Below are 53,976 nucleotides of genomic sequence, written 5' to 3' on the forward strand. Positions count from 1 at the left end.
CCGCTCCGCTAAAGGGCGAGGCTTTAAACCCAGTTTTTCTGGTAAGACAAGAGGGGCAAGCACGGGGGCTTGCCCCTACTCGTTGAGGCGTTGACGATAACGATAATAAGCAGCACAAGCACCTTCGGAGGATACCATTGGTGCGCCGAGAGGATGTTCTGGAGTGCAACGTCTCCCAAAGGCGGGACAGTGGTGAGGTTTCTGGATACCTTGTAAAATCAGACCGCTAATGCACTCAGAAGGGGTTTGAGCGGCAGTTGCCACCTCTAAATGAAATTTTTGCTGGACATCATAGTTAGCGTACTCTGGGCGCAGTCCTAGCCCACTGTGGGGAATTTCCCCCAAGCCTCGCCACTGACGGGAGACGACTTGAAAGACTTGTTGCATCAGGGTTTTGGCGGATTGATTTCCTTGGGGTTGGACGGAACGGCTGTATTGGTTGACAACTTCGGCTTGGTTTTGTTCGAGTTGTTGAAGACAAAGATAAACCCCTTGGAGGATGTCTACAGGTTCAAATCCGGTAACGATGATGGGAATCTGGTATTGAGCAGCGATCGCCTGATACTCTTCATATCCCATTACAGTACAGACATGACCTGCGGCGAGAAATCCTTGCACTTGGTTCTGGGGAGAAGACAAAATCGCTGCCATTGCGGGGGGAACCAGGACATGAGAAACTAACATAGAAAAGTTAGTAATTCCTTGTTGTTTTGCTTGATAAACTGCCATTGCTGTAGCCGGGGCAGTGGTTTCAAACCCAACAGCAAAAAAGACAACTTCTTTCTCAGGATTCTCTTGGGCAATTTTGAGGGTATCGAGGGGAGAATAAACAATCTGCACATCTCCACCATTAGCTTTGACAGTTAATAAATCCGTGGAAGTTGACCCCGGAACTCGTAACATATCCCCAAAGGAACAGAAAATAATCTGGGGTTGAGATGCAAGGGTAATCGCTGTATCAATTAATTCAGTTGCGGTGACACAAACGGGACAGCCGGGTCCATGAATTAAGGTTATTTCTGAGGGTAATAGGGTATCAATGCCATATTTGACAATGGTATGAGTTTGTCCCCCACAAATTTCCATAATTGTCCAGGGTTTGGTAATAATTTTTGTAATCCCTTGGACGTAAGTTTGGACAATTTCTCGATCGCGATACTCATTAACAAATTTCACGGATATTACCCTACTATAGCAGCGAACGAATTAGTTAGAACATCCTCATTTTCGGAAAACCTTGCTAGCATAAGCTCTTATTACTGTTTACTGCTATAGTAGCCCTCATAAGTTATTTCTGCAAATCTGGCGTTCTTGAGCAAAGAAACTGCGGATTTCCCGGTCTCAAAAAGCCTCTTGCAAGGAGAACAATGAAAGTATTGCTGACTAACTTACTTTCTGGAATAAGTCAATTGCCGGATGATAATTTTGGATAGCTTTCATATATTGAACCCGTTCAAATTCTGTGGGGTTCGGGCAATTAATCTGACTCATACTTCCTTGTAGCTGTTTCACTGATTCATATTCATGTTCTTCTAGCCACACTTTTAAATCTGTTTCAATGCTTTTTAAATGTCCAATACCATGTCTTAAGAGAACGCTAACTATCATCGTCACCTTTGCTCCGACCATTAACATTTTTACCACATCAACAGCTTTATGAATCCCACTAGTAGCAGCAAAATCAGCATTTACTCTGCCATATAAAATCGCAATCCACCGCATGGGTAAGCGCATAGCTTGGGGGGTACTCAGTAAAACATGGGGATTTACTTCTAGGGTTTCAATATCAATATCTGGTTGATAGAAACGATTGAATAAAACTAATCCATCTGCCCCAGCTTCTGTTAGTTTCTTCGCCATATTTGCTATATTGCTGAAATAGGGACTCAGTTTAACTGCAACGGGAATATTAACCGTTGATTTCACCGATTGAAGCACTTCAATGTAACGTTTTTCAATCTCTTCTCCAGAGATATTCAAATCAGTGGGAATATGATAAATATTCAGTTCAATAGCATCAGCCCCTGCTTCTGCCATTTTTTTCGCATAGTCAGTCCATCCCCCTAATGTTGAACCATTGAGACTAGCAATAATCGGAATTTTAACCCTTGACTTTGCTTGCTGAATATGCTTAAGATATTGTTCCCCTGCAACATGAAAAATGTCTGGTTCCGGGAAATAAGTTAAGGCTTCGGCAAAACTTTCAGTTCCTTGTTCGAGATGATAGTGTAATTCTAATTGTTCCTGGCGAATCTGTTCTTCAAATAAGGAATGTAGCACGACGGCGGACGCACCAGCATCTTCCATTTGTTGAAGACGATCGATATTTTCAGTTAAGGGTGCAGCAGCCCCCACTACTAACGGAGATCGCAATTCTAAGCCTAAATAATTGGTGGTTAAATCCATCTTTGATTACCTCTTGATTTTAACGGGAAGCTGAGGCAATCTAGTCGAAAATTGCCCCAGCGATCGCGATTAGGAAGCTGTCATTTGTTTCGGCGATCTTTCCCCTGAATCTGGCTTTTCATCTTTCTGGGGATTTGTCAGATGACGGGCAGCTAAATATTGATAGAGTTGCCAACGGGTGTTAACATCGGCTTGGGCTGCTTCTAAAAGTTGCTTGGCTTGTTCGGGATTGGTACGGGTTAACATCTTGAAACGATTTTCGGCGTACATGGAATCCTCAACGGAATGTTTCGGAGAATGAGAATCCAACAGTAAGGGATTTTCCCCTACTTCCGCCCGTCGGGGATCGTAACGATAGAGTAACCAACGTCCGGACTCAACTAAGGCTTTCTGTTGCTGCATCGCCGTTGTCATGTTAATGCCGTGGGCAATACAGTGGGAGTAGGCGATAATCAAAGAAGCTCCGGGATAGGCTTCAGCTTCGAGGAAAGCCCGCAAGGTATGTTCGTCTCGCGCGCCCATTGCGACACTTGCCACATAAACATTACCATAGGTCATTGCCATTAAGCCTAAGTCTTTCTTGGGTGCAGGTTTCCCCCCGGCTGCAAATTTAGCAACTGCGCCTCGCGGAGTGGCTTTGGACATTTGACCGCCTGTATTAGAATAAACTTCGGTATCCATGACCAAAATATTCACATTGCGACCGCTTGCTAAAACGTGATCTAAGCCACCATAACCGATATCGTAAGCCCAACCGTCACCGCCCACAATCCAAACACTCTTTTTCACTAAGTAGTTAGCCAGGGAAAGCAGTTGTTTAATCTGACTGACGACTTGAGAATCTTCAGTGGTACTTAATGCTTGTTCTAGCTGTTGTTTGAGTTGCGCCACCCATTCCCGTTGTTCGGCGATATCTGCTTCATCGGTTTGTTGATTATTGAGAATTTGACTAGCAAACTCTGTGGGAATAAGGGCATTTCCATTCATCCCAAAGGATAGCTGTTGCAACAGTTCCACGGCATATTGGCTATGTTTATCCACCGAAATTCGGAAGCCTAAGCCAAACTCAGCATTATCTTCAAACAGGGAATTTGACCAAGCGGGACCTAATCCTTGGGCGTTTTGAGTCCAGGGAGTTGTAGGTAAATTACCGCCATAGATAGAGGAACATCCGGTGGCATTCGCTACCAACATCCGATCGCCAAATAATTGCGTTGCTAACTTAAGATAAGGTGTCTCCCCACAACCTGCACAAGCCCCAGAAAACTCAAAGAGGGGTTCTTGCATTTGCTGATGGGCAATTTTATGCAGATTCAATTGGGCGCGATCGCGATTGGGTATTCTTAAAAAGAAGTCCCAATTTTCCCGTTCCTGTTCTCGTAAGGGCAGTTGTGTCTCCATGTTAATTGCCTTTTTCCGGGGTTCGGCTTTATTTTTGGCAGGGCAGACATCGACACAAACGGCGCATCCGGTACAGTCTTCTACCGCCACCTGAAGGCTAAATTGCAGGTTTGACCAAGCCTTATCTCGCGCATTCGTACTCTTAAAGCTTGCGGGGGCATTTTCTAAGGCACTCTCGTCATACACTTTAGAACGAATCACCCCATGAGGACAAACCATGACACATTTACCACATTGAACGCAGACATCGGTATCCCAAACCGGAACTTCCATCGCCACGTTACGTTTTTCCCATTTCGATGTCCCACTCGGATAAGTCCCATCAACAGGTAAAGCACTTACAGGAATTTCATCTCCTTTCCTTAACATCATCTTCCCTAACACTTCCCGTACAAACGCCGGGGCTGTTTCGGGAATGGCAGAATAATCTTTCTCCGAGGTTGCTTCTGGGAGCTTGAAACTGCGATAGTTAACTTCATGGAGACGATCTAAGGTGCTATCTACCGCTTCCAAGTTTCGTTTCACCACTTCTTCACCCTTTTTGCCATAGGTTTTGCGAATGGCTTTTTTAATTTGGGCGATCGCGTCTTCTTTTGGTAACACTTTAGCAAGGGCAAAGAAACAAACTTGCATCACGGTGTTAATCCTCCCTCCCATCCCTGCATTATTCGCCACCTCATAAGCGTCGATCGCATAAAACTTCAGTTCCTTTTCCTGAATCTCTTGGCGAATATCTTGGGGCAGTTGTTGCCAGGTGGTTTCCGGATCGTAGGGACTATTGAGGAGGAAGGTCGATCCCGGTTTTGCTACACTCAACACAGCTAATTTTTCTAAGAATTGCCATTGATGACAGGCGACAAAACTTGCGTTACTAATAAGATAGCTGGAGCGCAGTTTTTCGGGTCCAAAGCGCAGATGCGAAACTGTCACCGAACCTGACTTCTTAGAATCATAGACAAAGTAGCCTTGGGCATAATTATCGGTTTCTTCGCCAATAATTTTAATCGAGTTCTTATTTGCCCCTACTGTCCCATCCGATCCTAAGCCATAGAACACTGCCCGCACGACATTATCTGGTTCAATGTTGAAATTCGGATCGTAAGGTAGAGAGGTATGGGTGAGATCGTCGTGAATGCCAATGGTAAAGTGATTTTTGGGCGTATCTTGACTCAGATTGTCAAAGATTCCTTTAATCATCGCCGGAGTGAACTCTTTTGAGGATAACCCATAACGTCCGCCAACAATGCGCGGCGCCGGGGTAAAGGTTTGGGTTTCGACGATCGCACTTACCACATCCAAGTACAAGGGTTCGCCGGAACTTCCTGGTTCTTTTGTCCGATCTAAAATGGCGATCGCTTTGACAGTTTTGGGTAAGGCATTGATGAAAGTTTGAATCTCAAAGGGACGATATAACCGCACTTTCACCACCCCAACTTTTTCACCTTGGGTGTTGAGATAGTCAACGGTTTCCTGGGCAGTTTCACAACCCGATCCCATTAAAATTATGACCCGTTCCGCTTCCGGATCGCCTTCGTACTCATACAATTGGTATTGTCGTCCGGTTATGGCTGCAAACTCATCCATTGCCTTTTGCACGAGATTGGGGCAAGCCTCATAATAAGGATTAACCGTTTCTCGCGCTTGGAAGAAGACATCAGGGTTTTGGGCGGTACCGCGAATAAAGGGGCGATCGGGGGATAACGCCCGTTCTCGATGGGCAAAAATAAGTTCGTCGGGGAATAATTGTTTTAATTCCTCATCCTCAATTAACACCACCTTTTGAATTTCGTGGGAAGTGCGGAATCCATCAAAGAAGTGTAAGAAAGGAATGCGAGATTCTAAACTAGCACGAGTGGCGATCGCTGCGAAATCATGGGCTTCTTGTACCGATGCTGCACAGAGTAACCCGCAACCTGTGGCTCTGGCTGCCATCACATCACTATGATCCCCAAAAATGGACAAAGCTTGGGCAGCGATCGAACGGGCGGCAATATGCAACACCCCAGGAGTCAATTCCCCCGCAATTTTATATAGGTTGGGCAACATCAATAACAAGCCTTGGGATGCCGTAAACGTGGTGGTTAAGGAACCCGCTTGTAACGCCCCGTGAACCGCCCCGGCTGCCCCTCCCTCGCTTTGCATTTCCACAATCGCGGGAACAGTTCCCCAGAGGTTTGATTGTTTCGCTGATGACCAAGCATCCGCCCATTCTCCCATCGGCGAGGCGGGGGTAATCGGATAAATGGCAATGACTTCATTCAGTCGATAGGCAACCCGGGCAACAGCTTCGTTACCGTCTAACGTTGTAAATGCTGGTTTACTCATAATTGATAATCTCAACTCTCGTTTATCGTTGCGATCGGGCAATAGCCTGCTTATATCTCCGAGATGACTTGTTTTTTTGATGCTTCGAGCGCAGGTATCAAACTAATCGCCGAGCGGGAATTAATTATTTTGGTTAATAATTTTTTTCTTCAGCTTCTAGTCAAACTTTAGCCTTTAATATTTCAAAAAATATGGTTTTTAAGGAATACTTCAGGATCGATTAACAAGTCTTATTAAACAACAAACGGGTTGTTTTTTGACAAGCTTACTTTCTGGGTAAAATTTGCGGAAATTATCACCAAGGCAGGGTTAAATCGACACCAAGCCAAGGGATGAGGGCTTAGCATCGAAACACGATCGTTGACAACCAGTGAGATAAAATTTTTAACATTTAAAATCAGGTATTAACACAAAACTTTATATATTTATTTAAGTTAATATGTCATAGTAAAATTAATAGATATAATGAAAAGAAACCCAAGTAAAAAATCTCGCTCGGACTGATGAAATCGACAGAATTTAAATAAGTGAGAAGATGTCATGCAAACATCACAAAAACCGCCAAAACTTGTTCGGAAGCCGCCCCCTCAAGATAATCCTTTCAAGCGAATTGACATTGCCCTCAAGCGCAATCATTACCAACCAGACGCTCTCATTGAGATTTTGCACGCTGCCCAAAATACCTTTGGCTATTTAGAAGCAGATACTTTAGCCTACATTGCGAAAAACTTGAAATTGCCCCTAAGTCGCGTTTATGGGGTCGCCACCTTTTATCATCTCTTTACCCTCAAACCCGGAGGCAAACATACCTGTGTCGTCTGTCTCGGCACAGCTTGTTATGTCAAAGGCAGTCAGAAAGTCTTAGCAGCCTTAGAACAACAGACAAAGATTCAAGCGGGAGAAACAACCTCGGATGGGCAAATTTCCCTACTCACGGCTCGCTGTATCGGAGCTTGTGGAATTGCTCCAGCAGTGGTTTTCGATGGTCAAGTAGCTGGACAGGTTTCCCCAGCAGCAGCCTTAGTCAAGGTAGAAGGGTGGGAAACGCCAGAATAGGGGATGAAATCGGATTCGAGTGACTTTCATCCTCAAGGTTAAATCCAAAAACAAGGGGAGAGAATCATGGAGCAAAGTGAACTGCTGGAATTAGCTGAAAAAGAACGCCAATCCCAAAAGCCAGTAAGAATTCATTGTTGTACTTCGACCGGATGTCGGGCTGCGGCTTCACTGGAAGTACAGAAAAGCATGGAAAAAGCAGTCGAAGATTGGGGCTTAGAGAACCAGGTTGAAGTCTTAGGGGTGGGCTGTATGGGCTTTTGTGGTTACGGACCGATGGTAGCTGTCAGCCCAAGCGAGCAACTCTATCAAAAAGTAACCCCCGAGCAAGGAGAATCAATTGTCAAAGCCGTGAATCAGGGGGAAGCCACTGCGGAAAAAGCCGACAGCAATCATCCTTTCTTTACCCGTCAATTGAAAATTGTCCGAGAACATAGCGGTCAAATCGATCCCGAAAAAATTGGCGAATACTTAGCCGTAGGGGGGTATCAAAGCCTCTATCAGGTTTTATACGAGATGACCCCTGCCGAGGTAGTGAATGAAATCATGAAATCTGGCTTACGGGGACGAGGAGGGGCTGGTTATCCCACAGGGTTAAAATGGCAAACCGTCGCCAAAATGCCCCCCGGTCAGAAATATGTCATCTGTAATGGTGATGAAGGAGATCCCGGTGCATTTATGGATCGTAGCGTCTTAGAAAGCGATCCTCATCGAGTGTTAGAAGGAATGGCGATCGCAGGTTATGCGATCGGTGCAGATCGAGGCTTTATCTATGTGCGGGCGGAATATCCCTTAGCAATTACTCGTCTGCAAAAAGCCATTAACCAAGCCAAAGGTCAGGGAATTTTAGGCACTCAGATTTTCGGTTCTCCCTTCGATTTTCGCATTGATATTCGGGTTGGAGCCGGAGCATTTGTTTGTGGGGAAGAAACAGCCCTGATTGCCTCTGTAGAAGGGAAACGAGGAACTCCCCGCCCTCGCCCTCCTTATCCGGCGGTTTCGGGACTGTGGGGAGAACCCACCCTAATTAATAACGTCGAAACCCTAGCGAATATCCCCACAATTATCAAGAAAGGGGCAGATTGGTTTGCCAGTATTGGTACGGAAAAAAGTAAAGGTACAAAGATCTTTTCCCTCACAGGCAAAATTGAGTACAACGGGTTGATTGAAGTACCGATGGGCATTTCCCTGCGGGAAATTATTGAAGAGATGGGGGGTGGGATTCCCAATGGTGGCAAGGTGAAAGCCGTACAAACTGGAGGCCCTTCGGGAGGGTGTATTCCCCCTGATGCCCTGGATACCCCCGTAGATTATGAATCTTTGGCAAAACTAGGTTCGATCATGGGGTCAGGGGGCATGGTGGTCATGGATGAAGAAACCAGTATGGTAGAAGTCGCCAAGTTTTACATGGGCTTTTGCCAAGAAGAGTCCTGCGGTAAATGTATTCCCTGTCGCGTCGGAACGGTGCAAATTTACGAACTGTTAAACCGCATTCTCAACCAGGAAGCCACTTCAACAGATCTAAAAAAACTCGAGCAATTATGTCAGATGGTGAAACAAACCAGTTTGTGTGGTTTGGGACAATCTGCCCCCAATCCCGTCTTGAGTACCTTGCAATATTTCCAGGATGAATATACCGCCTTAGTCAAGGGTGACTAACCCTTGAAGACTCTGTTAACAGGAAGATCCGGAGAAGATTATGGCAGTTGTCACCTTAAAAATTAACGATCGAGACTTAGCCGTAGAAGCTGGGGCAACAGTGCTAGAAGCAGCCCAAGCAGCAGGGATTCATATCCCCACAATGTGCCATTTAGAAGGGATTACCGATGTGGGGGCTTGTCGCTTATGTTTAGTAGCGATCGCCGGAATCCCCAAGCTTTTACCCGCTTGTGTCACCCAAGTCAGTGAAGGGATGAAAGTGCTTACCCATACCCCAGAAATTGAGGAATTTCGCCGGATGACGGTGGAAATGCTCTTTGCGGAAGGGAATCATATTTGTTCGGTTTGCGTCGCCAATGGTAACTGTGAGTTACAGGATATGGCAATTGAGGTGGGGATGGATCATACCCGCTTTTTCTACCAGTTTCCCCAGCGAGAAGTAGATGTATCCCACGATCGCTTTGGAATCGATCGCAACCGTTGCATCTTTTGTACTCGTTGCGTGCGAGTCTGTGATGAAATTGAAGGCGCTCATGTTTGGGACATGGCGGGACGCGGCAGCCAGTCGAAAATTATCGCCGGGTTAGACCAACCTTGGGGAGAGGTGTCCGCTTGTACCTCCTGTGGTAAATGTGTGGATGCTTGTCCCACAGGGGCAATTTTCCGCAAAGGGTCAACAGTGGCAGAAATGCAACGCGATCGCGCCAAACTGGAATTTATTGTCAACGCAAGGAAGAACCAAGAATGGACAAGATAAGGTTAGCAACTGTTTGGTTAGCCGGATGTTCCGGTTGCCATATGTCTTTTTTAGATTTGGATGAATGGTTGATCGACTTAGCCGAAAAGGTCGATGTGGTTTACTCTCCGGTGGGGTCAGATATCAAAGAATACCCTGAGAATGTGGATGTGGTCTTAGTTGAGGGAGCAATTGCCAACGAAGAGAATCTGGAATTGATTCAAATCATCCGAGAACGGTCTAAATTTCTCATTTCCTTTGGAGACTGTGCCGTCACGGCTAACGTTCCTGCCATGCGAAATATGTTACGCGGTGCCGACCCCGTTTTACGACGCTGTTATCTCGAACTCGGAGACGAAACCCCTCAGTTACCGAACGCCCCAGGAATTGTTCCCCCCTTATTAGCCCAAGTTCGTCCTGTCCATGAAGTTGTGACGGTAGATTTATTTATTCCCGGATGTCCCCCCGATGCGGAGCGAATTCGCGCTACCTTAGAACCCCTAATTAATGGGGAGAAACCCCAGATGGTCGGACGGGAAATGTTGAAGTTTGGTTGATCGGAATTTGCCCAATAAAATCTAAGAGTCGTTATGTCTAAAACAGTTGTTATCGATCCCATCACTCGTATTGAAGGTCATGCGAAAATTTCCATCTTGTTAGATGATGCGGGAGAAGTCTCCGATGCGCGTTTTCATGTGGTCGAGTTTCGAGGCTTTGAGAAATTTTGTGAAGGTCGCCCGATGTGGGAAATGGCAAGTATTACCGCCCGCATCTGTGGGATTTGTCCCGTGAGTCACCTCCTCGCCTCGGCGAAAACTGGGGATAAAATTCAAGCAGTTAAAATTCCGATCGCGGCGAATAAGCTACGGCGGATGATGAATTTGGCGCAAATTACCCAATCCCACGCCCTCAGCTTTTTCCACCTGAGTAGTCCTGACTTTCTCTTGGGTTGGGATAGCGATCCTGCCACCCGCAACATCTTTGGCTTAATTGCGGCGGACCCCGAATTAGCCCGGAAAGGAATTCGCCTCCGTCAGTTTGGTCAACAGGTAATTAAAATCTTGGGATCGCGCAAAATCCATCCCGCTTGGGCTGTACCTGGGGGAGTTCGTTATCCGTTGTTAGAAGAGGGTTGTAGCTGGATTCGAGAACGTTTACCGGAATCTCAAGAAACCCTTACCATTGCTTTAGATTTAATGAAGCGTCTGTTAGACCAATTTGGTACAGAGGCGCAGGTTTTCGGTGAATTTCCTTCTTTATTTATGGGCTTAGTGACCCCAGATGGCTTATGGGAACATTATGATGGTCATTTGCGGATTATGGATAGTGAGGGAAATATTGTTGCCGATCGCTTGAGTGAAGACGACTACCAAACTTTTCTCGGTGAAGCGGTAGAACCCTGGTCTTATCTGAAGTTTCCTTATTATAAGCCTCTAGGCTATCCCGAAGGAATCTATCGAGTGGGACCATTGGCAAGATTAAATATTTGCGATCGCATTGGCACTCCCCTCGCAGATCGAGCCTTACAAGAATTTCGCGATCGCGCTGGTAAACGGGTGGTGACTTCTTCTTTCTTCTATCACTATGCCCGTCTGGTAGAGATTCTCGCAGCCTTGGAGGGAATTGAGGCACTTGTTAACGATCCCGATGTTCTCTCCCCGCGAACTCGCGCTGAGGCGGGAATTAACCAACTTGAAGCCGTAGGAGTATCGGAAGCCCCCAGAGGAACGTTATTTCACCATTATCAAGTAGATGAAAATGGACTGATTGAAAAGGTGAATTTAATTATTGCCACCGGACAAAATAACCTCGCCATGAATAAAACCGTTGCCCAAATCGCTAAACATTATATCCGAGGTCATGAAATCCCCGAAGGCTTACTCAACCGTGTCGAAGCAGGAATCAGGGCGTTCGATCCTTGTTTAAGTTGTTCCACCCACGCTATGGGAGAAATGCCCTTACACATCCAACTAATCGGAAGCAAGGGTGAAGTAATTAACGAAGTGTGGCGACATTAACGATGATTTTAGTCATTGGCTATGGTAACGATTTACGCAGCGATGATGCTGTGGGAAGACGGGTAGCAGAAGTTGTTTCCCAATGGGATTTACCTGACGTTACCTCTATTTCGGTTCATCAACTGACCCCGGAACTGTCAGAAACCCTCTCTGGGGTAGAGATCGCAATTTTTGTCGATGCTTCTACCAATGGCTTAGAGGAAGTCACCGTTAACCCAATAACCCCCCTTGAGTCTGGCTTTAGCTTAACCCACGGTTGCGATCCGCGATCGCTGTTAACTCTTGCCCAAATTTTATATGGTAACTGTCCCCAAGCATGGTTAGTGCAGATTCCCGTCAGTGACTTGAGTATTGGGGAAAGCTTAAGCGCGATCGCGCAAACGGGAATCACCCAAGCCCTTGCAGAAATTCGTCGTTTAATTCCCGAAAACACCGCCGAAAATCTGTCAGTATTATAGCACAAAAACACTCTTTTTTCCCTTAATAATTACCGGAAATGCACGAAGTTAGTTTAATGGAAAATACCTTGGAGTTAGTTTTAAATTATGCTCAAAAAGAAGGGGCAAAAGAAATTCATTGGATTAAACTTAAAGTAGGGGCATTATCAGGGGTAATTCCCGAAGCCTTAGCCTTTGCTTTTGATGTTGTTATTCAAGGAACTATTGCTCAAAATGCCCACTTAGAAATTGAAACTGTTCCCGTCATTGTTCATTGTGAGAAATGTCAATTAGATTTTACTCCTTCTGACTTTATTTATGACTGTCCTCGCTGTCAACAATTGTGCTACGAAATTCGACAAGGAAAAGAACTAGAATTAGTATCAATGGAGATTGCTTAATGTCAAAATTAAGGAAATATTACTCAAAATACTCACCAAAAATTGAAACTGTTTCCGGAATTGAATCTTGTCAAAAATGTCAATTAAATTTTACTCACTCTGACTTACTTCATTTTTGACTGTCTTCGCGAAAATTCTCACCAAAAAAAGAACTAAAATTAGGATTATTGGAGATTGCTGACAATGTAACAAAATCAAGGAAATATTGCCCAAAATACTCACTGATAAATTGAAACTTTTCCCGGAATTGAATCTTGTCAAAAATGTCAATTAATTTTACTCCTTCTGACTTACTTCATTTTTGACTGTCTTCGCGAAAATTCTCACCAAAAAAAGAACTAAAATTAGGATTATTGGAGATTGCTGACAATGTAACAAAATCAAGGAAATATTGCCCAAAATACTCACTGATAAATTGAAACTTTTCCCGGAATTGAATCTTGTCAAAAATGTCAATTAAATTTTACTCACTCTGACTGTAGTTATGACTTTTTTCGCGGAAAATTAACAAGAAAAAGAACTAAACTTAGTATTAATGGAGATTGCTGACAATGTAACAAAATCAAGGAAATATTGCCCAAAATACTCACTGATAAATTGAAACTGTTTCCGGAATTGAATCTTGTCAAAAATGTCAATTAAATTTTACTCCTTCTGACTTACTTCATTTTTGACTGTCTTCGCGAAAATTCTCACCAAAAAAAGAACTAAAATTAATATCAATGGAGATTGCTGACAATGTAACAAAATCAAGGAAATATTGCCCAAAATACTCACTGATAAATTGAAACTGTTTCCGGAATTGAATCTTGTCAAAAATGTCAATTAAATTTTACTCACTCTGACTGTAGTTATGACTTTTTTCGCGAAAAATCAACAAGAAAAAGAACTAAACTTAGTATTAATGGAGATTGCTGACAATGTATCAAAATCAAGAAAATATTGCTCAAAATGCTCGCTGAAAACTTGAAACTGTTTCCGTCATCAAACCCGATCGGAAATGTTAATTAAATTTCACTGTTTCTGACTTAATTTCTGACTATCCTCGCCGAAATATCTACCAGAAAAATAACGAAAATCATGGTTATTGGAGATTGCTCAAAATGTATCAAAATCAAGAAAATATTGCTCAAAATGCTCGCTGAAAACTTGAAACTGTTTCCGGAATTGAAGCTTGTCAAAAATGTCAATTAAATTTCACTCACTCTGACTGTAGTTATGACTTTTTTCGCGGAAAATTAACAAGAAAAGAACTAAACTTAGTATTAATGGAGATTGCTCAAAATGTATCAAAATCAAGAAAATATTGCTCAAAATGCTCGCTGAAAACTTGAAACTGTTTCCGTCATCAAACCCAGTCGAAAATGTTAATTGAAGTTCACTGTTTCTGACTTAATTTCTGACTATCTTCGCGGAAATACCCACCAGGAAAATAACAAACGTTAGTATTATTGGAGATTACTTAAAATGTGTCAAGATTGTGGTTGCAATAATGTAAATAAAGTAGAAATTGATGGTGTAACTTACCATAACCACAGCCATCATTCCCATCCTCATACTCATCCTCATAAACATTCCCATCATTCTCCTAGAGAGGTAACAATTACTCGCGGAATTCTCTCCAAAAACGATCGTTTAGCAGCACAAAATCGCGATCATTTTCAGTCCCAAAGTATCTATACCCTTAACCTTTTATCTTCTCCCGGTTCCGGAAAAACTGCCTTAATTGAACGGACGTTAAAAGATACAGGAAATGAGCTAAAAATTGGCGTAATTGTCGGAGACTTAGAAACTGATAATGATGCCCAAAGAATCCGCAACAGCAATGCCCCAGCCATTCAAATTACCACCGGAAATGCTTGTCATTTAGAAGCCGAAATGATTGCTAAAGCGATGAAACAATTAGATTTATCCGCGTTAAATTTACTAATCATTGAAAATGTCGGTAATTTAGTTTGTCCCGCCGCTTATGACTTAGGAGAAACCCTGCGAGTTGTCTTACTTTCTACCACAGAAGGAGAAGATAAACCCCTCAAATATCCCACTACCTTTAAAACCGCCCAAGTAGTTATTGTCAATAAAATTGACATTGCCGAAGTGGTGGGATTCGATCGCGAAAAAGCCATGACCAATATTCAAAAAGTTGCCCCCCAAGCAACCATTTTTGCAGTCTCAGCCAAAACCGGAGAAGGCATGAATCAGTGGTATACTTATCTACGGAAAATGCTCCCAAAAAATCAGGCAGTGATGGTCTAATTATGATGGTGAATTTCCCAGAAAAATCTACCCTTTGCCAACGCCTTGTTATTCATATTCAAGGAGTTGTTCAAGGGGTGGGTTTTCGTCCATTTATCTATTGCCTTGCCACCGAATTAGAATTGAAAGGATGGGTGAATAATTCTCCTCAAGGTGTCACCATTGAAGTTGAGGGAAATCAAGCCCAATTAAAGACATTTTTAGCACAACTCGATCGCCGCAAACCAGACCATGCTGAAATTCACCAAATAGAAACGGTTTGGCTACCCTTATACGGCTATACGAATTTTGAAATTCGTCCCTCCGAGACAACCACAAGCAAGTCGGCGGTAATTTTGCCTGATTTAGCCACTTGTCCCCAGTGTTTAGCGGAGATTTTCAATCCAGAAAATCGTCGTTATCGCTATCCCTTTACTAATTGTACCCACTGTGGTCCTCGCTATAGTATTATCCAAGATTTGCCTTACGATCGCCCAAACACCACCATGAGGCATTTCCCTATGTGTGAGGTGTGTCAGCAAGAATACGAAAATCCTTTAAATCGAAGGTTTCACGCCCAACCTAATGCTTGTCCTGTTTGTGGACCTTATTTAAGTTTATGGGATAACCAAGGCAATGTCTTAGCAGAATACGATACGGCATTACAGGAAACAGTCAAAGCGATACGAGAAGGGAAAATTGTCGCGGTGAAGGGGTTGGGCGGATTTCATTTAGTGGTTGATGGACGCAATAACCATGCCGTGAGACAATTACGACAACGGAAACAGCGACCCGATAAACCTCTGGCGTTGATGTATCCTACTTTAGATCGCATCAAGCAAGATTGTCAGGTTTCCCCCTTGGAGGCGAAGCTGTTACAGTCGAGGGAAGCCCCCATTGTCTTATTACGTCGTCTTGAGAATGGCAGTATAACTTTTTCCGTTGCCCCAGGAAATCCCTATTTGGGGGTGATGTTACCTTATACTCCCCTGCATCATCTTTTGTTAGCGGAGTTAGGTTTTCCCATTGTCGCCACCAGTGGTAATCTATCTCAGGAACCGATCTGTACTGAGAATAGCAAAGCAGTAACCCAATTAGGGAAAATTGCTGATTTCCTGTTAGTACATAATCGCCCTATTGCCCGTCCGGTGGATGATTCCCTTCTCCGAGTTATGGGAAATCAAGAATTGGTCTTGCGTCGGGGGAGAGGCTATGCACCTTTACCAATTAAACTACAAACAAAGGTAAATGGGAATAAGTTTCCGGCAATTCTCGCGGTGGGCGGTCATCTGAAAAATACTGTAGCATTGTCTTATCAGGGACAAGTCCTGATCTCGCAACATATTGGGGACTTAGAGACACCGGAAACCCTGGAAAGATTTCGAGACACGATCGCCAACTTACAACAAATATACAATCTTCAGTTAGGCGCGATCGCCACAGATTTCCACCCTGATTATCAATCTACCCAATTCGCCCAATCTCTCGCCCAAACCTTAAACATTCCTTGTTTTCCTATACAACATCATTTTGCCCATGTTCTCTCCTCTATGGCAGAGAATAACATCCAACCTCCCGTTTTCGGAGTCGCCTGGGATGGTACGGGATATGGGTTAGATGGGACAATTTGGGGCGGAGAATTTTTACTGGTAAATGATTCTCACTTTCAACGAGTCGCCCATTTGCGTCCCTTTCCCCTACCTGGGGGAGAAAAAGCCACCCAAGAACCCCGACGTTCTGCGTTAGGATTACTTTATCAATGTTTTGGGGAAGACCTATTTTCCTTAACACATCTTGCCCCGATTCAGGCTTTTTCGTCACAAGAATTAACAATTCTGCAACAGATGTTACGGCGGGGAGTTAATACGCCGATGACCTCTAGTATAGGAAGATTATTTGACGCGATCGCCTCCCTCCTGAACCTAACCCAAATCACCAGCTTTGAGGGACAAGGGGCGATGCAACTCGAATTTCTGACAGTGAGACACAAAACCCAGGAAGCTTATCCTGTCCGCCTTACCAACACCATCCCCCTTCAGATAGATTGGCAGCCGATGGTACAGGCAATATTAACAGATATCCAAAACTCTCTTCCCCTACCAGAAATTAGCAGCAAATTTCATCATGCCTTAATTCAAAGCTTGGTGAAGATTGCCCACACCTGTCATCAATCCCAAGTAATTTTAACCGGAGGCTGTTTCCAAAATCAATATTTACTAGAAAATTCCCTCACCGCCTTAGAAAAAGCAGGTTTCTCAGCAATTGTTCATCATCATATTCCTCCCAATGATGGCGGAATTGCCCTCGGACAAATTCTCGGAGCCTTGTCCCAGTTAAAATAATTCACAGGAGTTTCACTATGTGTCTAGCCGTCCCTGGAAAAATCGTCACCATCCTCGAAAACCCCCAAGACAACTCGGAACTACTCAGAAAAGGGAAAGTCAGCTTTGGCGGAGTGTTAAAAGAAGTCAGCCTCGCTTATGTCCCCGAAGCCAAAGTTGGAGACTACGTGATTGTTCATGTCGGATTTGCCCTAAGTATCCTCGACCCAGAAGAAGCCCAACGAACCTTAAGAGACTTTGCACAATTTTAACCCGATTCAACATCTCTCTATAGCAGAGAATGAGTTAGCTCAAGACATCCTCATTTTCAGAAAACCTTGCTAGCATAGGCTTCAATCGTTGTTCACTGTTCAAGGAGGGGCTAATAACCCAAGTTTTTTGGTAACTGCCAACTAATTTAAGTCTTGAAAGAGAGCCGTGCTTAAATAGCGCTCCCCGAAACTCGGCTGAATCATGACAATCAAGCGTCCTTTATTTTCTGGACGTTTAGCCACGCGGATAGCAGCGCACAGAGCAGCACCACTAGAAATGCCAGAAAGCAATCCTTCTTCAAAGGCGAGGCGGCGCCCGTAAGCAAGTGCTTCATCATCACTAACAGCAATTACCTCATCAATCAATTCAACCTTGAGGATTTCGGGAATAAAACCCGCACCAATACCTTGAATCTTATGAGATCCTGGAGATCCTCCCGAAAGAACAGAGCTGTTCGCAGGTTCGACAGCGATCGCCTTAAAATTCGGTTTACGCTGTTTGATCGCCTCAGCAATGCCGGTAATGGTGCCACCTGTACCAACCCCAGCAATGAGAATATCCACTTGACCCTCTGTATCTGCCCAAATTTCTGCGGCTGTCGTCTGGCGATGGATTTTAGGATTGGCTAGATTTTGGAACTGTTGCGGTATATAGGCATTAGGCGTACTCGCCGCAATCTCTTGAGCGCGAACGATCGCACCTTTCATTCCCTCGATTCCTGGGGTTAGTTGCAACTCAGCACCATAGGCTTTCAGCATCGCCCGTCGTTCCAGACTCATCGTTTCCGGCATCGTCAAGATTAAGCGATAACCTTTAGCTGCTGCCACCATCGCCAGAGCAATACCCGTATTGCCAGAAGTCGGCTCGATGATAACTGTTTTTCCGGGTTGAATCTGACCCGCTTCCTCAGCTTCCCGAATCATACTGATACCAATGCGGTCTTTCACGGATGCGGCTGGATTCATCCCCTCCAATTTAACAACAATCTGCGCTACACAACCCTCAGCTTGGGGAATTCGATTTAGTTGAACCAGGGGAGTACAACCAATTAATTCAGTTACATCATGGGCAATTCGCATAATTTCTTTTCTCCAAAAAAGTCAGTTTCATTACTACAGTTAAAAATTTTTCCGACTGTGTTTAGATGCACCACCAAAGCACGGTATGTAAATAACCACGGTAGGACAGGAACTAGGTGAGCTAAATGTTCGGTGAAGAGAAAGAAAGCAGCAATACTCAAGAAGACGTACAGGGCAATTTTAGCTGGACTTAGCCATCCACCACCAGAACTAGAGCGATGATCTTTGTGAGCCATAAAAGCCTCTAGAAAAACTATTTTTCTCTGACTTGAATTGCATCAAGCCAGAGGGAAAACTATTGATACCAACTCTGATACCATTGCCGCATCTGCTCAATTTCGGCACTCTCTTCCTGGAGAATAGATTGTGCCAGATTGCGGATTTCAGGACGATTACTATCGAGTACCATCCCAGCCATCATCACTGCCATTTTCTGATGGGGAATCATCTGTTCGATGAAAGCTTTGTCAAAATCAGGAGCATTTTTTAGGGCTTCTAAATCCACAGCCATCATGTTCATTCCGCCCATCATATTCATCATCTCGATCGTATTCATGTCTTGATGCCTGGGCATTTCTTGATTTGCTCCCAGATGTCTACCTGTACCCGAAGACAGGGATATGTCTTGATTTCCTCCCAAATGTATAGGCATCCCCATTTCTGATACCGCAGGCACTTCGGTACCATACCACTGTTTGTACCAAGCTTCTATTTGCTCAATTTCTCGGTTTCGCTCTCTCTGGATAGCTTGGGCAAATTGTTTAATTTCAGGACGCTGAGCTTTGTCCAATGCCAGGTTTGTCATCTCCTCCGTGATTTGATAATGATGAATCATCATGGGAATAAAGTGCTGTTCCGCTTGTGGATGATTCATCATTCCCATACTTGGAGTTGCAGTAGTTCCAGACTGTTTGAGATGATGAGTATTTTGTTCTAACGGCTTTTCTTGGCTCTGAGCAAAAGGATTTTCTCCTGTTATTCGGACTTCAGCTTGGCTCTGATTTGTCATTGCTAACCCAGCAATTATACCGACTGTCGCTAAACTAATAAAGCCGTACATCAAATATTTCTTGTTCATGGTTCTACCTCATTTCTACAGGTTACTCATTCTTGTACATCCACCACACCCTGAAACATCTTCATGCCGCAGGTAAATAGATATTCCCCGACTGCTTGAGGGGTGAATTCCACTGTGGTTGTTTCATTGAGGAGCAAATTGGCGGTAATGCCAAAGTCAGGTAATAAAACGTCGCTTAAGCACCCACTCTTGTCTTTGCGGAAAAATTTCATTCGTAACCACATATACAGACGCAAATGCAGTTTTTCCATAACTAGCTCCCGTTACTTGAAGGAGTGGCAAAAAAGTTGATTCTGTTAGGTTTAACTAATCTCTAGGGCATAATGTAAATCACTCAACTTTTACCGATATTTATAAAATATCCAGTTAACTAGAGAGTCAAGATATCGTACAAAACTTTACTTTTAATCATTTGATTTTGTCGCTCAAACTTGCTGGTAAAAAAAATATAAGTTATTTAATTATTTCACAAAAAAATGAAATTAAAATGAAATAGCGATAACAACAAGTTGAAAGATCTTCTGGTCGTAAGTTAAGGGGGAGTCTAGAAACCTGGTTTCTTATCGGTTTAATGCGGATAATTGCTTCCGTTGGCTGTAAGGGGTTGGCTAAAATAGCCGGATTAGTAATATAGGAGTAAAATTCTGCTAAAACCTGCGATGAGACACACAAAATTTCCCTCTTGTTTGCTCTTTGCAGCACAACGATCGCCTGTTGAAAAAGTTAACTGATGACAAAACTTTACTATCGCGGTATGGCAGATCAAAATGGTAAGCCTAAAATAGGTCGTAGTGCTAGATTATTAGGCGTTAGACCTGGTATTGACATCGATATTGAAGAAATGCCTACAGGTTATCTGAATGAGCAAGGTTATTTATTACCAGAGTCAAAACGGGAGTTTCAAGGAGAGCTTGTTACTGTGGCAGTAAGGAATACAAAAGGAATGTCTGTTTCTCTTTCAATTGAAGGTTTACCCGCATTTCGCCGACCTGCAAAATTTGGTGGGACTGGAAAAGAGCCCCTATGGCAAATTGACGATCAAAACATTATTAGAGATTTGCAGGCTGTGCAAGATAGCCCGACGCACGTTAGCATCTTGCCAAGAGTTACAATGTCTTTGGAACGGTATGAGATAGCATTGGCAAATACCCAAAATCAGTGGGAAAGAGTGGATTAACTTTATCTATTATAGGAGTTTCTAATAATGGCATGGCTCTTCAGTTTATCAGCAGAATGTGGCTCTGAGGAAAGGAAAGTTAATCAATTTGCCCAACACTTTGAGGGAAGAGAATGGCTACTCTCAAATCGTCGCCAGTGCCAATGTGGTACAGACACTTTTCAAGATATAGAAGAAAACTGGTGGTGTCGAGTTTATCCTAATAATACGAGTGAAGTGGGAATTGATAGTCCTGAAAGTGCTTATGTAATGACAGAATTAGGGATTTTACTTTATCAAACTCTACGGTTTGCCCCTCCGTTTCGCTATGCTTTAGTTGGTGTTGAAGTTGATGAATTTAGAACCTATAGCGAACTAATTGAGGATTTGTCTAACTTATCTATCCCAGGATTAGTTTTAGCAAAAGAACTTAATGAGGAACTAGAAACATTACCACTTTTTCAACCATTTAGCCCTAGTCATGTTTGGCAACCATACCAGGGTGAAGTCTATAATCCATTGAGTGCATCCCCAGACTTAAACAACAAGTTGAAAGAGCTTCAAGCCAGACTTCTCCTCGGTTAGGACTACTCATAATCTGCTTCTTGTTCGTCTAAGGCTAAAAATATTTCTTCTGCATTGAGGACTAAATCCTCGTCTGTTAGGGGGGGAACGTCAAAATTGATAACGCGCTTGAGTATTTCTGCTGCAATTACCTGTTGTTCTGTATCCGGCAATTCATCAAAGGTTTTGAGAAGCTCTTGAGCTAGGGTATTCATAGGAGTTCAGCCAGTTTCTCTACCCAAAATCAGGTTTTGAGGTTAATTCCAATTTTATCCCATAAAGCCAGAAACCCGGTTTCTTCAATCCTTGGGTAAGCAGCAAAAATGATCGCACAAACCCGGTTTCTTAAATCTCCTCTAACCAGGTTTCAATCGCAGAGATTAGATTCGGTTGATTGGGGGGAAAGCCTTTTAACGGCGCTTCTAGGGGGTTCTCGGTTAACCAGGAAATGGCTACGGTGTCGGTAAGTTTGTGGCAAAATGCAATTAATTCTGGGGTGGGATGTTCGCATTCTGTTAGCAGCAAGTTGAGTTTGGGTAGGTTGAGAGTGAGTTTGAGTTGCTTGAGGCTGCGGCGAAGTTGGGCGAGTGTGGTAACTTCGGGATAGAGTTCGTTGGGAAGGGCTTTTTCCCAGATGAGTTCGCAGAGGATTTGGGGGTTGAGGATGAGGATGGACTGGTTTTACAATAGCCCAGTACCTACCACATAACTTAAAGAACCACTATATTATAATTTTCCCTAACAGTTTTAATTGAAAGTAATAAATCGTTCTCAAATTGCCAAGATTCAAATAAATTTCCCTTAACCTTCAATCCAACATCGAAAAAACTAGCAATTTTGACAAAATCAAGATCGGGCTTATGAGAAACTGATTCTAATATCTGACTGATAAAAGGTAGGAGACAAAGTTCTGATTTTTTTTGTGCCAATAAGCCGCACTCAAAAGCCATGACCTCTGCTTCTCCCTGATCTTCAACATCACTGTCAATCAGTATATGGTGTAGATCGTGAACTAAAATGTATCGTGCTGGAAATCCATTTTTATCATTAGGTTGGGGTATTGAGGGGTTGTTTAAGTAATGATCGTAAAGACTTTTTCCCAATGAATTAGATGGATATAATTTTAAGGTATTTACATTAATTTCGTTACCACCTGTCAAGCCTATAGTAAACTCATGTAAAGCCTGAATCGTTTTTTTGTTGGTTGGAAGATTGATTATAGAAATCATAAAAATTGTCTAATTTTTGAATCGTTAACTTGTAAAAAATTGAGGCAAATAAATCATGTCAATATTGCACTTAAAAGGTAAGTTTTAGTCCTCCCTTTTGGGGAAGGGAGAACCGATATAAAGATGGATACCCCGCCTATTTCAAGCAAGGAGTTAACTAATTAAGCCTCTACCAATGTTTTGGTTTCGCGCTGTGAAGACACACAAGCCACTCGAATTAAGCTAAATAATCCCCATCGTACAGAATCCAAGTTCAAATGGTTTTGATCGTATCCAGTTTGTGAAGCAGAGATCACGAAATCAAGATCATTTTTATCCAAATCAATTTGATTATCTTTCGCAATATTCACAAGAGTATCGATTGCATCTTGAGGGTTATCAATTTCAGAAAATTGATCTCGCAATGCTGGAGAAACCAAGACTAGATTGTAAATTTTTTGAAGTTTTTCCATAATTAGCTGACGTTTTTGTAAAACAAATATTGGGCTAATTATAACCAAGTTCATATTAAAGTACAATTGGAAAATATCTGATTTTCTCTGATCTTCTGTTGCAAAATATTACAAAAAATTATAAAACATCGGAAATAATTGGAAAAAATAGGATCGAGTTGATCTACAATGCCTATGATGATTATCCTGTAAAGCTTTTATGGATGTAAACAAAGTCTTACAATTTGTCGATAAATTAGTGTTTGAAAATACTGGACAACATCTAAATGATGTCCAGAGGGCTGTGGTTGAGGGAACTTGGAACAGACAAACTTATGATGATATCGCCCACAACTGTCATCTCACTAAAAATCATGTGGCTGATGTGGGGTGTGAACTATGGCAAATTTTATCGACAGCATTAGATGAGGACATAAAAAAATCTAATTTTCGGTCTAATTTAGAGAGGGTATATGTCGAAAAATCTCAAAATATTTGTATTGGCACTAACCACAACTTTACTTTTGGTTCGCAAATTTTAAATCATTCTCAGAGTCATCTGACAGAAAACAATATAAATAATCAACAAAAATTACCATATCGAGATTTAACATTAGCTCCAAAAATTAAAAATTTTTGCGATAGAAAATCAGAAATAAAATTTCTTGAAAATTGGATTTTTAATCAAGACATTAGTTTGATTTCTATTTGAGGAATGTCTGGGATTGGAAAAACAACTTTAGTTAAAAAGTTTGTAGATAGCCATTTACAAAATTTTGAATTCATTATTTGGAAAAAATTCAGCCACCCTAAATCTTTAGATTTACTAATCGATGATGTATTGAAAGCGTTGCAGCCTCAAGTTGAAGTTGAAAAATCTATAGATGATAAGTTGAAGCAATTATTTAGTGTTTTTACAAAGCAGAAATGTTTAATTGTTCTTGATGATATTCACAACATCTTTGCCGAAGAACAATTTTCAGGACAATATCAAACTGCATATCAGAGTTATCAAACTTTATTTACTTTGATTTCAGAAACCGATCATCAGAGTCACGTTATCTTGATGAGTCAAGAAAAATGTTCAGAAATGGATAATTTGGACGACGAAATTTATTCAATTAGATGCTTAGAATTAATGGGTTTAAATGATCCAATTTGTTTTAAGAAAACGTCAGAAAATCAAGATATTTGGTTGCAAATTATTGATTTGTATGAAGGTAATCCTTTTTATATAAAGGAAATATCTCTTTTAGTCAAAGATGTTTTTGAGGGTCAGATAGAAGACTTTTTTTCAGCAGTAATGAGCGAACAAAAATCACCTATACTAACTAGCAAAATGCGCTCACATTTCGATCGACTTTTGAACAGACTCGCACCAATAGAACGGCTAATAATTTTAGAATTTAGTAAATTTGATCGACCCTTAGCAAGAGGTTATTTCCTACAAGCTTTAGATATTTCATTAACCGACTTTATGAATGGGCTGCAATCTTTGAAACGACGGTATATAGTCAGACAAATAGCTAATAGTACAAATGCAAATGAAGTCCTGTTTCAATTATCTCCAGTTTTGCAGCAGTATATTATCGACTTGACAAAGGGGGAAAATTAAACGACTATATAATTATTAAGAGTAGGTCAGCAAAGTGAGGTTTTATCAATGAGTAAATTGCATGATGTAGTCGAGGTAATAAAAGAACTTTCTCTGGATGAAAAACAGGAAATTCAATTGTTATTGCAGCAGTATATTCGGGAAGAACGCCGCGAGGATATTTTTGAGAATTTCCAATTAGCGCAGTTGGAAGAAAAAGCAGGTAAACTAAAGTTTTCTCATCAGATTAATGAGTTGAGACAAATGCTTGAGGAATGCTCGGATAATTAGAGTTTGTGATAATTCGACAATTAAATTTGCCAGAAGCTAGTTTGTTAGTAAGGCTCGGAATCCTGCTTGTTGGAAATGCCTATCAGCAGTTAGTGCATCGGTAATTCCTCTGTTTTGCATAACAACAAACGACAGACAATCTACTAACCCCCATTCTTTATCTTGTCGCTGTTTAAACAATTTTAATGCAGCAATATATAAATTCTCGGTTAATAAGACAATTTCGACATTAGGATCGGCTTGAAGGGATTCTAAAAGTAAGATTGCACCCCTTCTATATTTCGATTGTGAAAGAGCATTACCAATTTCAAGTAATATGGCTTGAGTAGTAACTAAACGAGCTTTACTAGCTTCAAGTTGATGAGACAATTGGACAGCCCGTGCATGATGTCGATCGGTAATTGAAGAAAGTGCGATCGCAAAGGAAGTATCTAAAAAAACTTCAATCATCTCTAGATTCAATCTCCCCAGACAAATAGCAATCGATGTTTTCAGACCAATCTGGTTCACCTTTTAGTTGCAAAGAACGAGCAGTTTGAAGAAATGTTTTGTCTGGTTGTTCTTGGGGTAAAATAGTTTCAACAATGATCCTAACCCTTGTACCTACATCTAAGTTTAAGGGGGATTCGAGTTGAAGAGATGTCCCATCAAATATTGCGTTAATTTTTTTGGTCATAATGGTTAAATTCCTCTCTACCCAGTTTGTTGATTGATAATTTCGACTAATTAAATATTAGCGTTTTTGAGGAAGTTATTGAAATATTGGACTAGGGGGTAGTAGGGGAGATGATGAGGTTTTAAGTATGGGTAAGAAATAATTGCGAAATTTCCGGATGTCGCGAAGTAGTACCCTGAAGGAACAAAGGCTAACTATCTGCGTCAAGAGACGCAATAGGGGAAGCAGTCACAAAGCTTAAATTTGCAAGCTAATAGGGGATAACAGCTATGTCAGTAAATAAACTAAAAACCGCGATCGCTCTTTCTCTTGGTGTTACTATGATAGTAGGTAGCGGTAGCACAACTACAGTCTTCGCTCAAGCGACGAACGATGCACCAGATATAATTATCGATACAGACTCCGGAAACACTGATACTAACGACACGAACACATCCTACGAAACACCGAGATTTACCTGTGAGTCAAATAACGGTCAACCTACGGTAATGTATCAACCAGACAGTCAACCAGGAGAAAAATATCCTTGGGCTGTTCCGGTAAGATTAGGAGGAGGTTGGACGGAACAACGACGTTGTGATGAAATAGCCCGTCGTTTGGAAGCTTACCGCTCTGATAATATGATGGAATTAAGTACGCGCAAGGAAGGTAACTACGATATTGTCTGCGTAACTTCCCAAGTAGTGCCAGCTTGTCGCATTGTCTTTACTGTACCACCAGGACAGAACCCTTGGGCAACACGCGATCGCGTTTTCCAAAATCTCCTCACAGCTAATAGCGGTGATTATACTCAAGGAGTTGTTACTTATAGCGGACAAAATAGCATTGAAGGACTCTTGAGAGGTAATTCTTCTCAACCTCAAGATATTGATTTACGTCCTTTCCTCGATGCTAATGACGGTGGTACAGCTACGAGAATTAATGACTCTCAAACGACTAACGCTACTGAACCTGAAACCAATAATACCTCGAATCCGGAGCCAGAAGAAGAAGCAACGAATACTCCTAGCGAAAATCGTCCTCGCAATGTACGAGATTTGCTAGATTTGATTTTACGTGAAACGATTAACGGTGGCGGATCTCGCTTACCATTCTAGATATGAGATTAGCCCTACCCAGGTTCAAAGGGTAGGGCTGATTTTTGGTTATCAAATCAGATAAAATGTCTGTTAAGGAGCGCTGAAGCGCTCACTACAAACGGGTACAATGTCTGTTAATGAGCGCTGAAACGCTCACTAGGAAACTAATTATACTTTAGCGGGAACTTTAGTATCTACAGCACTTTTCCCGTTAGGTGCAAGATTTTCACCTTCGATGAAGGAACGTAACATCCAAGCCATTTCTTCATGCTGTTCCATCAATCCAGTGATAAAATCTGCTGTACCTTCATCATGGTACTTTTCGCTGCAACTATCAATATCTTCACGCAAGTTGCGAATAATTTGTTCGTGAGTAACGACTAAATCTTCTACCATTTCGTTAGCGGTAGGAACGTCGCCACCATGCTCTTTAATTGTAGCGTGTTCGAGGAAGCCTGCCGCAGTACCTACCGGATAGCCACCTAAAGCGCGAATACGTTCGGCAGTTTCGTCAATGTTAACAGAAAGAATCTCATAATGTTCTTCCCAAATTTCGTGTAGCGATCTAAACTGGGGACCGACGACATCCCAATGGTATTTCTTCGTTTTAATGTTCAGCAGATAGAAATCTGACAAGTCGCGGTTGAGAATTTCGATCGTTCCTTGACGTTGCTGTTCGGATAAGCCTATATTTAAAGGACGCATATATTGTGTTCTCCTAATTATTGCCTCATTTCTATTGCAACAAATCTCAACAGAAGCGCCATCGGTCAAAGGTGAGATCGACAAATCAGTCGAGGGAACGAGGTTGAACATTATTGCCGAAATCAAAGCATAAAGCTAATTTTAAGACCCGATCGCGCTAACTTTCGCTCGATACAACAATTTATCTCCTTGTTTATAACCTAGATAATTTACCTTGACAAGATCGCCAGGTTGTGCTTTACCCTTAATTAATTGATGTTCTTGGGGATTATAAGGAACTTCTTCACCCACAGACGCGATCGCTTCTACTCCCCATTTTTGCAACAACTCTTCAATCGGTTTCACAATTGGCAGTAATCTCGTCGCGGGAATTTCTGGATTAGATTGCGCCTTAGCCGCCGCCGAGGGCCAATAAGTTAACCAAGATTCTAGCACATCTAAAGTTTCGCGCTGAAACTCTGCGGTTAAACTTTCTCGTTGCTGTTGCATTTTTTCTTGGAGGCGATCGTATTCTTGTCTTAAGGCTGCTAAATCTTCGGCATCTTGTAAAGAAGGAGACTGAGCAGAAAACGCTCTCACTAATTCACTCAAAGATATTCGTAAAGCTTGAGCGAGTTTTAACAGCACGTCAGTGCGAGTTTGCAAGACTAACCCATGCAGCAAGCGATAAATGTGTCGTCGAGCAATTCCCGCGATTTCGGCTAATTCCTCGTAGCTATTAATTTTCGCCTGCTGCATTAATTTTTGCAACAAATAAGTATTATTCCGATAAGTAGAACTTTCCATCAACACCAACTTGTTTACACCACACACCCGGATTGCCACTTCATTTGCGAGATTGAGGCTAAATAAGGGCGCACAACCATGCGCCCATACTAACCCTAACTAAGGATACTACGAAGCATCCAAGCATTCTTCTCGTGGATTTGCATCCGCGCTGTCAACAAGTCAGCAGTAGACTCGTCGTTAGCGCGATCGGCAGCCGGGAAGACAGAACGGGCTGTGCGGACTACAGCTTCGTTGCCTTCTACTAGCAAGCGTATCATTTGTTCGGCTTCAGGAATATCTGTAGTTTCTTCAATCGAAGCGAGTTCGCTAAACTGTTTGTAGCTACCTGGAGCAGGATAGCCCAATGTGCGAATGCGTTCGGCGATTTCATCCACTGCGGTAGCTAACTCTAGATACTCTTCTTCAAACAGGGTATGCAAAGATTGGAACAAAGGTCCGGTGACGTTCCAGTGGAAGTAGTGGGTTTTCAAGTAGAGGGTGTAGGTGTCTGCTAACAAACGTGCTAACCCTTCGGCAATTTCGTTGCGGTCTTTTTCTTCGATACCAATGTTTACTGGTACTGCTTTGTCACTGAGTTGCATTGCTGTCTCCTTGAGATAATAATGGAAATTTGAGGTTACGCGAAGTTAGAAACTTCTTAATTTTAAGCAATTGGCTGCTAATTACAGTTTATGCTTAGGTAATAGCGGTTTGAAGTGTTTTCTTAGGCAAGGTGCATTTTCAAAACCGATTTTGGCGCGTGGCGTACTCGACACCGAATCATTTCTTTTCCGAGTCGTTGGTGCGCTTCGTAACGGTGACAGCCCGAAAAACCGTAGTATTCTCCGTCTACTTCGAGGACATCAATCGGTTCTCGCAAACCCTCTGCGGCGATCGATTCCATCAAAGCTTGTACTTTATCGGGATCGGTTTGTCTGGGTAGAGGGCGGCGAATCTGTGCCACCGGGATTTCTTTAATTGCAACCATCGTTTGTCTGACTGCCTCCGCTTTCGATCTCTCTTATTTAAATCATAATCGTTATGACTTTGAGTTGCAACAATTCGATCGAACTGCCCTTGAGGGAAATTGGCAGTAAACTAGACAGTACCGCCCAAAATTGCTTGTAGAAGTCATGGAAAACGATTTCATCTACCCAAACAGCCAAAAAGTAGACCAAGTTGATAACTACCACGGGATTGAGGTAAAAGATCCCTATCGCTGGTTAGAAAACCCTGACTCCGAGGAAACGAAAGCTTGGGTAGAAGCCCAGAATCAAGTCACATTCGGTTATTTAAGTAAAATTTCCGCCAGAGAAAAGATTCAGCAGCGAGTAACTCAACTGTGGAATTACGAGAAATTTGGTATTCCCTTTAAAGAAGGCGATCGCTACTTTTATTTCAAAAATGACGGACTACAAAACCAAAGCACTCTGTATACTTTATTCGACTTAGATAGCGAACCAAGGGTACTTCTCGACCCCAATAATTTATCATCCGATGGAACCGTCGCCCTTTCCGGTTTAGCTGTTAGTAACGATGGCAATTTAATGGCTTATGGTTTATCTGCATCGGGTTCTGATTGGCAAGAATGGCAAGTGCTAGATGTCGCCACCGGAGAAAACCGGGAAGACAAGTTAAAATGGATTAAATTTTCCGGCGCATCCTGGACAAAAGATGACCGAGGATTTTTCTATAGTCGCTATGACGAACCAAACGAAGAAACTAAACTCGAAGATGTTAATTATTACCAAAAACTTTACTATCACAAATTAGGTACAAGTCAAGCAGAAGACATACTTATTTACGATCGCCCTGACGAAAAAGAATGGGGTTTTAGTGGTAATGTCAGTGAAGATGGCAAATATTTAATTATTTCCGTTTGGCGCGGCACTGACCCCAAAAATTTGGTCTTTTATAAAGACTTAGAAAATCCCGAAGCCGAAGTTATCGAATTAATTAGTGAGTTTGAAGCAAATTACGATTTTGTTGATAATGACGGGACAATTTTTTGGTTTCGCACCGATTTAGATGCACCTCGCGGACGCTTAATTGCTATTGATATAAACAATCCAGTTAAAGAAAATTGGCAAGAAATTATTCCTCAATCCAACGATACTTTAGAAAGTGTTGGTTTGCTGAATAATCAATTTGTGGTAGACTACCTCAAAGACGCGCGATCGTCAATTAAAATTTTTGCCTTAAATGGGGAATTTGTCCGTGAAGTAGAATTACCTGGAATTGGTTCTGCGGGCGGTTTTGATGGTAAACGAGAAGATACAGAAACCTTTTATATTTTCACCAGTTTTACTACACCATCAACTATTTATCGTTACGATCTGGTAAGCGGAGAAAGTACAATTTTTCGTCAACCAACTGTCGATTTCAACCCAGAAAGTTACGAAACCAGACAAGTATTTTATCACAGCAAAGATGGCACGCGAGTGCCAATGTTTATCACTTATAAAAAAGGTTTGATTTTAGATGGAAATAATCCAACTTTACTTTACGGTTACGGCGGTTTTAATATTTCCCTAACACCAAACTTTTCCGTTAGTCGCATAGTTTGGATGGAAATGGGAGGAGTTTATGCAGTTCCAAATTTACGTGGTGGTGGCGAATATGGCGAAGAATGGCATCAATCTGGAATGAAATTAAACAAGCAAAATGTGTTTGATGATTTTATTGCGGCGGCGGAATGGTTGATAGAAAATCGGTATACTTCAACAAGAAAACTTGCTATTTCTGGCGGTAGTAATGGCGGTTTATTAGTTGGCGCTTGTCTGACACAACGCCCAGATTTATTTGCCGCAGCTTTACCCGCAGTTGGCGTTATGGATATGCTACGTTTTCATAAGTTTACTATTGGTTGGGCTTGGTGTTCGGAATACGGTAATGCGGAAGAAAATGAAGACGAATTTCAAGCAATTTATGCTTATTCTCCCCTGCATAATTTAAAGCCAGGGACAGCTTATCCTGCCACAATGATAACAACTGCTGACCACGACGATCGCGTAGTTCCCGCCCACAGTTTTAAGTTTGCGGCGGCTTTACAAGCAAGTCATGCTGGAGAGGAACCTGTGTTAATTCGGATTGAAACGAAAGCGGGACATGGTGCAGGTAAGCCCACGACGAAAATGATTGAGGAAACTGCCGATTTATTTGCGTTTTTAGTGAGGGTTTTAGAGATGGAAGTGTAGAAACGTACAGAGGAAAAAAGTGAGGAATTATGATCGTTTCACGGCTTGAACCTTGTAAACTTGGAGAGAGGTTACTACAACGTATCTAAATAACTTTTCTTAACTACTATAGTAGGATGAAATTTGAGTGGGACAATACCAAGAATAACCAAAATATTCGTAAGCACAAAATTGATTTTGCGAATATTCCTCAAATGTTTAATGCGCCTATGTGGATTACTCTTGATGAGCGAAAAGATTATAGAGAAGCTCGTTGGCTTGGAATTGGTATCCTAGGTAATGTTATAGCTGTGGTGGTATGGACAGAACCTCAAGTTAACACAATTCGGATTATTTCAGCAAGAAAGGCGAACAAAGATGAGCGAAACAAATATCAACAATACCTCGAAAACTGACTGGAAAAAGTTAGAGACGATGACTGATGACGAAATCGATTATAGCGATATTCCACCTCTAACTGATGAGTTTTTTGCTCGTGCTAAGGTCAGGCTACCAAATACAGTTAAACTCGATCCAGAAGTTCTAGCATGGTTTAAGGCTAAGGGAGAGGAATATCCAGCTTTAATTAATCAGGTATTGCGGGAATATATTCAAGTTCAACAAAATTGCTCTTAGTAAGAAGATGAGGGCTAAAGCCCTCACTACGAACTAGGAATGATTAATGTAAAAAGTGACGTTTTCCAGTTAAGACCATAACTAAACCGAGTTCGTTAGCAGCCGCGATTGAGTCTTTGTCTCGGATGGAACCACCTGGTTGAATGATAGCAGTAATTCCGGCGGCGGCGGCGGTTCTTACGGAGTCGTCGAAGGGGAAGAAACCATCGGAAGCAAGGGTTGCACCTTTAGCGTTAGCTGCGGCTTGTTCTAGGGCAATTTTAGCAGCACCGACGCGATTCATTTGTCCTGCACCGATGCCTAAAGTTATGCGATCGCGTGTTACGACAATAGCATTAGATTTGACGTGCTTGGCGACTTTCCAAGCAAAGAGCATTTCTGCTATTTGTGCAGGAGTAGGTTGTTTTTCGGTGACAATTTTCCACTCGTCGGGAGAGTCTACCACCTCATCTGCGGCTTGAATCAGAAAACCACCGGCGATCGCCTTAAGAGTTTCTTTTGGTCCGCTACTTAAGTCTGCAAGTAATAATACTCTTAATTTGGACTTCGCAGCGATAATTTTTTTGGCTTCGTCACTGCAACTGGGTGCAACCACACATTCTAAAAAGGTTTTCGTCAAAGCCTCGGCTGTAGCTGCATCAATAGTTTGATTTAAGGCTACAATTCCCCCAAATGCAGAAACCGAGTCAGCCGCAAAAGCTTTTTCGTAAGCATCGACTAGACTATTACTCACAGCAACACCGCAAGGATTAGTATGTTTAAGCACTGCGGCTGCGGGTTCATCGCTAGGAAATTCGGCAATAATTTGGCGTGCAGCTTCTAGATCGACCAGATTATTGTAACTTAATTCCTTCCCTTGTAACTTTTCGGCTGCCGCCCAACCTGTAGCTTGAGTACCAGTTTGATACCAACCAGCAGGTTGATGAGGATTTTCGCCATAACGCAAAGTTTGTAACTGAGTGCCAGAAAGAGTGTAAACTGCTGGTAAAGGAGTAGTTTCCGTCGTAACAGAAGTGAGATAAGTGGCGATCGCGCTGTCATAAGTTGCCGTTAAAGCAAATCCTTCCTTAGCCCTTGCTTGGCGGAATTCTAACGTAGTTTCACCTTGATTTTCCCGCAACTGAGCTAAATATTCCCCATACAAATCAGGTTTACACAAAACCGTCACATGAGCAAAATTTTTTGCCGCCGCCCGTAACAAAGTCGGACCGCCAATATCAATTTGTTCGATCGCCTCTGCTAAACTAACATCAGATTGAGCGATCGTTTGCTCGAAAGGATAAAGATTAACCACCACTAGATCGAGCGGACGAATTTGGTTATTCTCCAGATCGGTAATATCTGCTGACAAATCTCTACGTGCGAGAATACCACCGTGAATGCGTGGATGCAGAGTTTTCACTCTCCCAGCCAAAATTTCTGGAGAACCAGTATAATCAGATACTTTCGTTACTGGTATTCCTTCAGCTTGCAAAGTTTTCGCAGTTCCCCCACTGCTAATTAACTCAAAATCAAATTCTGTGACTAGACTTTTTGCTAATTCAACGATTCCCGTTTTCTCAGATACACTCAGCAAAGCTAAACGTGCCACGATTTAAGATTCTCCTTGGTTGCACTGATCTTTGTGCAATTATCTCCTAAACTGGAGAAATCTGTTATCAGTTAACAGTTATCAGTTATCAGTTAACAGTAAACAGTTATCAGTGACCAGTTACCAGTTATCAGTTATCAGTAAACAGTTACCAGTTATCAGTTTCTTCCTTTTTTCTTCCTTGTCCCCCCAGTCACCAATCCCCAATCACCAGTCCCCAGTCCCCAGTCCCCAGTCCCCAGTCCCCAATCACCAATCCCCAATCACCTTTTCCGACGGTTACGAAACTTGCGACGTTCGCGGTGTCGGGCGATTTGTTTGCGCTTGCGTTTTTCTCCTGGAGTTTCAAAGTGGCGATTCTTTTTCATATCGGAGAAAATGCCAGCTTGGGAAACTTTGCGCTTAAATCGACGTAAGGCTGACTCTAAGTGTTCATTATCACCAAGAACTACTTGGCTCATTCAAGATCCTCCCCTTGTGATTAATTTTAGTTATTTACGGTACAAAAATGGCTAATTATTCCAAAAAAAATAGGACAGGGTAGATCCCCTGTCCACTGAAAAGACGTGGGAATTTATTCAGTTGTCAGATTGAAATTTATTAGCGTCGTGAGAAGTTGCGCTTATTTCCTCTGCCACCACTTCTGTCTTCACGGGGTCTGGCTTTGTTAACTTTAAGAGTACGTTCCATCCATTCTGCCCCATCTAAGTCTTCGATCGCTGCTGTTTCTTCAGCTTCAGTAGCCATATCGATAAAAGCAAAGCCTCGTACTCGTCCGGTTTCGCGATCTACAGGCATTTTAATCTGTTTGACAGAGCCGTACTCAGCAAAAACACTACTTAAATCTGCTTCTGTTACATCGTAGGAAAGATTACCTACATAAATCGTCATAACTTACCTCAGGAGAGCGTGTAGAGATTGGAATTCGGAGATAAGCTCACTTGCACTACACACCAAACAATTGTCCTAATGTTAGCGAAAACTCAGCCACCGATACCTAATCTTTCATATTATAGCGTTAGATTGTAGCGATCGCTCGTGTTGGGGGCTGAGGTTTTGACCTGACTAGCGATCTCCTAATAGCGAGTGAGGGGGTGCAAGTCACCCCCTCACCATTTCCAGTTCTGAGAATAGCGATCGCTAATTAATCTTCTCGTTCTGTTGCTTCGTCTTCTTCATTTTCCTTCTTCTTGGAGTTGGAAAAACGTTGAGACTTTGAGAAAGAACGATAAGATTTCTTCCCAAACTGTCTCGCATAGGCTTGATTGCGAGAAGCTTTCTCTTTTTTTAGATTTCGACGTTTAGCCACTACGAATTTCCTCATTGACACAAACAAAGGCTTCTGACGAGTCCTACGGAATCCATTGGAGCTCTAGAAGGAGGGCTAAGAATGATACTATAGCTTTAGTAGCGCTTATTTTTGCGACCGCCACCGAATGAACCTTTTGATTCGCGGGGTCGGGCTTGGTTAACTTTTAGTTCGCGACCCATCCATTCTGCACCATCGAGTTGAGAAATAGCGTTCGCTTCTTCTGTTTCTGTCTCCATTTCGACAAAACCAAAGCCGCGCATACGTCCTGTTTCGCGGTCAGTCGGCAAATGGACGCGCTTGACTGTACCATACTCAGCAAAAACCTCGTTGAGGTCGTCTTGGGTAACTGAGTAGTCTAAATTACCTATATAAATTGACATCGAGTGATGTTCTCCTGGATAGATTGTGTAGAGAGCCAAGATTTCGGAGAACAGCCTGCCAATACCTGATGGAAAAAACCTGTCAATACTGAAAACAACCGTTGTCACCGATCTTCATTCTCGATTGTTATCTTAGCACTTCATTTTGTTTTTGAGCGAAATCTTAACTGACAGATTAATTATTTTCGGAACTACAATCGCAATCGCCGCGATCGCCGAGCGTTATTTAGAGCGATCGCGCGATCGATTCAACTACAAGGGCTTTTTGCCGACAGAAAACTTAAACTGTCGAGGGTTTCGTCACGATTTCTAGATATTTAACCAAAAACCAGCTATTTGTGTCCTGCCGCGATCGCGATCGCAATTAATAGCTGATTCAATAATTTTCTCTGCCTAATTTTGGCTTTTAAATTCCCTTGATTTTTTCAATTTTCTCGTTCAATCGCTTTCAATCTTAACTAATTTTTCTCTCTCAATTTGCGGCATTCAGTTATTTTTCCCCTTTTGGCTAAACTTTTTCTACAAAAATTCTTTCCGCCGCCCTCGAAGTAGCCACATAAAGTAACTGATTTCTTTCCTTGATTTTTGGGTTTCGCAAAATATCCTCCAGGGAAACAAAAACATTCTCAAAAGTTGAACCCTGTCCTTTGTGTACTGTTAAAGCATAAGTATAATTTACCTGATGAAATTGCTTTTTAACTTTCCAGAATTGCTCCCAATTTTTAATCTCTGCTAATTTGGCAAGTACCTGATTGAAGCTTTCCCAACTATCCTCATGAATAACTTGCAATTGTTTAGTTTTTTCTTCTTCATCGAGAATCAAAAGCGACCAAATTTTCCAATCATTCTCTAGCTGCTCGATTTTAGCCTTTAAAATTTCGCATTCAGCCGAACTCGGTAACAAAATTTCTTCATTTTTCACACAAGTATCCATCGCCATCAAACGTTCTCCTTCGACAAACCGAGGAACTTCACTTCCATAAATCGCTTGACGAATTTGCTGATTTAGATAATTAACTCGTTTATTTGTCCAAGCAAGAACTCGACAATAATCGGGATTTTTGAGATACTTTTCTGACTGAAAGGCTTTGAGCATATTTGTTGACCAAGCTCGGCTATTTAAAACAAATATTCCTTTAGTTTTGCTGGCATTAAAATCATTCTTTAACAAAGGTAATTGATAAGATTCTAAGTTGTTGCGCAGTGTTTCTGTCAGAACTCCGATCGCTCCTTCAAAACGTACTACTTCGGTTAAATCCGCAGTGCGATCGATTTGCGAAAAAACTAAACTTTCTGACTCTCCTACTGGTGGTAATTGGGCTTTATCTCCCGTAAAAATTAATTTCGTTGTGTTAAATAAAACCTGAACTTCGTTAAACAGTAAATTCCAGAGTTCTTGATTCACCATCGAGGTTTCATCAATTACTACTATCTCATATCTATCGATACTAGCTTTAACATCTGGGTCGCGAACAAACTCTTCTTTACCTGTTTCTTGATTGATTTTTGGTTTTAAACCGAGTAAACGGAAACAAGTCATGCAGTCAATATCTAATTCCCAAGCATCAGCCATATTTTTGAGAACTTTTACGGCTTTATTTGTTGGTGCTGTGAAAACTACTTTCCGCTTGTCTCCATTAAGTTGTAATTCCCGAAATAAACACTGAATTAAGGTGGTTTTGCCGCAGCCTGCATAACCTGTAAGTAAGAAAAATTTTTCTCGGCTAGCGACAAAGTTAAGCATGGCTTCAAGGGCTTCTCTTTGCTGAGAAGTTAAGGTGATTCCTTGCTTTTTTTCGATTTTAAAAGCGCGTTTTCTTTTTTTGGCTGTTTTGACCATAACATTTTCTCAGAATTGCTAGTTTAAATAATTACAGCTCGACACAGATGCACGTAGCTAAAGGTTAATAATTAAGTTGATTTGAGGGAAAGCTTGACAAATTTAAATTGTTATGATTAGTTGATTTCTGGCAGTAAAAATAATAAAACTGTGTCGATATCCTAGCTTACAGTAACGCGATCGCCTAACTTTTGGCTTAGCCAAAGGATAGACTCACAGTCTGCAATTATACTACTCTTAGGTTGGGCGTGAAGTTGGCAGCACACTAGAAAAACCCAATCGGCTAGAATCTTGCACTTAGCGGACAACTCCTATATTAAAATGTCTACAGTGAAACTGAAAAGAGTGAAAAAGATGCGCGTAGCGATCGTTGGTGCAGGATTAGCTGGGATGGCGACCGCCATTGATTTAGTGGATGCTGGTCACGAAGTAGAAATTTTTGAATCTCGTCCCTTTGTGGGCGGAAAAGTCGGCAGTTGGGTCGATGGAGATGGCAATCACATTGAGATGGGATTGCACGTTTTCTTTGGTTGTTATTACAATCTGTTTGAGTTGATGCGGAAAGTGGGCGCGATCGCTAATTTGCGTCTTAAGGAACATACTCACACTTTTGTCAATGAAGGTGGACGCGTTGGTGAGTTAGATTTTCGCTTCTTTACAGGTGCGCCTTTTCATGGTTTAAAGGCTTTTTTTACCACTTCTCAACTCTCGGTCATTGATAAATTAGCTAACTCGTTGGCTTTAGGAACTAGCCCGATCGTACGCGGTTTGATAGACTTTGAAGGCGCAATGAAAAATATTCGCGACCTGGATAAAATTTCTTTTGCTGATTGGTTTCGCAAGCAAGGCGGAAATAACGGTAGTTTGCAGAAAATGTGGAACCCAATTGCTTATGCTTTGGGTTTCATCGATACAGAACATATTTCTGCTCGTTGTATGTTGACAATTTTCCAGTTTTTTGCTGTAAAAACTGAAGCTTCAATTTTGCGAATGTTAGCAGGTTCGCCGGACGAATATTTACATCAACCAATTGTTAAATATCTCGAAGAACGTGGAACGAAAATTTACACTCGTCGGCGAGTTCGAGAAATTTTATCTAGTGGTGAAGGAGAAGCAACCAAGGTAACTGGTATTGTAGTTGCTCGAGGCGATACAGAAGCAACTATTACTGCGGATGCTTATGTAGCAGCTTGCGATGTTCCAGGAATTCAACGTTTATTACCTCAAGCATGGCGTAAATGGCAGCAATTTGATAATATTTATCAACTTGAAGCGGTTCCAGTCGCAACAGTACAATTGCGTTTTGACGGTTGGGTAACGGAAATGAATGACCCCGAAAAACGCCGTCAGTTGGAAAAAGCAGTGGGAATTGATAACTTACTTTATACTCCCGATGCTGATTTTTCGTGCTTTTCTGACTTAGCCTTAAGTAGTCCGGCAGATTATTACAAAGAAGGACAAGGTTCTTTGCTACAGTTAGTCTTAACTCCCGGAGATCCGTTTATCAAAGAAAAGAACGACGCGATCGCGCAGCACGTCCTGAAACAAGTATACAATCTTTTCCCTTCTGCGAGAGAATTGAACATGACCTGGTATAGTGTGGTTAAATTAGCTCAATCTCTCTATCGAGAAGCCCCAGGAATGGACCCCTATCGTCCAGCCCAAAAAACACCTATTGCTAACTTTTTCCTTGCTGGTAGCTACACTCAACAAGAGTACATCGATAGTATGGAAGGTGCAACTATTTCTGGTCGTCAAGCAGCGAAAGCAATTCTGGAAAATGCCGACAAATTAACTGCTATTCCCCAACCCACAGCAGTTATTTAGGGGACTGGTGACTGGGGACTGGTGACTGGTGACTGGGGACTGGGTTCAGTTATCAGTGAACAGCAAACAGTAAACAGTCTATTCCCTAATTCCTCCAAGTCTTCCAAGTCTTCCTTGTTTCCCAATTCCTAATCCCTAATTCCCAATTCCCAATCCCTAATCACTAATCCCTAATCACTAATCCCCAATCACTAATTCCCAATCCCCAATCCCCAATCCCTAATCCCTAATCCCCAATCCCCATGAAAGACTGGCTCGAACATAGCGTACAAGTAGAAGTAGATGCTCCCATTGACCTAGTATGGAATCTGTGGTCAGATTTAGAGCAAATGCCACGTTGGATGAAATGGATTGATTCGGTAAAAATTCTCGAAGAAAATCCCGATTTGTCTCGCTGGAAATTGGCTACTGGCGGTTTAGAATTTAGCTGGCTATCTCGGATCTTAAAAGTAGTTCCTCATCAAATTATTCAATGGGAATCTGTGGATGGTTTACCCAATCGAGGTGCAATTCGTTTTTACGATCGCCACGAAAGTAGTATTGTTAAATTAACGATCGCTTATGCTATTCCTGGTATTCTCGGTCAAATTATGGATAATCTGTTTTTAGGTCGGGTGGTGGAATCCACTATTCAAGCCGATTTGGAACGATTTCGCGATTACGCTATGCAAGCTAAAGCCCAAATGTAAATTTTTATTAAAAATACTTGACATTTTGCATCTGCCTCTAAATAAAATCCCATGTTTTGCGATTACTTAGTACAAATTCTCACCGCCCGCGTCTATGATGTTGCCCAAGAAACACCATTAGAATATGCACCCAATTTATCAGCAAGACTGAATAATAAACTCTTGCTAAAACGAGAGGATATGCAATCGGTATTTTCCTTTAAATTGCGGGGTGCTTACAACAAAATGGCACAACTTTCCCCGGATATTTTGGCACAAGGCGTGATTGCTGCCTCGGCGGGAAATCATGCCCAAGGTGTTGCTTTGGCGGCGCGAGAATTGGGAACTCGTGCGATAATTGTTATGCCCACAACTACGCCCCAAGTTAAAGTAAATGCGGTCAAAGCTAGAGGCGGAGAAGTAGTTTTACATGGGGAAACTTACGATGAAGCTTATAGTTATGCCCGTCAATTAGAAGTAGAGAAGAATTTAACTTTTATTCATCCTTTTGATGACCCCGATGTGATCGCGGGACAGGGTACAATTGGCATGGAAATTTTACGCCAATATCAGCAACCGATTGAAGCAATTTTTGTTGCTATTGGTGGCGGCGGTTTAATTTCCGGAATAGCCGCTTATGTGAAAAGATTGCGCCCAGAAATTAAAATTATTGGCGTTGAACCTGTAGATGCTGATGCAATGAATCAATCATTGCAAGCAGGAAAAAGAGTAAGATTACCGCAAGTAGGATTATTTGCTGATGGTGTCGCGGTAAGAGAAGTAGGGGAAGAAACATTTCGCTTGTGTCAAGAATATGTTGACGAGATTATTTTAGTCGATACCGATGCCACTTGTGCCGCAATCAAAGATGTCTTTGAAGATACCAGATCGATTTTAGAACCTGCGGGGGCATTAGCGATCGCCGGAGCGAAAGTTTATGCCGAAAGAGAACAAATTCAGGGAAAAACTTTAGTTGCCGTCGCTTGCGGTGCTAACATGAACTTTGATAGACTGCGCTTTGTCGCCGAAAGAGCCGAATTTGGCGAACGTCGCGAAGCCATTTTTGCTGTCACAATTCCCGAAAAACCCGGTAGTCTGCGTAAATTTTGCGACTGCATGGGTAAACGCAACCTTACCGAATTTAACTATCGCATTGCAGACGAAAGAGAAGCACATATTTTTGTAGGTGTCCAAATTGTCAACCTTGCTGACGCAGCAAAAATGGCGGAATCATTTGAAGCTTGCGGCTTTAAGACATTAGACTTAACCGACGACGAACTCACCAAGCTGCATTTGCGGCACATGGTGGGCGGACATTCTCACCTCGCAGATAATGAATTATTATACCGCTTCGAGTTTCCCGAACGTCCCGGCGCATTAATGAAATTTGTCGGTTCCATGAGTCCCAACTGGAATATTAGCTTATTCCACTATCGCAATAACGGCGCAGACTACGGCAGAATTGTCGTCGGGATGCAAGTTCCTCCCCAGGAAATGCAAGAATGGCAAGCTTTTCTCGATACTCTCGGTTATCGCTACTGGGATGAAAACAAGAATCCTGCTTATAAGTTATTTTTAGGTTAAAGTACACGAATAAATCTGTCCGTTTCAACACCGTGTTAGCTGTTTACTGTGTATTTCTCCTGAAGTTGCCTCAGAATTTTTTCCCATCTTCGCTTTGTCTAAGATCCTTCGCTTCGATAAGCATGACAACCAAAAATTTGATATATTTTGGTCAATAACAGCGATCGCCACTAACACTAAGCCACTGACTAAAATTAATCAATGAAGTTATAATTCAAGCTAATCTTTGGCATCAACTAAATTTAAATCACTGATGATCGGGTTATATTTTTGACAAATAAATAATTTTGTGCTAATAGGAACGAGGCATAACCTGCTTGTTTGAGAGAAAAAAAAAGGGTGGCGAAAAAGCGATATTTAGTGCAGGAGGATTTGCGCCCGTTTACCCAACAATACCGAAGTGTCAATTTCAAAACTGTCACGATCGCGATCGAGAGACAAGGAAGCGAAGAGTAATCTACTATTGTGTGTGAGGAGCAACGGTAGTGAAAAAGCGATCGGGGGTCGAAACACGGCAAGACGCCCTAGTCGCTTTTTCTCTTACCTTTAATTAGATAAGTAGTCATTTCACCTTTACCTTTAATAGAAATACAACCGCGCTTGGCGAAAATAAATTTCTGGTTTAGTCGATTGTAAACCGCCTGAGTGACTTGAATTTCGCCAGGAATACCATAAACTTCCATACGAGAAGCAACATTAACTGTATCGCCCCAAAGATCGTAAATAAACTTAGTTTTTCCAATTACTCCCGCAACTACAGCCCCAATATTAATCCCAATTCGCAGACTTAAAGCTTCACCAACAGAGGAAGTAAGTTTAGCTAAAGCAAATTGCATATCCAGCGCCATTTCGGCAATTTTTTCTACACAATCAGGATCGGGTTTAGGTAAACCACCAACTACCATATAAGCATCGCCAATTGTTTTAATTTTTTCCAAGCCATGCTTTTGTGCTAATTGGTCGAATTCTGAGAAAATTAAATTGAGAACTTTGACTAACTCTGCGGGAGACTTGCGATCGCCAAACTCGGTAAAGCCCACCAAATCAGCGAATAAGACGCTGACATCTTCAAAACTATCAGCAATGTTAGCTTCACCTTGCTTGATGCGAGTGGCGATCGCGGCAGGTAAAATGTTTAATAGCAGTTCTTCTGTTTGTTTTTGCTGGAATGTCAGCGCTTCCTGTGCTATTTTTCGCTCGGTAATATCGGAAACTGTACCTTCGTAATATAGTAATTTACCTGTATAATCTCTTACTGCACGAGCATTTTCCGAAACCCAAATTTTTTGACCATCTTGACGATTAACTAAAGATTCAAAGCCTTCAACAGCATCATTTGCTTCCATTGCTTCGACAAATTCCCGACGGCGGTTAACGTCAACATACAATTGTTGCGAAACATCTGTTAAACTAGCAATTAACTCTTCTGGCGAATCATAACCGTAAATTTTTGCCAACGCTGGATTTGCACTGATATACTTCCCATTAGGTGTAGTTTGAAAAATTCCTTCGATCGCATTTTCCACCAGATGGTGGTATCTTTGTTCGGCGAGTTGCAGTGCTTCTTGAGTTTGCTTACGATACATTAGCGCAGCTAACTGAGTTGCAACTGCATGAATTAATTCTAACAAATGCTGTTGTTGAGTCACCGCATTTTTCTTATAAAAAACCAAAATAGCAATTACTTCATTTTCGAGCAGAATAGGAATGCCAAAAGCGGCTTTTAAACCAACCTTAACTGCTAATTGGGAACGAGAATAAACCGATCCCGAACAACTAGAAATATTTTCAATCCATTCTGGTTTTTTTGATGACCAAATTCGTCCTACTAATCCTTGTTGGTGAGTAAAAGTCAACCGATAACTTTCCTGGCGAAATTCATAAAAACGAAGCTCGCTAGCGTACCATCCTTTAGTAGAAATTAAGACGCTATTATTTGTACTAGGAATCCAAGCTTCAGCGAAATCCCAACCAATTGCTGTACATACTAAACTCAAAACTACTTTTAAGGCTGATTGAAAGTTTTCAGCGCGAGAAATTGCTTGAGTTGTTGCCAGTAATAAACGTACTTCAAATTCAGCCCGCCTTCTTTCTTTAATTTCTCTTTCTAGTTGCTTATTTTTATCTGCTAATTTTTTTGCTTGTTGTTTAATTTTTTCGTTCAAAAAATGGATCTTTAATTGGTTTTCTACCCGCGCTAAAACTTCTTCCGTATAAAAAGGCTTACTAATATAGTCTACTGCCCCCATTTTAAAAGCTTTAACTTTATCTGTGGTTTCCTTTAAAGCACTAATAAAAATTATCGGAATTTCTTTAGTTAAATTGTTAGATTTTAACCTCTGACAAACTTCGTAACCATCCATTTCTGGCATATTAATATCGAGTAAAACTAAATCGGGGGGATCATTTTGAGCTGCATTAAGTGCTATTTGACCGTTAATAGCTTTTTTGACCCTATAGTTGGACTTTTCTAACATTTTTGCTAAAAGGCGCAAATTTTCAGGCATATCGTCAACAATTAAAATAATTTTTTGCTCGCTATATTCTTCTTCGATCATTCTTTTACTGCTAAGGATTAGCTTTCAAATGTTGGTAAAATTCCAAGCCGTTTATTTCGGGCATACCGATCTAAAATAGATAAATGTTTGATAAGGATCGTAACCTTGTAGAGAGGTTAAATGCAACATCTCTACATTACACCTGTAGCATTTTTGATTTAATTTTGTTGTCAAGCCTATAACTCTACTACTAGAGTAAAAAATAACCGATAGCACTGGCAGAATAGTTGGCAGCGAAATCGGTTTTAGGAATAATTCTCAATTATGCTCAAAAAAATTTCCCGACTTACCACAAAGTCAGAGTAGCGATCGCCCGCCGAACTCTACCCATTCTCTCATAGCCTAGGGTGCGAGGTATCGAGAGCTTGATGGTTGAAATTCCGACCAAGCAAAGCAAACCCTTTGATAAGATTCAGGTGGAGCGATCGGGAGATTTTTCAAGTTAAAAAATGAAACTTTTTTACCCGATTCCAAAAGCAAGATTACATCCTGTTCGGGATTATAGTTATCCACGGCTTCTAAAATATGACCGTTCACGTGGTGTCCTTGAAGAATTACCGTATCGGGTGTAGCTAACCAAGCATTTAAGAAAGCAGCCAAACGAGTACGAGGTACAAAATGAGACTTAAAAGTTTCGCCAAAGCGATCGAGTAAAGGGGAATTAGTCGTACAAACAACTACCCCCCGTCCTGTTTTTAAATAGCCATTCCAGGCGTTATAACCAATAATCAGTAAATTAGTTTCAATTAACGCCTGTTGCCAATTCTCTTCGTTAAGATTTGAGTTCATCACGTAATTCTTTAGCAGCTTCGACCATATTTTTCAAAGCAGGAACTACCTCCTCCCAACATCTGGTTTTAAGTCCGCAATCGGGATTAACCCAAATTTGCTGTAGGGGAAGATTAGCAATACCTGCTTTTAATTGGCTAACCAATTGTTCTGTCGTCGGGACAACAGGAGAGTGAATGTCATAAACTCCGTTGCCAATTTGATGAGAATAGCCTCCTTCGGTAACTTCTTGGAGAGTGCGATTATTGCTACGGCTATTTTCAATAGAAATTACGTCAGCATCGAGACGTTCGATATCTTTGATAATGTCCCCAAACTCGCAATAACACATATGAGTATGGATTTGGGTTTCTGGTGCAACACTTGCAGTCGCCAGTCGAAAAGCATCTACAGCCCAAGATAAATAGTCACTCCAGCGTTCTAATTTTAAAGGTAAACCTTCTCGTAGTGCAGGTTCATCTACTTGAATTATTCTCGCCCCGGCTTGTTCTAAATCTGCTACTTCTGATCGTAAGGCTAAAGCAATTTGAAAGGCTTGATCGCGACGAGAAAGATCGTTACGGGGGAACGACCAATTTAAAATAGTAACCGGACCTGTTAACATACCCTTGACAGGTTTGGTGGTTAAAGCTTGAGCTATTTTATATTCCCTGAGTGTCATTGGCGCAGTGCGAACTACATCGCCATAAATGATTGGTGGACGTACATAACGGCTACCGTAGCTTTGTACCCAGCCATGTTCGGTAAAGGCAAAACCAGCCAATTGCTGACCGAAATATTCCACCATATCGGTGCGTTCAAATTCCCCGTGTACTAAGACATCTAAGCCGATTTCTTCTTGGATTTTGATACACTTAGCAATCTCAGCAGCGATCGCCTGTTGATATTCGGACTCAGTTATATTACCCTTCTTAAATTGCAAGCGTAATTTGCGGACTTCTTGAGTTTGGGGAAAAGAACCAATAGTAGTTGTGGGTAAGGGAGGAAGAGGAATTTGTTTTGCGATGCGTAAGGAGTAGGATAGAGAACGTTGAAAGTCTTGAGGACTGAGGTTATCTACCTTGGCTTTGACTGCATCATTAGCAGGATTAAACTGATAGAAAGCTTCCCAGTTAGCATTAATTAAATCTTCAGTTAATTCTTGTTCTATCTGGGGATTATCTCCCGATAGAGTTCGGGCTAAAAATCTGACTTCCTGTAATTTCTGTTCGGCAAAACTCAACACATTTCGTAATTGTTCTGGCAGTTGTTTTTCCTTTGTTGCATCATAGGGAACAAACTGCAAAGATGCTGACGGTTGTAGAGAAATATTCGAGGTTAGAGTTTTAATTTCTGATAACAGAGGAAGCACTTTATCAGTGCGAATTTGCCAGATATTTCTTCCATCAACAATCCCTACTCCCAACCGCTTATCTTCGGGAAAACCATGCTGTTTGATTAAGTCTAAGTTATTTCCGCGAGTAAAATCTAAACTAATCGCAGCAACGGGTAATTCCCTCACCCAAGAATAACTTTCTCCCAAGTCATCAAAATAAGTAACGAGGTTGATGTCTATTCCTACTGTAGCTAATTCAGTATAAACAGTCTGGAAATGTTCTTTTAAACTAGGTGCATCCCCCAAAACTAAAGCTGGTTCGTGTAGTTGAACTTCCTCAATTCCCAATGCTTTTAATTCAGTTAACAAACTGCGGTAAAGGGGCAAGAGTAAGTTCAAAAATTCTCCTAATTCTACTTGTTCTAAACGACTCAAACGCAAGAGAGTAACAGAACCAATAATAATAGGAACGGCTTTATTCCCTAATATTGCTTGTCCCCTTTTTACTATGTCAATAAAGCCTGTAAAATCCGCTTTGGGGGTAATGTCAGAATTTATTTCTGGAACTAAATAATGATAGTTAGTATCGAACCATTTAGTCATTTCTAAGGCGGGGGTTCCTTCCTTCCCTCGTGCCATCGCAAAGTAACGTTCTAACCCCGTAAAAGCTTGAAATCTTTGCGGAATTAAACCCAAACGTACTGCCCAATCTAGCATCCGATCGTAAAGGGTAGCATCACCGATCCCAATGCGATCTATTCCGGCTTCTGCTTGGGTTTTCCAACTTGCTTCTTCTACTTCTTTTACAGTTTGTAATAAGGATTCTGCGGTTATTTTGTTACGCCAAAAAGACTCCAATGCTTTTTTAACTTCGCGACTTTTACCAATGCGGGGATATCCTATTGTTGCTGTAGAAATATTCATCGTGTTTCCTGAAAATTGATAATACATTCGGATAAATTCAGAATGGCAATTGCCTGCTGTAATCTGAAAGTTGAAAGGAGAGATGTGTTTTTTTAATTGTCCTTAGAGATGATGAGGAATTCTAGCAATAATTCCCTGTTTTAAAGGTTCGGGACGTTCTACCCAAGGCATTGCACCATCAGGTTTTTGACAATATAAACTGGCACAATCTAAGACAGCAGCAGAAGTTGTAGAGATCCTGTCAGCATCATGACTTAAATTACCAAAAACATAGGTAAACTTGCCTGGTGCGGTAAAAGCTACAACGCAGGAATGACTACAAGCACTCATACATTTTACAGACTCGATGGCGAATTTATCTGTTTGAGATCGCACTTGATTTTGTTGGTTTAGTTCTTCTAGTAGTTTTTCACCACCGCTAATACCTACTTTTTTTCCATCTTGCCAAGTGCTAGCACAAGTGGAACAGACGAGAATTTTGTGTTCGGTTTTCATTAATTAAGTTAGCTGCAAATATAGTGAAAATATCTGCTGAAAGTGATATTTGGCACTCAGTTAATTCTCTAGATTCGACACATCTAGAGGATTAGAAAGCGATTGGTCGAATTAAATTTAGCTTCTATCTACCCATCAAAAAGCCTACAATTCGTAGCGTAGTAGCAATAATTATGGGGCAGAAATTCTCTTGTTTTTGATGATAATAACATTTTCAACATCTGTACCTCGCAGATATATTCAGGGAATAGATTGACGTAGTATTTTACGTCTTTATTTTCATCGGCGGGCATTCTGACTGAGAGAAGTTTGATATTCTCATCACAGTTGCGGGACAGCGCCGGATTTACACCGAACTTTCCCCATTACTTCTAATGGCTGGTCTCCATTAGAACCGAGATTACCTGAATATATCATGCTTTTCTCAATTTCGGCAAGTCCATAATATTTGGGCGTAATTCCAATGAAAACAATTTTAAGAATTTGGCGATCGCCAGTTTCCTTGACACCGAAGCATTAGGTTTTGCCGATTGTCAACCAAGACGTGGAGAATAGTTCAGTCAGTGTTAGTAGCATGACAATTTGGATAGAAAAATAGATACAATGTAGATACGGATTAACGAGACAGATAATTATGTCAACTGTTGCTAAGTGGGGAAATAGTCTTGCAATACGCATTCCCAAAAATATAGCCGAAAAAATTAACTTAAAAGAAGGGACTGCTATTTCTATCACTGTCACCGACAACAATATAGTTATTACTCCTAAAAAAACTAAATATACTCTAGAAGAATTGTTAGCAGGGACAAACAGTAAAGATTTTGATGGTGAATACGATGGGGGAGAACCTGTAGGTGAAGAAGTCTGGTAACAAAAAGTATACTCCCAATCGTGGCGATATTGTTTGGTTAGATTTTAATCCCCGTACTGGAAGAAAACAAGCGGGACATCGCCCTGCTATCGAAACAGCACCTATTTTTGTAATCGAAGAAATTTGTGCAAAATTAGAGCCTTGGATTTTTTAAATTTGATTAGTGAAAAAGTCGCGCTAGCGATCGCAACAAACCCGGTTTATTGTCTGGCAAAATATTATCCTAGCCCAAGGGGTGAAAGCAAAACAAATAGAGTTATGGAATAAATAATCTACCAGCCCCCATATACTGTTCGATGTCTAAAATAATTTCGATGAGTCGTTCAACACAACGTTCTCGATATTCAAATTCATCAAGACGCTCAAGATCGCTAATTGTTACCACAGGAAATGATTTTTCTGTATTCTCCTGTCGTATTACTTCTTCGAGCGAGTCATCGCCCTTCATATTACGATTGGCGGTAAGAATCATCATCTGATTTTCTTCAGCATAATCCCAAACCGTGCGATCTTTACTATCCATTGATAGTCCAACATCTCGAAAAGTCATAAATTGAATGGATAGTAATTTGAGCCAGCCTAATTTTGTCAAAATACCCAGAAAAACAAGCGCATAGCCATCCAAATTATAGTCAACCCAAAAAATCATTATTTCTCTGCGCTGCGCCTAGCTTTTTGCTTTTCAAGTTTTGCCCAAAGAGCAGAATCTTCTTGTTTGTGTGGCATTGCCGCAATTTGGTAAAATCGTTGACGATTACGATCTTCCCAATACTGACGAATCTCCTTTCTAGTTTGAAGAACTTCTTGATATTCAGCTTCTACCTGAGTTTTATTTGCTTGAATATAGGACAAAGCTACTTGAATTTGCTCATCGGTAAGATTAAATTTATCTCGAATAAGTTTTGGTGGATACTGAGCTTTTAACAAGTCAAAAATATCATAAAGACTGATGCGAGTGCCTGTGATAGTAAGTCCTCGCTCTGTGCGAACGATCGCTGGTTGTTGAGTAGGCTCTGGTATCATAATATTGAGAATTTTGTTACTTTTGAAAAAACTATGTCACACTTGAAGTCCTTACGGAAAACCTCGTTCATACTAGAAAAAAGTGCTTATGGAGCCGTTTTAAATGTCATCCCTACTTGAAAGAGTCACCATCAATCCCAGACAATGTGGCGGTCGTCCCTGCATTCGAGGTATGAGAATTCGAGTCTCAGATGTTTTAGATTTGTTTGCGGCAGGACTCAGCGCTGAAGAAATTTTAGCAGAAATGCCCGATCTAGAGGCAGATGATTTGAAAGCAGCACTTTTGTACGCATCACGTAAGCTTAATCATCCAGTGTTAGTAGTATAGCGATGAAGACGTTCGCATTGTAGTCGAACCAATTTTTTACTGGAAAAACCCTAGGTTATTATTAGAGTTAGAAGCAATTATCCTAAGAGCGACTGAATCTCCTTACAACGTCCAAATTTACCCCGAAAGGTTAAGCTATGCAAGCTAAACTTCAAGACCAACTTTCTCCTTGTGACGCTGAAGTAATTTTGCAACGTTTACCTGAGCGAATTCGAGATGCTTTGATCGCTCGTGCTATGGAAATAGAATATCCTATTGAAACAGTAATTGAAATGGCGATCGCTACTTTCCTCGACACCGAAGCATTGGGTTTTGCAGATTGCCAACTAGGACGTGGACAATAGTATAATGAAAGTGCTAAATTGCTTCTCGTCACCTTTAATGATAATATTCGTCGCAGCGACAAAAAAGCTACGGCAAATATTCAACGTTTTTAAAATATTCCAAATACAAATACCTTTCTGAGCAAACGTTTATGTTTTGGCAACCAATAAAAGACTTACCTTCAAACTGGCAAGTTCTAGCGAGTTCAGAAATGCCTCCTCTAGTTACTGTTTGGAACGAGCAAGCAGATCGTCTGCGTCAATCTGGTGAATTTCAAACTTTCAACGAAAAGCTACGCAGAGAAATAGCAATTGAAACTGGAATAATTGAGCGTTTATACACCATAGACCGAGGGATTACTCGTTTATTAATTGAACAGGGAATTAACGAGGCATTAATTCCTCATGGAGCGACAGATCGTCCAGTCAAACAAGTAGTTTCTATGATTAAAGATCAAGAAGCTGCCATAGAAGGATTATTTGATTTTGTAGGTGGACAAAGAATACTATCAACATCATACATAAAGCAGCTACATCAACTTCTAACTCAAAGTCAGGATAGTACAGAAGCTCTAGACCAACTTACGGGAAAAATAGTTCGTGTCTCTTTGATTAAAGGTGACTGGAAACGCCAACCTAACAATCCTCTGCGACAAAACGGTACTGTTCATGAGTATTGTCCTCCTGAACAAGTTATATCTGAGATGGATAAATTGATTGGACTACATCACCAACATCGTAACCAAAAAGTTCCTCCTGAGATCGAAGCTGCGTGGTTACATCATAGATTTACACAAATTCATCCATTTCAAGACGGAAATGGTCGTGTTGCTCGATGTTTAGCTAGCTTAGTCTTCATCCAAGCTAGTTGGTTTCCTTTAGTTCTTACCCGTGACAATCGCGCAGACTACATTGCAGCTTTGGAGAAGGCTGACGAAGGAGACTTATCGAGTTTAATTAATCTTTTTGCTAAAAGCCAAAAACAAGCTTTTTTGAGAAGCCTTGGTTTGTCGGAGCAAGTTCTATCAGAAGCACGACGAACTCAGGTGATTATTTCTTCGATCGCAGACAAATTAAAACGAACTCAGTCAGCCTCTATTCAGGATCGATGCAGGAAAGCTGAAAGCTATGCTTCGGATTTGTTTGAAATAGCTCTTAATCGCTTGCAAGAAGTTGCTGAGGAAATTAGTCTATCTGTCCAGAATATCGTAAGTGATGCCCAGGTTTTCACAATTCCTGCTCGTACTGGCGATTCTCGCTCATATTACCATCGCTACCAAGTTGTGGAAACAGCTAAACAGTTAGGATATTTTGCCAATCTTCGGAACTACCACACTTGGATTCAATTAGTTATTAATGTAGAAACATCAACAACGATTCTTCTCTCTTTTCATGTTCTTGGACATGAATATCGAGGGTTACTCGTATGCACTGGATGTGCTTACCGTAGAGATGATTCTGAAGAGGGTGAACGTAATCTTAGTGATATTCAATCTTTGAGCGACTCTCCATTTCAATTTTCCTACGCAGATGTAGAAGAAAATTTAAGAGAACGTTTTAAACAGTGGCTAGAAGAAATAATTTTGACTGGTTTAGATTACTGGAACAAAAGTCTTTAAAATTTAACTAAACCTAGTTAGTATTTTATAAATTATCCAAATAGCTACTGAAATAGGGTATTTAGTTGAGGCAATAATTAACATAACGATCGCCCCCCCTTCCCCCACTTTCCCCGCAAAACCTCTTGCTGCTAACTTTCTGGTGTTGCTTCTTGGACTAAAACGAAGGGTTGAACGATTAATGTGCTAAATTGCTTGCTGGGGTTAGTATTCCAACTGGTCAATTGTTCGGGATCTGGTTTTTGAATTAATTGCTCGCTAATCCAATGTTGTACCGAAATTACATCATCTTGTGCGATCGCTGCACCCACGTCAACTATATTTAACTGTTTGGAAACTACAATGATTGCATCTCGTTTCGCGTGTGGTGTCAATACTCCCCACTCTACATTCGCCAAATCTTGAGCTAATTTGGTTTTCACATCCTCCACGATTTTATCCTCAGTCTGCAACCGCTTTATTTTACCTTCCTAGGTCGTGCATTTCGTTAATTATTGCCGCACATTTTTCCGTAACCGCTTGAACTTGTTCTCGTTTTGTCGCCGTTGGAGGTGCGATCGCGTCACCAATTCGGATTGTCAACGGAACTGGTTTCGGAATCGAACCCGACTGCAAAATCTTCTCTGTCCCCCACAAACATACAGGTAAAAGCGGAACTTGGGCTTTTGCGGCGATCGTTGCTGCACCTAATTTTGGTTCCGTAATTCGTCCATCATCAGTGCGCGTACCTTGCAAAAAAAGCCCCACAGCCCAGCCATCCTTTAAAGCTGTCATCGCCGCCCTAATCGCCGAGCGATCGGCACTAGAACGCTTCACAGGATAAGCTCCATAGAGCGCGATCGCTTGTTTTAACACCGGAACCGAAAATAGCTCTTCCTTCGCCATAAAAGCCACAGGACGGCGCATACAGTTCGATAAAATTGGGGGGTCGAAGTAACTCGCATGGTTACTTACCACCACTAAACCTCCCGACTGAGGTACTTTTTCCGCACCGTATATCCGACCCCGAAAATATACGTGCAACATCGGACTTACCACCGACCACTTAAACAGGTGGTAAAGTGCCAAATTAACTACAGGTTCTCGTTCTCTTGCGTCCACAAATTACTGTATCTTAACTAACAGTTTCCAAGTTTACTTGGAAGATAAAGTCATCATAGGACAAGTCGCCACCGTCTTCGAGGTCTTCAAAAGCAAAAATATTGTCTCCCAATGAGCGAACATGGTCAAATCCATCTGCATTCGCTTCAATAAAGGGGAAGTAAGCTTGAGTAACATCTCCATCAGCGAGAAGATAAGGTGCGTAAATTTCTCCACCCTCAAGTTGTAGTGCATCGGGATCGATATTATCAAATTCCACCACACTTTGAGCTAAAGCAGCTTCGCGATAACCTTCTTCCCCAGGAAGAATGGTATTACCTACGTTATCTAAAACTGCTCCTTCCCTATTTTCGAGCAAATAAAGACCACCTCGGTTATTAAAACCTGCATCCCCAGTCGCAGCGATATTAGCGGTTACTTGTCCGGTAAAATCTCTAAGATCGAGCAATTCACCTTCCCGACTTCCCTGAAGCTCGCTAGCGATCGCCTCTTCCTCAGTTAATTCTACATTCAGCACCAAATCTCCGTAAAGCTCACCTTCTTCTTCACCGTCAACAATATCTTCAAAACTCAACTCAAAAATACCTTCACCTTCATCAGTTACTTGCAATTGCTCAAAAGCTTCACTAACTCCAAAAGTAGAACCAAAAATTATTTGGTCATTTGAGAGACTAATCTCACCAACACTATCAGTAGTCGAGTTAGGAACTAGATAGAAAACAAAGCGAGATCCACCATTAAATCCTCTTAAAACCCGACTCAAATCTTCGCTGGTAAATTCTTGTTCTGATAAAAACTCTTGAGCATCTGAATTCAGCGCGGAAAAGACAACTCGCTCTGTACCACTGATAATCTCATTATCGGCATTAACTTGAACTAAGCCTACCTCATTGGCGATCGCTGCATCAACTCCCGCAAGCGTCAACTTCATCCCAAATTCTGTGGTTGGACTACCACCAATCGAGAAAATATTATCATCGTTAGCACTTAATCCTGGAGGGATTGGCTCTCCTGCTGTTACGGTAACATTAACTCTTCCTGTATCCCTAGCTCCTTTACCATCGCTAACAGTGTAATCAAACCTTGCTTCTCCTCGGAAACCTGGTGCAGGAGAATAAACTACATTACCGTTATTCAGAGTAACTGTACCTCTAGTTGGATTACTTACTGCTGTTACCGTCAGCGTATCCCCATCAGCATCAGTATCGTTAGCAAGTAAATTCGCAGCCGGAATTGTAATTGGTGTATCTTGAGAAGCCGTAATATTATCGTCTACAGCTACAGGTGTTTCATTCGGTAAAACGTTTACATTAACCGTGGCTGTATCTGTCCCACCCGTACCATCGCTAACAGTATAGACAAAACTTGCCTGACCAACAAAACCTGGATTTGGAGTAAATAAAGCATCCAAGTTATTATCAAAACCAACCGTCCCATTAACCGCATTCCCCAAGCTAGTAATTGTTAAAGGATCGCCGTTAGGATCGCTATCATTAGCCAGTAAAGTTTCTACTAAGATAACTCTCGGAAAATTGACCGAAGTTTCGACACTATCATCACTCGCAACTGGAGCATTATTATTTGTCGAATCTTCGCTAACTGTGACGTTAAATGTTGTCTCGACAAACTCATCTCCCGTATCTGTCGCACGAACTGTTATTAATGAACTTCCGCTTACATTTTCCGCTAATTCTAGGG

60 protein-coding genes and 1 riboswitch are annotated in these 53,976 nt (G+C 41.6%); of the genes, 28 read left to right on the forward strand and 32 right to left on the reverse strand.

The window, feature by feature from the left end; genetic code table 11:
* Positions 1 to 75 precede the first annotated feature (75 nt).
* From hypD to nifJ, 3 genes are all read right to left on the reverse strand, one after another.
* Positions 76 to 1,176: a hydrogenase formation protein HypD gene (hypD, locus tag G3T18_RS13520; RefSeq protein WP_224411091.1), complete on the reverse strand. Its 1,101-nt coding sequence runs from the start codon at positions 1,174 to 1,176 to the stop codon at positions 76 to 78.
* A 207-nt stretch (positions 1,177 to 1,383) separates the two neighbouring features.
* Entirely contained in the window at positions 1,384 to 2,406 is a 1,023-nt protein-coding gene (locus G3T18_RS13525) for a dihydroorotate dehydrogenase-like protein (protein WP_224411092.1), read from the reverse strand.
* 69 nt (positions 2,407 to 2,475) lie between these two features.
* Positions 2,476 to 6,132 carry a pyruvate:ferredoxin (flavodoxin) oxidoreductase gene (nifJ, locus tag G3T18_RS13530; protein ID WP_224411093.1) on the reverse strand — a complete coding sequence of 1,219 codons (3,657 nt, stop codon included), beginning with the start codon at positions 6,130 to 6,132 and terminating at the stop codon, positions 2,476 to 2,478.
* Positions 6,133 to 6,672: 540 nt separating this feature from the next.
* On the opposite strand from nifJ, the gene hoxE reads away from it, so the two are divergent.
* From hoxE to G3T18_RS13580, 10 genes are all read left to right on the forward strand, one after another.
* Positions 6,673 to 7,188 carry a bidirectional hydrogenase complex protein HoxE gene (gene hoxE, locus G3T18_RS13535; protein WP_224411094.1) on the forward strand — a complete coding sequence of 172 codons (516 nt, stop codon included), beginning with the start codon at positions 6,673 to 6,675 and terminating at the stop codon, positions 7,186 to 7,188.
* A gap of 66 nt (positions 7,189 to 7,254) precedes the next feature.
* Positions 7,255 to 8,847 (forward strand): NuoF family protein, encoded by a 1,593-nt coding sequence (locus tag G3T18_RS13540; protein WP_224411095.1) that lies wholly within the window; start codon positions 7,255 to 7,257, stop codon positions 8,845 to 8,847.
* Positions 8,848 to 8,887: 40 nt separating this feature from the next.
* Positions 8,888 to 9,604 (forward strand): bidirectional hydrogenase complex protein HoxU, encoded by a 717-nt coding sequence (gene hoxU, locus G3T18_RS13545; RefSeq protein WP_224411096.1) that lies wholly within the window; start codon positions 8,888 to 8,890, stop codon positions 9,602 to 9,604.
* Positions 9,592 to 10,140, forward strand: a complete 549-nt coding sequence (locus tag G3T18_RS13550) for an NADH-quinone oxidoreductase subunit B family protein (RefSeq protein ID WP_224411097.1) — start codon at positions 9,592 to 9,594, stop codon at positions 10,138 to 10,140. Before hoxU ends, G3T18_RS13550 begins: the two co-directional genes overlap by 13 nt.
* A 33-nt stretch (positions 10,141 to 10,173) precedes the next feature.
* Positions 10,174 to 11,601, forward strand: coding sequence for a Ni/Fe hydrogenase subunit alpha (locus tag G3T18_RS13555; RefSeq protein ID WP_224411098.1), 1,428 nt, complete (start codon positions 10,174 to 10,176; stop codon positions 11,599 to 11,601).
* The gene (locus tag G3T18_RS13560) at positions 11,589 to 12,059 is read left to right on the forward strand and encodes a hydrogenase maturation protease (protein ID WP_224411099.1); all 471 of its coding nucleotides are present in this window, start codon (positions 11,589 to 11,591) and stop codon (positions 12,057 to 12,059) included. The genes G3T18_RS13555 and G3T18_RS13560 overlap by 13 nt, the downstream gene beginning before the upstream one ends.
* Positions 12,060 to 12,097: 38 nt before the next feature.
* Positions 12,098 to 12,439: a hydrogenase maturation nickel metallochaperone HypA gene (hypA, locus tag G3T18_RS13565; protein ID WP_224411100.1), complete on the forward strand. Its 342-nt coding sequence runs from the start codon at positions 12,098 to 12,100 to the stop codon at positions 12,437 to 12,439.
* Positions 12,440 to 13,906: 1,467 nt separating this feature from the next.
* Entirely contained in the window at positions 13,907 to 14,695 is a 789-nt protein-coding gene (hypB, locus tag G3T18_RS13570) for a hydrogenase nickel incorporation protein HypB (protein WP_224411101.1), read from the forward strand.
* Positions 14,641 to 17,016 carry a carbamoyltransferase HypF gene (gene hypF, locus G3T18_RS13575; RefSeq protein WP_318013968.1) on the forward strand — a complete coding sequence of 792 codons (2,376 nt, stop codon included), beginning with the start codon at positions 14,641 to 14,643 and terminating at the stop codon, positions 17,014 to 17,016. Before hypB ends, hypF begins: the two co-directional genes overlap by 55 nt.
* A gap of 17 nt (positions 17,017 to 17,033) precedes the next feature.
* Positions 17,034 to 17,267: a HypC/HybG/HupF family hydrogenase formation chaperone gene (locus G3T18_RS13580; RefSeq protein WP_224411102.1), complete on the forward strand. Its 234-nt coding sequence runs from the start codon at positions 17,034 to 17,036 to the stop codon at positions 17,265 to 17,267.
* Between the two features lie 141 nt (positions 17,268 to 17,408).
* Here the strand turns inward: G3T18_RS13580 and cysK are convergent, their stop codons facing one another.
* From cysK to G3T18_RS13600, 4 genes are read right to left on the reverse strand one after another with little or no spacing between them, the layout of a single operon-like run.
* Entirely contained in the window at positions 17,409 to 18,347 is a 939-nt protein-coding gene (gene cysK / locus G3T18_RS13585) for a cysteine synthase A (protein WP_224411103.1), read from the reverse strand.
* Positions 18,326 to 18,583: a DUF2933 domain-containing protein gene (locus tag G3T18_RS13590; protein ID WP_224411104.1), complete on the reverse strand. Its 258-nt coding sequence runs from the start codon at positions 18,581 to 18,583 to the stop codon at positions 18,326 to 18,328. The genes cysK and G3T18_RS13590 overlap by 22 nt, the downstream gene beginning before the upstream one ends.
* 59 nt (positions 18,584 to 18,642) lie before the next feature.
* Complete coding sequence (locus tag G3T18_RS13595) at positions 18,643 to 19,425, reverse strand: DUF305 domain-containing protein (protein WP_224411105.1); 783 nt, start codon at positions 19,423 to 19,425, stop codon at positions 18,643 to 18,645.
* 26 nt (positions 19,426 to 19,451) lie between these two features.
* Positions 19,452 to 19,676 (reverse strand): cupredoxin domain-containing protein, encoded by a 225-nt coding sequence (locus tag G3T18_RS13600; RefSeq protein WP_224411106.1) that lies wholly within the window; start codon positions 19,674 to 19,676, stop codon positions 19,452 to 19,454.
* Positions 19,677 to 20,155: 479 nt separating this feature from the next.
* On the opposite strand from G3T18_RS13600, the gene G3T18_RS13605 reads away from it, so the two are divergent.
* Together G3T18_RS13605 and G3T18_RS13610 are read left to right on the forward strand one after the other, a co-directional pair.
* Positions 20,156 to 20,602 carry a Tse2 family ADP-ribosyltransferase toxin gene (locus G3T18_RS13605; RefSeq protein ID WP_224411107.1) on the forward strand — a complete coding sequence of 149 codons (447 nt, stop codon included), beginning with the start codon at positions 20,156 to 20,158 and terminating at the stop codon, positions 20,600 to 20,602.
* Positions 20,603 to 20,629: 27 nt separating this feature from the next.
* The gene (locus G3T18_RS13610) at positions 20,630 to 21,166 is read left to right on the forward strand and encodes a hypothetical protein (protein WP_224411108.1); all 537 of its coding nucleotides are present in this window, start codon (positions 20,630 to 20,632) and stop codon (positions 21,164 to 21,166) included.
* Between the two features lie 2 nt (positions 21,167 to 21,168).
* On the opposite strand, the gene G3T18_RS13615 is transcribed toward G3T18_RS13610, so the two are convergent.
* The 4 genes from G3T18_RS13615 to G3T18_RS13630 all read right to left on the reverse strand — a co-directional run bounded on the left by G3T18_RS13615 (position 21,169) and on the right by G3T18_RS13630 (position 22,826).
* On the reverse strand, positions 21,169 to 21,360 hold the full coding sequence (locus G3T18_RS13615; RefSeq protein WP_224411109.1) for a hypothetical protein: 192 nt from the start codon (positions 21,358 to 21,360) through the stop codon (positions 21,169 to 21,171).
* Between the two features lie 130 nt (positions 21,361 to 21,490).
* Entirely contained in the window at positions 21,491 to 21,817 is a 327-nt protein-coding gene (locus G3T18_RS25900; RefSeq protein ID WP_397333949.1) for an NACHT C-terminal alpha/beta 1 domain-containing protein, read from the reverse strand.
* A gap of 38 nt (positions 21,818 to 21,855) precedes the next feature.
* Positions 21,856 to 22,374: a ubiquinone biosynthesis protein COQ4 gene (locus tag G3T18_RS13625; RefSeq protein WP_224411111.1), complete on the reverse strand. Its 519-nt coding sequence runs from the start codon at positions 22,372 to 22,374 to the stop codon at positions 21,856 to 21,858.
* A 161-nt stretch (positions 22,375 to 22,535) separates the two neighbouring features.
* Complete coding sequence (locus G3T18_RS13630; RefSeq protein ID WP_224411112.1) at positions 22,536 to 22,826, reverse strand: hypothetical protein; 291 nt, start codon at positions 22,824 to 22,826, stop codon at positions 22,536 to 22,538.
* 199 nt (positions 22,827 to 23,025) lie between these two features.
* Between G3T18_RS13630 and G3T18_RS13635 the strand changes: the two genes are divergently transcribed.
* The 3 genes from G3T18_RS13635 to G3T18_RS13645 are packed head-to-tail and all read left to right on the forward strand — an operon-like array spanning position 23,026 to position 24,690.
* Positions 23,026 to 23,517: a hypothetical protein gene (locus G3T18_RS13635; protein WP_224411113.1), complete on the forward strand. Its 492-nt coding sequence runs from the start codon at positions 23,026 to 23,028 to the stop codon at positions 23,515 to 23,517.
* A 3-nt stretch (positions 23,518 to 23,520) separates the two neighbouring features.
* Complete coding sequence (locus tag G3T18_RS13640) at positions 23,521 to 24,420, forward strand: NB-ARC domain-containing protein (RefSeq protein ID WP_224411114.1); 900 nt, start codon at positions 23,521 to 23,523, stop codon at positions 24,418 to 24,420.
* A gap of 48 nt (positions 24,421 to 24,468) precedes the next feature.
* A complete protein-coding gene (locus tag G3T18_RS13645) occupies positions 24,469 to 24,690 on the forward strand; it encodes a hypothetical protein (protein ID WP_224411115.1) in 222 nt (73 codons plus the stop codon).
* 36 nt (positions 24,691 to 24,726) lie between these two features.
* Here G3T18_RS13645 and G3T18_RS13650 read toward each other — a convergent pair whose 3' ends face one another.
* Both G3T18_RS13650 and G3T18_RS13655 read right to left on the reverse strand, forming a co-directional pair.
* Positions 24,727 to 25,140 carry a type II toxin-antitoxin system VapC family toxin gene (locus G3T18_RS13650; RefSeq protein ID WP_224411116.1) on the reverse strand — a complete coding sequence of 138 codons (414 nt, stop codon included), beginning with the start codon at positions 25,138 to 25,140 and terminating at the stop codon, positions 24,727 to 24,729.
* Positions 25,133 to 25,366 (reverse strand): hypothetical protein, encoded by a 234-nt coding sequence (locus G3T18_RS13655; RefSeq protein ID WP_224411117.1) that lies wholly within the window; start codon positions 25,364 to 25,366, stop codon positions 25,133 to 25,135. The genes G3T18_RS13650 and G3T18_RS13655 overlap by 8 nt, the downstream gene beginning before the upstream one ends.
* A 269-nt stretch (positions 25,367 to 25,635) precedes the next feature.
* On the opposite strand from G3T18_RS13655, the gene G3T18_RS13660 reads away from it, so the two are divergent.
* Positions 25,636 to 26,463, forward strand: coding sequence for a COP23 domain-containing protein (locus G3T18_RS13660; protein ID WP_224411118.1), 828 nt, complete (start codon positions 25,636 to 25,638; stop codon positions 26,461 to 26,463).
* 150 nt (positions 26,464 to 26,613) lie between these two features.
* Here G3T18_RS13660 and G3T18_RS13665 read toward each other — a convergent pair whose 3' ends face one another.
* From G3T18_RS13665 to G3T18_RS13680, 4 genes are all read right to left on the reverse strand, one after another.
* Complete coding sequence (locus G3T18_RS13665; protein WP_224411119.1) at positions 26,614 to 27,150, reverse strand: Dps family protein; 537 nt, start codon at positions 27,148 to 27,150, stop codon at positions 26,614 to 26,616.
* Positions 27,151 to 27,291: 141 nt separating this feature from the next.
* Positions 27,292 to 27,936 (reverse strand): nucleotide exchange factor GrpE, encoded by a 645-nt coding sequence (gene grpE, locus G3T18_RS13670; RefSeq protein ID WP_224411120.1) that lies wholly within the window; start codon positions 27,934 to 27,936, stop codon positions 27,292 to 27,294.
* A 95-nt stretch (positions 27,937 to 28,031) separates the two neighbouring features.
* On the reverse strand, positions 28,032 to 28,520 hold the full coding sequence (locus G3T18_RS13675) for a Dps family protein (RefSeq protein WP_224411121.1): 489 nt from the start codon (positions 28,518 to 28,520) through the stop codon (positions 28,032 to 28,034).
* A gap of 122 nt (positions 28,521 to 28,642) precedes the next feature.
* A complete protein-coding gene (locus tag G3T18_RS13680) occupies positions 28,643 to 28,906 on the reverse strand; it encodes a ParB N-terminal domain-containing protein (protein WP_224411122.1) in 264 nt (87 codons plus the stop codon).
* Positions 28,907 to 29,051: 145 nt separating this feature from the next.
* Between G3T18_RS13680 and G3T18_RS13685 the strand changes: the two genes are divergently transcribed.
* From G3T18_RS13685 to G3T18_RS13695, 3 genes are all read left to right on the forward strand, one after another.
* Positions 29,052 to 31,115, forward strand: coding sequence for a prolyl oligopeptidase family serine peptidase (locus G3T18_RS13685; RefSeq protein ID WP_224411123.1), 2,064 nt, complete (start codon positions 29,052 to 29,054; stop codon positions 31,113 to 31,115).
* Positions 31,116 to 31,231: 116 nt separating this feature from the next.
* Positions 31,232 to 31,510 carry a BrnT family toxin gene (locus G3T18_RS13690; protein ID WP_224411124.1) on the forward strand — a complete coding sequence of 93 codons (279 nt, stop codon included), beginning with the start codon at positions 31,232 to 31,234 and terminating at the stop codon, positions 31,508 to 31,510.
* Positions 31,473 to 31,730, forward strand: a complete 258-nt coding sequence (locus G3T18_RS13695) for a BrnA antitoxin family protein (protein WP_224411125.1) — start codon at positions 31,473 to 31,475, stop codon at positions 31,728 to 31,730. The genes G3T18_RS13690 and G3T18_RS13695 overlap by 38 nt, the downstream gene beginning before the upstream one ends.
* A gap of 43 nt (positions 31,731 to 31,773) precedes the next feature.
* On the opposite strand, the gene purH is transcribed toward G3T18_RS13695, so the two are convergent.
* The 5 genes from purH to G3T18_RS13720 all read right to left on the reverse strand — a co-directional run bounded on the left by purH (position 31,774) and on the right by G3T18_RS13720 (position 35,013).
* Entirely contained in the window at positions 31,774 to 33,321 is a 1,548-nt protein-coding gene (gene purH / locus G3T18_RS13700; RefSeq protein ID WP_224411126.1) for a bifunctional phosphoribosylaminoimidazolecarboxamide formyltransferase/IMP cyclohydrolase, read from the reverse strand.
* A gap of 263 nt (positions 33,322 to 33,584) precedes the next feature.
* Positions 33,585 to 33,782: a 30S ribosomal protein S21 gene (gene rpsU, locus G3T18_RS13705; RefSeq protein WP_224411127.1), complete on the reverse strand. Its 198-nt coding sequence runs from the start codon at positions 33,780 to 33,782 to the stop codon at positions 33,585 to 33,587.
* Positions 33,783 to 33,921: 139 nt separating this feature from the next.
* A complete protein-coding gene (locus tag G3T18_RS13710; protein WP_224411128.1) occupies positions 33,922 to 34,212 on the reverse strand; it encodes an RNA recognition motif domain-containing protein in 291 nt (96 codons plus the stop codon).
* Positions 34,213 to 34,465: 253 nt separating this feature from the next.
* Positions 34,466 to 34,630 carry a hypothetical protein gene (locus tag G3T18_RS13715; RefSeq protein ID WP_224411129.1) on the reverse strand — a complete coding sequence of 55 codons (165 nt, stop codon included), beginning with the start codon at positions 34,628 to 34,630 and terminating at the stop codon, positions 34,466 to 34,468.
* 95 nt (positions 34,631 to 34,725) lie between these two features.
* A complete protein-coding gene (locus G3T18_RS13720) occupies positions 34,726 to 35,013 on the reverse strand; it encodes an RNA recognition motif domain-containing protein (RefSeq protein ID WP_224411130.1) in 288 nt (95 codons plus the stop codon).
* A 151-nt stretch (positions 35,014 to 35,164) separates the two neighbouring features.
* Here G3T18_RS13720 and G3T18_RS13725 point away from each other — a divergent pair, with 151 nt between their 5' ends.
* The gene (locus tag G3T18_RS13725) at positions 35,165 to 35,326 is read left to right on the forward strand and encodes a hypothetical protein (RefSeq protein ID WP_224411131.1); all 162 of its coding nucleotides are present in this window, start codon (positions 35,165 to 35,167) and stop codon (positions 35,324 to 35,326) included.
* 195 nt (positions 35,327 to 35,521) lie between these two features.
* Here G3T18_RS13725 and G3T18_RS13730 read toward each other — a convergent pair whose 3' ends face one another.
* Entirely contained in the window at positions 35,522 to 36,853 is a 1,332-nt protein-coding gene (locus tag G3T18_RS13730) for an ATP-dependent DNA helicase (RefSeq protein WP_224411132.1), read from the reverse strand.
* A gap of 354 nt (positions 36,854 to 37,207) precedes the next feature.
* Between G3T18_RS13730 and zds the strand changes: the two genes are divergently transcribed.
* The 3 genes from zds (at position 37,208) to ilvA (ending at position 40,932) form a co-directional block, all read left to right on the forward strand.
* Complete coding sequence (gene zds, locus G3T18_RS13735; RefSeq protein WP_224411149.1) at positions 37,208 to 38,680, forward strand: 9,9'-di-cis-zeta-carotene desaturase; 1,473 nt, start codon at positions 37,208 to 37,210, stop codon at positions 38,678 to 38,680.
* Between the two features lie 242 nt (positions 38,681 to 38,922).
* Positions 38,923 to 39,369 carry an SRPBCC family protein gene (locus G3T18_RS13740; RefSeq protein ID WP_224411133.1) on the forward strand — a complete coding sequence of 149 codons (447 nt, stop codon included), beginning with the start codon at positions 38,923 to 38,925 and terminating at the stop codon, positions 39,367 to 39,369.
* Positions 39,370 to 39,420: 51 nt separating this feature from the next.
* Positions 39,421 to 40,932 carry a threonine ammonia-lyase, biosynthetic gene (ilvA, locus tag G3T18_RS13745; RefSeq protein WP_224411134.1) on the forward strand — a complete coding sequence of 504 codons (1,512 nt, stop codon included), beginning with the start codon at positions 39,421 to 39,423 and terminating at the stop codon, positions 40,930 to 40,932.
* Positions 40,933 to 41,456: 524 nt separating this feature from the next.
* Here the strand turns inward: ilvA and G3T18_RS13750 are convergent.
* From G3T18_RS13750 to G3T18_RS13765, 4 genes are all read right to left on the reverse strand, one after another.
* Complete coding sequence (locus G3T18_RS13750) at positions 41,457 to 43,490, reverse strand: adenylate/guanylate cyclase domain-containing protein (protein WP_224411135.1); 2,034 nt, start codon at positions 43,488 to 43,490, stop codon at positions 41,457 to 41,459.
* 342 nt (positions 43,491 to 43,832) lie between these two features.
* Positions 43,833 to 44,279, reverse strand: a complete 447-nt coding sequence (locus G3T18_RS13755; protein WP_224411136.1) for a hypothetical protein — start codon at positions 44,277 to 44,279, stop codon at positions 43,833 to 43,835.
* Positions 44,263 to 46,518, reverse strand: a complete 2,256-nt coding sequence (gene metE / locus G3T18_RS13760; protein ID WP_224411137.1) for a 5-methyltetrahydropteroyltriglutamate--homocysteine S-methyltransferase — start codon at positions 46,516 to 46,518, stop codon at positions 44,263 to 44,265. Before metE ends, G3T18_RS13755 begins: the two co-directional genes overlap by 17 nt.
* A 102-nt stretch (positions 46,519 to 46,620) precedes the next feature.
* On the reverse strand, positions 46,621 to 47,013 hold the full coding sequence (locus G3T18_RS13765; RefSeq protein ID WP_224411138.1) for a DUF1636 domain-containing protein: 393 nt from the start codon (positions 47,011 to 47,013) through the stop codon (positions 46,621 to 46,623).
* Positions 47,014 to 47,280: 267 nt separating this feature from the next.
* Positions 47,281 to 47,427, reverse strand: a riboswitch (cobalamin riboswitch).
* A gap of 220 nt (positions 47,428 to 47,647) precedes the next feature.
* Here G3T18_RS13765 and G3T18_RS13770 point away from each other — a divergent pair.
* Both G3T18_RS13770 and G3T18_RS13775 read left to right on the forward strand, forming a co-directional pair.
* The gene (locus G3T18_RS13770; RefSeq protein ID WP_224411139.1) at positions 47,648 to 47,884 is read left to right on the forward strand and encodes an AbrB/MazE/SpoVT family DNA-binding domain-containing protein; all 237 of its coding nucleotides are present in this window, start codon (positions 47,648 to 47,650) and stop codon (positions 47,882 to 47,884) included.
* The gene (locus G3T18_RS13775) at positions 47,868 to 48,038 is read left to right on the forward strand and encodes a type II toxin-antitoxin system PemK/MazF family toxin (protein WP_224411140.1); all 171 of its coding nucleotides are present in this window, start codon (positions 47,868 to 47,870) and stop codon (positions 48,036 to 48,038) included. Before G3T18_RS13770 ends, G3T18_RS13775 begins: the two co-directional genes overlap by 17 nt.
* A 102-nt stretch (positions 48,039 to 48,140) precedes the next feature.
* Here G3T18_RS13775 and G3T18_RS13780 read toward each other — a convergent pair whose 3' ends face one another.
* Both G3T18_RS13780 and G3T18_RS13785 read right to left on the reverse strand, forming a co-directional pair.
* Positions 48,141 to 48,533, reverse strand: a complete 393-nt coding sequence (locus G3T18_RS13780) for a DUF5615 family PIN-like protein (RefSeq protein WP_224411141.1) — start codon at positions 48,531 to 48,533, stop codon at positions 48,141 to 48,143.
* Entirely contained in the window at positions 48,533 to 48,907 is a 375-nt protein-coding gene (locus tag G3T18_RS13785) for a DUF433 domain-containing protein (RefSeq protein WP_224411142.1), read from the reverse strand. The genes G3T18_RS13780 and G3T18_RS13785 overlap by 1 nt, the downstream gene beginning before the upstream one ends.
* 103 nt (positions 48,908 to 49,010) lie before the next feature.
* Between G3T18_RS13785 and G3T18_RS13790 the strand changes: the two genes are divergently transcribed.
* From G3T18_RS13790 to G3T18_RS13800, 3 genes are all read left to right on the forward strand, one after another.
* Positions 49,011 to 49,235 carry a DUF433 domain-containing protein gene (locus G3T18_RS13790; RefSeq protein WP_224411143.1) on the forward strand — a complete coding sequence of 75 codons (225 nt, stop codon included), beginning with the start codon at positions 49,011 to 49,013 and terminating at the stop codon, positions 49,233 to 49,235.
* A 137-nt stretch (positions 49,236 to 49,372) separates the two neighbouring features.
* Positions 49,373 to 49,579 carry a hypothetical protein gene (locus tag G3T18_RS13795; RefSeq protein WP_224411144.1) on the forward strand — a complete coding sequence of 69 codons (207 nt, stop codon included), beginning with the start codon at positions 49,373 to 49,375 and terminating at the stop codon, positions 49,577 to 49,579.
* Between the two features lie 131 nt (positions 49,580 to 49,710).
* Entirely contained in the window at positions 49,711 to 51,177 is a 1,467-nt protein-coding gene (locus tag G3T18_RS13800; protein ID WP_224411145.1) for a Fic family protein, read from the forward strand.
* 131 nt (positions 51,178 to 51,308) lie between these two features.
* Here G3T18_RS13800 and G3T18_RS13805 read toward each other — a convergent pair whose 3' ends face one another.
* From G3T18_RS13805 to G3T18_RS13815, 3 genes are all read right to left on the reverse strand, one after another.
* Positions 51,309 to 51,599: a DUF2288 domain-containing protein gene (locus G3T18_RS13805; protein ID WP_318013970.1), complete on the reverse strand. Its 291-nt coding sequence runs from the start codon at positions 51,597 to 51,599 to the stop codon at positions 51,309 to 51,311.
* Positions 51,600 to 51,639: 40 nt separating this feature from the next.
* On the reverse strand, positions 51,640 to 52,278 hold the full coding sequence (locus tag G3T18_RS13810) for a lysophospholipid acyltransferase family protein (protein ID WP_224411146.1): 639 nt from the start codon (positions 52,276 to 52,278) through the stop codon (positions 51,640 to 51,642).
* 13 nt (positions 52,279 to 52,291) lie between these two features.
* On the reverse strand, positions 52,292 to 53,976 hold a 1,685-nt coding region (locus G3T18_RS13815; RefSeq protein ID WP_224411147.1), incomplete at its 5' end, for an Ig-like domain-containing protein.

Origin of the sequence: Oscillatoria salina IIICB1 (assembly GCF_020144665.1) — a bacterium.
Taxonomy (GTDB): Bacteria; Cyanobacteriota; Cyanobacteriia; order Cyanobacteriales; family SIO1D9; genus IIICB1.

Coding starts and splice junctions, on each gene's coding strand:
- G3T18_RS13680 (WP_224411122.1), bottom strand. CDS start 28,906: ATGGTTGCAATTAAAGAAATCCCGGTGGCACAGATTCGCCGCCCTCTA.
- G3T18_RS13540 (WP_224411095.1), top strand. CDS start 7,255: ATGGAGCAAAGTGAACTGCTGGAATTAGCTGAAAAAGAACGCCAATCC.
- hypB (WP_224411101.1), top strand. CDS start 13,907: ATGTGTCAAGATTGTGGTTGCAATAATGTAAATAAAGTAGAAATTGAT.
- G3T18_RS13550 (WP_224411097.1), top strand. CDS start 9,592: ATGGACAAGATAAGGTTAGCAACTGTTTGGTTAGCCGGATGTTCCGGT.
- G3T18_RS13665 (WP_224411119.1), bottom strand. CDS start 27,150: ATGCGTCCTTTAAATATAGGCTTATCCGAACAGCAACGTCAAGGAACG.
- grpE (WP_224411120.1), bottom strand. CDS start 27,936: ATGGAAAGTTCTACTTATCGGAATAATACTTATTTGTTGCAAAAATTA.
- G3T18_RS13635 (WP_224411113.1), top strand. CDS start 23,026: ATGGATGTAAACAAAGTCTTACAATTTGTCGATAAATTAGTGTTTGAA.
- G3T18_RS13770 (WP_224411139.1), top strand. CDS start 47,648: ATGTCAACTGTTGCTAAGTGGGGAAATAGTCTTGCAATACGCATTCCC.
- G3T18_RS13780 (WP_224411141.1), bottom strand. CDS start 48,533: ATGATTTTTTGGGTTGACTATAATTTGGATGGCTATGCGCTTGTTTTT.
- G3T18_RS13600 (WP_224411106.1), bottom strand. CDS start 19,676: ATGGAAAAACTGCATTTGCGTCTGTATATGTGGTTACGAATGAAATTT.
- cysK (WP_224411103.1), bottom strand. CDS start 18,347: ATGCGAATTGCCCATGATGTAACTGAATTAATTGGTTGTACTCCCCTG.
- G3T18_RS13660 (WP_224411118.1), top strand. CDS start 25,636: ATGTCAGTAAATAAACTAAAAACCGCGATCGCTCTTTCTCTTGGTGTT.
- metE (WP_224411137.1), bottom strand. CDS start 46,518: ATGAATATTTCTACAGCAACAATAGGATATCCCCGCATTGGTAAAAGT.
- G3T18_RS13710 (WP_224411128.1), bottom strand. CDS start 34,212: ATGACGATTTATGTAGGTAATCTTTCCTACGATGTAACAGAAGCAGAT.
- rpsU (WP_224411127.1), bottom strand. CDS start 33,782: ATGAGCCAAGTAGTTCTTGGTGATAATGAACACTTAGAGTCAGCCTTA.
- G3T18_RS13785 (WP_224411142.1), bottom strand. CDS start 48,907: ATGATACCAGAGCCTACTCAACAACCAGCGATCGTTCGCACAGAGCGA.
- G3T18_RS13755 (WP_224411136.1), bottom strand. CDS start 44,279: ATGAACTCAAATCTTAACGAAGAGAATTGGCAACAGGCGTTAATTGAA.
- G3T18_RS13610 (WP_224411108.1), top strand. CDS start 20,630: ATGGCATGGCTCTTCAGTTTATCAGCAGAATGTGGCTCTGAGGAAAGG.
- G3T18_RS13685 (WP_224411123.1), top strand. CDS start 29,052: ATGGAAAACGATTTCATCTACCCAAACAGCCAAAAAGTAGACCAAGTT.
- G3T18_RS13800 (WP_224411145.1), top strand. CDS start 49,711: ATGTTTTGGCAACCAATAAAAGACTTACCTTCAAACTGGCAAGTTCTA.
- G3T18_RS13790 (WP_224411143.1), top strand. CDS start 49,011: ATGTCATCCCTACTTGAAAGAGTCACCATCAATCCCAGACAATGTGGC.
- hoxU (WP_224411096.1), top strand. CDS start 8,888: ATGGCAGTTGTCACCTTAAAAATTAACGATCGAGACTTAGCCGTAGAA.
- G3T18_RS13695 (WP_224411125.1), top strand. CDS start 31,473: ATGAGCGAAACAAATATCAACAATACCTCGAAAACTGACTGGAAAAAG.
- G3T18_RS13690 (WP_224411124.1), top strand. CDS start 31,232: ATGAAATTTGAGTGGGACAATACCAAGAATAACCAAAATATTCGTAAG.
- G3T18_RS13525 (WP_224411092.1), bottom strand. CDS start 2,406: ATGGATTTAACCACCAATTATTTAGGCTTAGAATTGCGATCTCCGTTA.
- zds (WP_224411149.1), top strand. CDS start 37,208: ATGCGCGTAGCGATCGTTGGTGCAGGATTAGCTGGGATGGCGACCGCC.
- G3T18_RS13640 (WP_224411114.1), top strand. CDS start 23,521: ATGTCTGGGATTGGAAAAACAACTTTAGTTAAAAAGTTTGTAGATAGC.
- G3T18_RS13630 (WP_224411112.1), bottom strand. CDS start 22,826: ATGGAAAAACTTCAAAAAATTTACAATCTAGTCTTGGTTTCTCCAGCA.
- nifJ (WP_224411093.1), bottom strand. CDS start 6,132: ATGAGTAAACCAGCATTTACAACGTTAGACGGTAACGAAGCTGTTGCC.
- G3T18_RS13625 (WP_224411111.1), bottom strand. CDS start 22,374: ATGATTTCTATAATCAATCTTCCAACCAACAAAAAAACGATTCAGGCT.
- G3T18_RS13615 (WP_224411109.1), bottom strand. CDS start 21,360: ATGAATACCCTAGCTCAAGAGCTTCTCAAAACCTTTGATGAATTGCCG.
- G3T18_RS13580 (WP_224411102.1), top strand. CDS start 17,034: ATGTGTCTAGCCGTCCCTGGAAAAATCGTCACCATCCTCGAAAACCCC.
- G3T18_RS13590 (WP_224411104.1), bottom strand. CDS start 18,583: ATGGCTCACAAAGATCATCGCTCTAGTTCTGGTGGTGGATGGCTAAGT.
- G3T18_RS13740 (WP_224411133.1), top strand. CDS start 38,923: ATGAAAGACTGGCTCGAACATAGCGTACAAGTAGAAGTAGATGCTCCC.
- ilvA (WP_224411134.1), top strand. CDS start 39,421: ATGTTTTGCGATTACTTAGTACAAATTCTCACCGCCCGCGTCTATGAT.
- G3T18_RS13605 (WP_224411107.1), top strand. CDS start 20,156: ATGACAAAACTTTACTATCGCGGTATGGCAGATCAAAATGGTAAGCCT.
- G3T18_RS13675 (WP_224411121.1), bottom strand. CDS start 28,520: ATGCAACTCAGTGACAAAGCAGTACCAGTAAACATTGGTATCGAAGAA.
- G3T18_RS13795 (WP_224411144.1), top strand. CDS start 49,373: ATGCAAGCTAAACTTCAAGACCAACTTTCTCCTTGTGACGCTGAAGTA.
- G3T18_RS13655 (WP_224411117.1), bottom strand. CDS start 25,366: ATGACCAAAAAAATTAACGCAATATTTGATGGGACATCTCTTCAACTC.
- G3T18_RS13555 (WP_224411098.1), top strand. CDS start 10,174: ATGTCTAAAACAGTTGTTATCGATCCCATCACTCGTATTGAAGGTCAT.
- G3T18_RS13765 (WP_224411138.1), bottom strand. CDS start 47,013: ATGAAAACCGAACACAAAATTCTCGTCTGTTCCACTTGTGCTAGCACT.
- G3T18_RS13650 (WP_224411116.1), bottom strand. CDS start 25,140: ATGATTGAAGTTTTTTTAGATACTTCCTTTGCGATCGCACTTTCTTCA.
- G3T18_RS13720 (WP_224411130.1), bottom strand. CDS start 35,013: ATGTCAATTTATATAGGTAATTTAGACTACTCAGTTACCCAAGACGAC.
- G3T18_RS13750 (WP_224411135.1), bottom strand. CDS start 43,490: ATGATCGAAGAAGAATATAGCGAGCAAAAAATTATTTTAATTGTTGAC.
- G3T18_RS13595 (WP_224411105.1), bottom strand. CDS start 19,425: ATGAACAAGAAATATTTGATGTACGGCTTTATTAGTTTAGCGACAGTC.
- G3T18_RS13730 (WP_224411132.1), bottom strand. CDS start 36,853: ATGGTCAAAACAGCCAAAAAAAGAAAACGCGCTTTTAAAATCGAAAAA.
- hoxE (WP_224411094.1), top strand. CDS start 6,673: ATGCAAACATCACAAAAACCGCCAAAACTTGTTCGGAAGCCGCCCCCT.
- hypA (WP_224411100.1), top strand. CDS start 12,098: ATGCACGAAGTTAGTTTAATGGAAAATACCTTGGAGTTAGTTTTAAAT.
- G3T18_RS13645 (WP_224411115.1), top strand. CDS start 24,469: ATGAGTAAATTGCATGATGTAGTCGAGGTAATAAAAGAACTTTCTCTG.